Annotated in this window: 57 protein-coding genes and 6 tRNA genes (2 of these 63 running past the window's edge); 45 read left to right on the forward strand and 18 right to left on the reverse strand. The window is 54.1% G+C overall.

Annotated elements, in window-relative coordinates; genetic code table 11:
* From mutS to thrC, 24 genes are all read left to right on the forward strand, one after another.
* Positions 1-2581, forward strand: the 3' portion of a protein-coding gene (mutS, locus tag EDD77_RS05325) for a DNA mismatch repair protein MutS (protein ID WP_058962936.1). The gene continues 14 nt to the left of window position 1, outside the view; only the last 2581 of its 2595 coding nucleotides appear in the window; its start codon lies beyond the left edge, outside the window; its stop codon occupies positions 2579-2581.
* Positions 2582-2609: 28 nt separating this feature from the next.
* Entirely contained in the window at positions 2610-4673 is a 2064-nt protein-coding gene (gene mutL / locus EDD77_RS05330) for a DNA mismatch repair endonuclease MutL (RefSeq protein WP_058962937.1), read from the forward strand.
* Complete coding sequence (miaA, locus tag EDD77_RS05335) at positions 4657-5613, forward strand: tRNA (adenosine(37)-N6)-dimethylallyltransferase MiaA (protein ID WP_058962938.1); 957 nt, start codon at positions 4657-4659, stop codon at positions 5611-5613. The genes mutL and miaA overlap by 17 nt, the downstream gene beginning before the upstream one ends.
* Before the next feature lie 75 nt (positions 5614-5688).
* Positions 5689-6906, forward strand: a complete 1218-nt coding sequence (locus tag EDD77_RS05340; protein WP_058962939.1) for an HlyD family efflux transporter periplasmic adaptor subunit — start codon at positions 5689-5691, stop codon at positions 6904-6906.
* A 165-nt stretch (positions 6907-7071) separates the two neighbouring features.
* The gene (locus EDD77_RS05345) at positions 7072-7518 is read left to right on the forward strand and encodes a cell division protein SepF (RefSeq protein WP_058962940.1); all 447 of its coding nucleotides are present in this window, start codon (positions 7072-7074) and stop codon (positions 7516-7518) included.
* Positions 7502-8299 carry a YlmH family RNA-binding protein gene (locus EDD77_RS05350; RefSeq protein ID WP_058962941.1) on the forward strand — a complete coding sequence of 266 codons (798 nt, stop codon included), beginning with the start codon at positions 7502-7504 and terminating at the stop codon, positions 8297-8299. Before EDD77_RS05345 ends, EDD77_RS05350 begins: the two co-directional genes overlap by 17 nt.
* Positions 8300-8326: 27 nt before the next feature.
* On the forward strand, positions 8327-9106 hold the full coding sequence (locus tag EDD77_RS05355) for a DivIVA domain-containing protein (RefSeq protein ID WP_058962942.1): 780 nt from the start codon (positions 8327-8329) through the stop codon (positions 9104-9106).
* An 85-nt stretch (positions 9107-9191) separates the two neighbouring features.
* Positions 9192-9689: a signal peptidase II gene (gene lspA / locus EDD77_RS05360; RefSeq protein WP_058962943.1), complete on the forward strand. Its 498-nt coding sequence runs from the start codon at positions 9192-9194 to the stop codon at positions 9687-9689.
* Complete coding sequence (locus tag EDD77_RS05365) at positions 9676-10608, forward strand: RluA family pseudouridine synthase (protein WP_058962944.1); 933 nt, start codon at positions 9676-9678, stop codon at positions 10606-10608. Before lspA ends, EDD77_RS05365 begins: the two co-directional genes overlap by 14 nt.
* Complete coding sequence (locus tag EDD77_RS05370; RefSeq protein WP_058962945.1) at positions 10596-11438, forward strand: HAD family hydrolase; 843 nt, start codon at positions 10596-10598, stop codon at positions 11436-11438. Before EDD77_RS05365 ends, EDD77_RS05370 begins: the two co-directional genes overlap by 13 nt.
* On the forward strand, positions 11431-12273 hold the full coding sequence (locus tag EDD77_RS05375) for a transketolase (protein ID WP_058962946.1): 843 nt from the start codon (positions 11431-11433) through the stop codon (positions 12271-12273). Before EDD77_RS05370 ends, EDD77_RS05375 begins: the two co-directional genes overlap by 8 nt.
* 5 nt (positions 12274-12278) lie before the next feature.
* Positions 12279-13226: a transketolase family protein gene (locus EDD77_RS05380; RefSeq protein WP_058962947.1), complete on the forward strand. Its 948-nt coding sequence runs from the start codon at positions 12279-12281 to the stop codon at positions 13224-13226.
* A gap of 164 nt (positions 13227-13390) precedes the next feature.
* Entirely contained in the window at positions 13391-13762 is a 372-nt protein-coding gene (locus EDD77_RS05385) for a ComEA family DNA-binding protein (protein WP_058962948.1), read from the forward strand.
* Between the two features lie 6 nt (positions 13763-13768).
* Positions 13769-15904, forward strand: coding sequence for a polyphosphate kinase 1 (ppk1, locus tag EDD77_RS05390; RefSeq protein ID WP_058962949.1), 2136 nt, complete (start codon positions 13769-13771; stop codon positions 15902-15904).
* Between the two features lie 136 nt (positions 15905-16040).
* The gene (locus EDD77_RS05395) at positions 16041-16862 is read left to right on the forward strand and encodes a M23 family metallopeptidase (RefSeq protein WP_058962950.1); all 822 of its coding nucleotides are present in this window, start codon (positions 16041-16043) and stop codon (positions 16860-16862) included.
* The gene (locus EDD77_RS05400; protein ID WP_058962951.1) at positions 16859-17275 is read left to right on the forward strand and encodes a zinc metalloprotease; all 417 of its coding nucleotides are present in this window, start codon (positions 16859-16861) and stop codon (positions 17273-17275) included. Before EDD77_RS05395 ends, EDD77_RS05400 begins: the two co-directional genes overlap by 4 nt.
* A 57-nt stretch (positions 17276-17332) precedes the next feature.
* Positions 17333-19204 (forward strand): TIGR03960 family B12-binding radical SAM protein, encoded by a 1872-nt coding sequence (locus tag EDD77_RS05405; protein WP_058962952.1) that lies wholly within the window; start codon positions 17333-17335, stop codon positions 19202-19204.
* Positions 19176-19820, forward strand: coding sequence for a TIGR03936 family radical SAM-associated protein (locus EDD77_RS05410; protein ID WP_058962953.1), 645 nt, complete (start codon positions 19176-19178; stop codon positions 19818-19820). The genes EDD77_RS05405 and EDD77_RS05410 overlap by 29 nt, the downstream gene beginning before the upstream one ends.
* 160 nt (positions 19821-19980) lie before the next feature.
* Positions 19981-20322, forward strand: coding sequence for a 50S ribosomal protein L19 (rplS, locus tag EDD77_RS05415; RefSeq protein ID WP_058962954.1), 342 nt, complete (start codon positions 19981-19983; stop codon positions 20320-20322).
* Positions 20323-20420: 98 nt separating this feature from the next.
* Entirely contained in the window at positions 20421-20960 is a 540-nt protein-coding gene (gene lepB, locus EDD77_RS05420; protein ID WP_058962955.1) for a signal peptidase I, read from the forward strand.
* Positions 20957-21865, forward strand: a complete 909-nt coding sequence (gene ylqF / locus EDD77_RS05425; protein ID WP_058962956.1) for a ribosome biogenesis GTPase YlqF — start codon at positions 20957-20959, stop codon at positions 21863-21865. Before lepB ends, ylqF begins: the two co-directional genes overlap by 4 nt.
* On the forward strand, positions 21862-22464 hold the full coding sequence (gene rnhB / locus EDD77_RS05430) for a ribonuclease HII (protein WP_058962957.1): 603 nt from the start codon (positions 21862-21864) through the stop codon (positions 22462-22464). The genes ylqF and rnhB overlap by 4 nt, the downstream gene beginning before the upstream one ends.
* 2 nt (positions 22465-22466) lie before the next feature.
* Positions 22467-22826 carry a YraN family protein gene (locus EDD77_RS05435; RefSeq protein ID WP_058962958.1) on the forward strand — a complete coding sequence of 120 codons (360 nt, stop codon included), beginning with the start codon at positions 22467-22469 and terminating at the stop codon, positions 22824-22826.
* A 37-nt stretch (positions 22827-22863) separates the two neighbouring features.
* The gene (gene thrC / locus EDD77_RS05440) at positions 22864-24330 is read left to right on the forward strand and encodes a threonine synthase (protein ID WP_058962959.1); all 1467 of its coding nucleotides are present in this window, start codon (positions 22864-22866) and stop codon (positions 24328-24330) included.
* A 73-nt stretch (positions 24331-24403) separates the two neighbouring features.
* Here thrC and EDD77_RS05445 read toward each other — a convergent pair whose 3' ends face one another.
* Positions 24404-24562, reverse strand: coding sequence for a DUF1540 domain-containing protein (locus tag EDD77_RS05445; protein ID WP_087181463.1), 159 nt, complete (start codon positions 24560-24562; stop codon positions 24404-24406).
* 62 nt (positions 24563-24624) lie between these two features.
* On the opposite strand from EDD77_RS05445, the gene EDD77_RS05450 reads away from it, so the two are divergent.
* The 17 genes from EDD77_RS05450 (at position 24625) to EDD77_RS05530 (ending at position 37733) form a co-directional block, all read left to right on the forward strand.
* Positions 24625-25305, forward strand: coding sequence for a metallophosphoesterase (locus EDD77_RS05450; RefSeq protein WP_058962960.1), 681 nt, complete (start codon positions 24625-24627; stop codon positions 25303-25305).
* A gap of 68 nt (positions 25306-25373) precedes the next feature.
* Positions 25374-26672: a trigger factor gene (tig, locus tag EDD77_RS05455; RefSeq protein WP_058962961.1), complete on the forward strand. Its 1299-nt coding sequence runs from the start codon at positions 25374-25376 to the stop codon at positions 26670-26672.
* 118 nt (positions 26673-26790) lie between these two features.
* Positions 26791-27375: an ATP-dependent Clp protease proteolytic subunit gene (locus tag EDD77_RS05460; RefSeq protein WP_058962962.1), complete on the forward strand. Its 585-nt coding sequence runs from the start codon at positions 26791-26793 to the stop codon at positions 27373-27375.
* Positions 27376-27390: 15 nt separating this feature from the next.
* Positions 27391-28716 carry an ATP-dependent Clp protease ATP-binding subunit ClpX gene (gene clpX / locus EDD77_RS05465; protein ID WP_058962963.1) on the forward strand — a complete coding sequence of 442 codons (1326 nt, stop codon included), beginning with the start codon at positions 27391-27393 and terminating at the stop codon, positions 28714-28716.
* Positions 28717-28893: 177 nt separating this feature from the next.
* Complete coding sequence (gene lon / locus EDD77_RS05470; RefSeq protein ID WP_058962964.1) at positions 28894-31335, forward strand: endopeptidase La; 2442 nt, start codon at positions 28894-28896, stop codon at positions 31333-31335.
* Between the two features lie 18 nt (positions 31336-31353).
* Positions 31354-31959 carry a ribosome biogenesis GTP-binding protein YihA/YsxC gene (gene yihA / locus EDD77_RS05475; protein WP_058963083.1) on the forward strand — a complete coding sequence of 202 codons (606 nt, stop codon included), beginning with the start codon at positions 31354-31356 and terminating at the stop codon, positions 31957-31959.
* Positions 31949-32707, forward strand: coding sequence for a class I SAM-dependent DNA methyltransferase (locus EDD77_RS05480; protein ID WP_058962965.1), 759 nt, complete (start codon positions 31949-31951; stop codon positions 32705-32707). The genes yihA and EDD77_RS05480 overlap by 11 nt, the downstream gene beginning before the upstream one ends.
* 5 nt (positions 32708-32712) lie before the next feature.
* Positions 32713-33582 (forward strand): Hsp33 family molecular chaperone HslO, encoded by an 870-nt coding sequence (gene hslO / locus EDD77_RS05485; RefSeq protein WP_058962966.1) that lies wholly within the window; start codon positions 32713-32715, stop codon positions 33580-33582.
* 161 nt (positions 33583-33743) lie between these two features.
* Positions 33744-33819: transfer RNA gene (locus EDD77_RS05490), tRNA-Gly, on the forward strand.
* Positions 33820-33823: 4 nt separating this feature from the next.
* A tRNA-Val gene (locus EDD77_RS05495) sits at positions 33824-33899 on the forward strand.
* A 3-nt stretch (positions 33900-33902) separates the two neighbouring features.
* Positions 33903-33979 (forward strand) — tRNA-Asp (locus EDD77_RS05500).
* Between the two features lie 6 nt (positions 33980-33985).
* Positions 33986-34061, forward strand: a tRNA-Phe gene (locus EDD77_RS05505).
* Positions 34062-34068: 7 nt separating this feature from the next.
* A tRNA-Gly gene (locus tag EDD77_RS05510) sits at positions 34069-34144 on the forward strand.
* 8 nt (positions 34145-34152) lie between these two features.
* Positions 34153-34227, forward strand: a tRNA-Cys gene (locus EDD77_RS05515).
* Positions 34228-34338: 111 nt separating this feature from the next.
* Positions 34339-34827, forward strand: coding sequence for a deoxycytidylate deaminase (locus tag EDD77_RS05520; protein WP_058962967.1), 489 nt, complete (start codon positions 34339-34341; stop codon positions 34825-34827).
* A gap of 21 nt (positions 34828-34848) precedes the next feature.
* Complete coding sequence (gene radA / locus EDD77_RS05525; protein WP_077138465.1) at positions 34849-36252, forward strand: DNA repair protein RadA; 1404 nt, start codon at positions 34849-34851, stop codon at positions 36250-36252.
* A 368-nt stretch (positions 36253-36620) separates the two neighbouring features.
* A complete protein-coding gene (locus EDD77_RS05530) occupies positions 36621-37733 on the forward strand; it encodes a tyrosine recombinase XerC (RefSeq protein ID WP_077138466.1) in 1113 nt (370 codons plus the stop codon).
* On the opposite strand, the gene EDD77_RS05535 is transcribed toward EDD77_RS05530, so the two are convergent.
* The 5 genes from EDD77_RS05535 to queA all read right to left on the reverse strand — a co-directional run bounded on the left by EDD77_RS05535 (position 37719) and on the right by queA (position 41671).
* Positions 37719-38489, reverse strand: coding sequence for a hypothetical protein (locus tag EDD77_RS05535; RefSeq protein ID WP_132587335.1), 771 nt, complete (start codon positions 38487-38489; stop codon positions 37719-37721). The genes EDD77_RS05530 and EDD77_RS05535 overlap by 15 nt on opposite strands.
* An 89-nt stretch (positions 38490-38578) precedes the next feature.
* A complete protein-coding gene (locus tag EDD77_RS05540) occupies positions 38579-39004 on the reverse strand; it encodes a TIGR04086 family membrane protein (protein ID WP_077138467.1) in 426 nt (141 codons plus the stop codon).
* Positions 39005-39057: 53 nt separating this feature from the next.
* Entirely contained in the window at positions 39058-39387 is a 330-nt protein-coding gene (gene yajC, locus EDD77_RS05545) for a preprotein translocase subunit YajC (RefSeq protein ID WP_058962970.1), read from the reverse strand.
* 89 nt (positions 39388-39476) lie between these two features.
* Complete coding sequence (gene tgt, locus EDD77_RS05550) at positions 39477-40610, reverse strand: tRNA guanosine(34) transglycosylase Tgt (protein ID WP_058962971.1); 1134 nt, start codon at positions 40608-40610, stop codon at positions 39477-39479.
* Positions 40611-40642: 32 nt separating this feature from the next.
* Positions 40643-41671 (reverse strand): tRNA preQ1(34) S-adenosylmethionine ribosyltransferase-isomerase QueA, encoded by a 1029-nt coding sequence (gene queA, locus EDD77_RS05555; protein ID WP_058962972.1) that lies wholly within the window; start codon positions 41669-41671, stop codon positions 40643-40645.
* 232 nt (positions 41672-41903) lie between these two features.
* On the opposite strand from queA, the gene asd reads away from it, so the two are divergent.
* The 4 genes from asd to EDD77_RS05575 all read left to right on the forward strand — a co-directional run bounded on the left by asd (position 41904) and on the right by EDD77_RS05575 (position 46047).
* Positions 41904-42983 carry an aspartate-semialdehyde dehydrogenase gene (gene asd / locus EDD77_RS05560; RefSeq protein WP_058962973.1) on the forward strand — a complete coding sequence of 360 codons (1080 nt, stop codon included), beginning with the start codon at positions 41904-41906 and terminating at the stop codon, positions 42981-42983.
* Between the two features lie 42 nt (positions 42984-43025).
* A complete protein-coding gene (gene dapA / locus EDD77_RS05565) occupies positions 43026-43913 on the forward strand; it encodes a 4-hydroxy-tetrahydrodipicolinate synthase (RefSeq protein ID WP_058962974.1) in 888 nt (295 codons plus the stop codon).
* Between the two features lie 126 nt (positions 43914-44039).
* Complete coding sequence (dapB, locus tag EDD77_RS05570) at positions 44040-44798, forward strand: 4-hydroxy-tetrahydrodipicolinate reductase (protein ID WP_058962975.1); 759 nt, start codon at positions 44040-44042, stop codon at positions 44796-44798.
* 7 nt (positions 44799-44805) lie between these two features.
* Positions 44806-46047 (forward strand): CapA family protein, encoded by a 1242-nt coding sequence (locus EDD77_RS05575; protein ID WP_058962976.1) that lies wholly within the window; start codon positions 44806-44808, stop codon positions 46045-46047.
* A 68-nt stretch (positions 46048-46115) separates the two neighbouring features.
* Here the strand turns inward: EDD77_RS05575 and tyrS are convergent, their stop codons facing one another.
* The 12 genes from tyrS to nusB form a co-directional block, all read right to left on the reverse strand.
* Entirely contained in the window at positions 46116-47336 is a 1221-nt protein-coding gene (gene tyrS, locus EDD77_RS05580) for a tyrosine--tRNA ligase (RefSeq protein ID WP_058962977.1), read from the reverse strand.
* A gap of 353 nt (positions 47337-47689) precedes the next feature.
* Complete coding sequence (gene recN / locus EDD77_RS05585) at positions 47690-49348, reverse strand: DNA repair protein RecN (RefSeq protein WP_058962978.1); 1659 nt, start codon at positions 49346-49348, stop codon at positions 47690-47692.
* Positions 49349-49384: 36 nt separating this feature from the next.
* Complete coding sequence (locus tag EDD77_RS05590; protein WP_077138468.1) at positions 49385-49852, reverse strand: arginine repressor; 468 nt, start codon at positions 49850-49852, stop codon at positions 49385-49387.
* Positions 49853-49857: 5 nt separating this feature from the next.
* Positions 49858-50703, reverse strand: a complete 846-nt coding sequence (locus tag EDD77_RS05595; protein ID WP_058962980.1) for an NAD(+)/NADH kinase — start codon at positions 50701-50703, stop codon at positions 49858-49860.
* A gap of 34 nt (positions 50704-50737) precedes the next feature.
* Entirely contained in the window at positions 50738-51544 is an 807-nt protein-coding gene (locus EDD77_RS05600) for a TlyA family RNA methyltransferase (RefSeq protein WP_058962981.1), read from the reverse strand.
* Between the two features lie 3 nt (positions 51545-51547).
* On the reverse strand, positions 51548-53407 hold the full coding sequence (gene dxs / locus EDD77_RS05605) for a 1-deoxy-D-xylulose-5-phosphate synthase (protein WP_058962982.1): 1860 nt from the start codon (positions 53405-53407) through the stop codon (positions 51548-51550).
* A gap of 33 nt (positions 53408-53440) precedes the next feature.
* Entirely contained in the window at positions 53441-53908 is a 468-nt protein-coding gene (locus EDD77_RS05610; RefSeq protein WP_058962983.1) for a divergent PAP2 family protein, read from the reverse strand.
* 19 nt (positions 53909-53927) lie between these two features.
* A complete protein-coding gene (locus EDD77_RS05615; RefSeq protein WP_058962984.1) occupies positions 53928-54812 on the reverse strand; it encodes a polyprenyl synthetase family protein in 885 nt (294 codons plus the stop codon).
* The gene (gene xseB / locus EDD77_RS05620; RefSeq protein ID WP_058962985.1) at positions 54809-55048 is read right to left on the reverse strand and encodes an exodeoxyribonuclease VII small subunit; all 240 of its coding nucleotides are present in this window, start codon (positions 55046-55048) and stop codon (positions 54809-54811) included. Before xseB ends, EDD77_RS05615 begins: the two co-directional genes overlap by 4 nt.
* The gene (gene xseA / locus EDD77_RS05625; protein ID WP_058962986.1) at positions 55026-56261 is read right to left on the reverse strand and encodes an exodeoxyribonuclease VII large subunit; all 1236 of its coding nucleotides are present in this window, start codon (positions 56259-56261) and stop codon (positions 55026-55028) included. Before xseA ends, xseB begins: the two co-directional genes overlap by 23 nt.
* Entirely contained in the window at positions 56254-57186 is a 933-nt protein-coding gene (locus tag EDD77_RS05630; RefSeq protein WP_058962987.1) for a tRNA (adenosine(37)-N6)-threonylcarbamoyltransferase complex transferase subunit TsaD, read from the reverse strand. The genes xseA and EDD77_RS05630 overlap by 8 nt, the downstream gene beginning before the upstream one ends.
* Positions 57186-57238, reverse strand: the 3' end of a protein-coding gene (nusB, locus tag EDD77_RS05635; RefSeq protein WP_058962988.1) for a transcription antitermination factor NusB. Its footprint extends 379 nt past the window's final position; only the last 53 of its 432 coding nucleotides appear in the window; the start codon falls outside the window, past its right edge — the gene reads right to left on this strand; the stop codon is at positions 57186-57188. The genes EDD77_RS05630 and nusB overlap by 1 nt, the downstream gene beginning before the upstream one ends.

Consider the following 57238-nt stretch of genomic DNA (forward strand, 5'->3'; position numbering starts at 1 on the left):
GCCCATGATGGCGCAATACTTTGAAATCAAAAAGAAGCATAAGGACGAGATCGTCTTTTTCCGGCTGGGCGATTTTTACGAGATGTTCTATGACGATGCGATTCTTGCGTCCAAGGAACTGGAGCTTACCCTCACCGGCCGGGACTGCGGGCAGGAGGAGCGCGCCCCCATGTGCGGTGTGCCCTTCCACAGCTACGAAAACTATGTGGCGAAGCTGATTGCAAAGGGGTACAAGGTTGCCATCTGTGAGCAGATGGAGGATCCCGCCACCGCCAAGGGTCTGGTCAAGCGGGATATTATCCGGGTGATCACGCCGGGTACCGTAATCGAAAGCAGCATGCTGCAGGACGACAAAAACAACTACATCGGCAGTGTATACTTAAAGAATGGGTGCATCGGCGTCTGCTTTGCGGACGTTTCCACCGGCAGCGCCCACACCACCGAGCTGGCGGGGGAAAAACTCTCCACCCAGCTGATTGCAGAGCTGTGCCGCTACAATCCCAGCGAGCTGCTGTTCAACACGGCGCTTCTGGATTTTAAGGACGTGACCGCCTACATCAAGCAGCACATGACCTGCTCGGTGGAGCTGATGGAGGATGAGTGCTACGCCCCGGATGAGGTGGAGCGTCTGCTGACCGAGCAGTTTGGCGCGGACTGGCCCAAGGCCACCGGCCTTGGCAGGGAGGGCAATGCCCACGCGGCGCTGAGCGCGCTGCTGGGTTACCTGCACCGCACCCAGAAAAAGGGTGTGGAGCGGCTGAAGCTGGTGCACAGCTACGCCGAAGCCCAGTACATGCAGCTTTCCCCGGTTACCCGTGCCAATCTGGAGCTGACCGAGACCATGCGCGGCCGCGAGAAACGGGGCACTCTGCTCTGGGTGCTGGACAAGACCCAGACTGCCATGGGCAAGCGCCTTCTGCGCAGCTGGCTGGAGCAGCCGCTGGTGAGCTCGGCGGCCATCAATCGCCGGCTCAACTGTGTGCAGGCCCTTTACAGCGAAAACATCCAGCGGGCCGAGCTGAGCGAGGCATTGTCCCATGTGTTCGATATGGAGCGTCTGATGACCCGCACGGTGTATGGCTCCGCCACCCCCAAGGAAATTTACGCGCTGGCCAGCACCTGCACCCAGCTGCCCCTGATCCGGGAACTGGCTTCCGGCTGCAACTGTCCGGAGCTGGATGCGCTTGCGCAGCAGATCGATCCGCTGGAGGATATCCGGGACCGGATTTTTGCAGCGCTGGAAGAGGAAACGCCTGCCACATTGAAGGACGGCGGCGTGATCAAGCAGGGTTACAGTGCAGAGGTGGATGAGCTGCGCGACATTGTGCATGGCGGCAAGGGCTATCTTTCCCAGCTGGAAGCCCGCATGAAAGAGGAGACCGGCATCCGCACCCTGAAGGTGGGCTACAACCGGGTGTTCGGCTATTATCTGGAAGTCAGCAAATCCTTCACCGACCAGGTGCCGGAGAACTTTATCCGCAAGCAGACTCTGGCCAACGCGGAACGCTACATCACCGAGGAATTAAAACAGCTGGAAAGCAAGATCCTTGGTGCCAGCGAGCGCCTTCTGGCCTTGGAGCGCCAGCTGTTTGAGGATCTGTTGAAGGACCTTTCCGCTCGGATTCTTCGGGTGCAGAACACCGCCTCCGCCCTTGCCCAGCTGGATGTGCTTGCTGCACTGGCGCAGGTGGCAGTGAATAACAACTATGTGCGTCCGGTTGTGGATGACGGCGACGAGCTGGTCATCACCGAAGGCCGGCATCCGGTTATTGAGCAGATGCTCAAGGGCAGCCTGTTCGTGCCCAATAACACTCTGCTGGACTGCGGCGAAAACAGTATGCTCATCATCACCGGCCCCAACATGGCCGGTAAATCCACCTATATGCGCCAGAATGCGCTGATCACCCTGATGGCCCAGATTGGCAGCTTTGTCCCGGCACAGGAGTGTCGGGTGGGTGTGGTGGATGCCATCTTCACCCGCGTGGGTGCGTCGGACGATCTGGCGGCCGGGCAGTCCACCTTCATGGTGGAGATGACCGAGGTGGCTGAGATTCTGCAATATGCCACCAAACGCAGTCTGGTGATTCTGGACGAAATCGGCCGCGGCACCTCCACCTTCGACGGCATGAGCATTGCCCGGGCAGTGGTGGAGCATATTGCCGGCCAGATTGGCTGCAAGACCCTGTTTGCTACCCACTATCATGAATTGACTGAGCTGGAAAATACCCTGGACTGCGTGAAAAACTATAACATTGCAGTGAAAAAGCGGGGCGACGACATCACCTTCCTGCGGCGCATTGTGCGCGGCCCGGCCGATGACAGCTACGGCATTCAGGTGGCAAAGCTCGCCGGTCTGCCGGACAGTGTGACCAAGCGGGCCAAGGAGGTACTGCGCGCGCTGGAAGCGGCAGCACCCAAAAAGCAACAGGTGGAGCAGCTGGACTTCGGCGTTGTGGAAGAGATGAGCAGCCCGGCCCTGCCCAGCGAAATTCTGGACAAGCTGCGGGATACCGATCTGAATACCCTGACCGGTATTGAGGGACTGCAATTCCTGTGTGAAATCAAAAACGCGCTGCAATAAGGCGGCGCTTTCAGGGAGGTGACCGGATTTGGCGGTCATACATATTCTGGACAAGCATACCGCGGAGCTGATCGCCGCCGGTGAGGTGGTGGAACGGCCTGCTTCTGTAGTGAAGGAACTGCTGGAAAATTCCATCGATGCCGGCGCCACAAAGGTGGCGGTCACCATTGAACGGGGCGGTGTTTCGCTGATTCAGGTGGCAGACAATGGCAGCGGCATTGAGGCGGAGTATATCTCCACCGCATTTATCCGCCATGCCACCAGCAAGATCCAGACCCAGGAGGATCTGGAAAGCATCCACACCCTGGGCTTCCGCGGCGAGGCGCTGGCGTCCATTGCCAGTGTGGCCCGGGTGGAGGTGCTCACCCGCACCGAGCCGGATGAGTTTGCCTGCTGCTACCGCATTGAGGGCGGGGAAGAGCTGGGTATGGAACCTGGGGCGCGCCCCATCGGAACCACCATTTCGGTACGGGATCTTTTTTACAATACACCCGCCCGGATGAAATTTTTGAAGAAGGATTCCAGTGAGGGCACCTTTGTGGGCGAGACGGTCAGCCGGATTGCCCTTTCTCACCCTGAGGTGAGCGTGTCTTTTATCCGTGAAGGGAAACTGCTTTACAAGACTCCCGGCGATGGAGACCTGCGCAGCGCGGTCTATGCGGTGCTGGGCAAGGAATTCGCCCGAGATCTTCTGCCGGTCAAAACCAGCATGGGCAACTATTCCGTGTCCGGTCTGATTACCCCGCCGCGGGCCTGCCGGGCAAGCCGGGGCATGCAGTTCTTTTTCATCAACGGGCGATTTGTAAAGAACCGTACCATGATGGCCGCCATGGAGAACGCCTACCGGGGAACCCTGATGCAGGGCAAGTTTCCGGGCTGTGTGCTGATGCTGAATATGCCGGCACAGCTGGTGGATGTGAACGTTCATCCCGCCAAAACCGAGGTGCGCTTCGCCCGGGAAAACGATGTGTTCGACGCGGTTTACGGTGCAGTGAAAAATGCGCTGGGCCAGCCCGGCAGCGGGGAGCAGCAGTTTCAGTTTGCTGCGGGCAAAACACCTGAGCAGGAACCGGTTAAGCAGCCTGCGGCACAGCCAGAACCGACGAAAAAAACGTTCAACTTCGCTGTGAAACAAGATGACTTTACGGCGGAAACGGAGCCCCGAAAGGCTGAAATCAGTGAAATCTGGCGGGTTTCTCCCAAAAAAGAGGAGCCGCTGGAGCCCATTGTTACGGTTCCGGACGAAGAGGATGTTCCACGCATTTCCCGCAACTGGCAAAATGGGCAAAATTCCTTTGCCACCCCGGTGGGAGAGGGCCTTCGCTCAGAACCGGTTCCACTGGCAAAGTATTCCGAACCGGAGAAGAAGTTTGCCGGGCAGTGGGCGATGCCTGCGGTGCAGCCCGCGCCGCAGCCGGAACCCGTGGTAATCGAAGAGCAGCCCGCCGAACAGACGAAGCTGACGGAATCAACGCCACAACCAGAACCTTTGCAGCAGACAATGGAGCCGGAGCAAACCAGCCAGCCGCTGCAGTATGTGGGCGAGGTGTTCAAAACCTACATCATCACCCAGCGTGGACAGGAGATGTGTCTGATTGACAAGCACGCGGCCCACGAGCGCATCCTCTATGAGCGGTTAGCTGCGGATTACGGAAAGGTGAGCAGTCAGATGCTGCTGGCCCCGGTTACGGTGAACCTTTCCGCCGAAGAGAAGAACGCCATTCTGGAACATGAATCGCTTTTGCGGGATGCAGGTGTGGAGACCGAGGACTTCGGCGGCAGCACGGTGCTGGTTCGTTCGGTTCCGGCCGATGTGGAGACCCCGGACGTGGAGGGTCTGATCTGCGAGCTGGCTGCAAAGCTGGCCCGGGGCAGCCGGGATGCACTGAGCGAAAAGACCGAGTGGGTGCTGCATTCCATTGCCTGCCGGGCCGCCATCAAGGCAGGCGACCGCACCGCCAGTGCCGAACTGATGCATCTGGCGCAGGATATTCTGGATGGCAAGGTGCCGCCCTTCTGCCCCCACGGCAGACCGGTGGTGCTGAAATTGACAAAGAAGGAGCTGGAAAAACAGTTTGGGCGGATCGGATAAACCAAAAGTTCTGGCCATCGGCGGGCCCACAGCTTCCGGCAAGACTTCTTTGTCAGTGGCGCTGGCCAAACGGCTGAACGGTGAGGTGGTCTGTGTGGACTCCATGCAGATCTACCGCGGGCTGGATGTGGGTACCGCAAAGGTGACCGAAGAAGAAATGCAGGGAGTGCCCCATCATCTGGTGGGGTTCCTCGCGCCGGAAGAGACGTTCAGCGTGGCGGATTTTGTGGCCCTTGCAGATCGCTGCATTCGTGACATCAGCGCCCGGGGGAAATTGCCGGTGCTGGTGGGCGGAACGGGGCTTTATATGGAAAGCCTGTTGAGCGGAGTTCGTTTTGCTGAACAGAAAACCGACCCGGCCGTGCGCAGGCAGCTGGAGGAGCAGGCGGCCCAGCTGGGGGCCGATGCCATGCACGTAAAGCTGGCGCAGATCGACCCGGAGTACGCGGCCACGGTTCACCCCAACAATGTGGGGCGGGTGCTGCGGGCGCTGGAGCTGTTCCAGATCACCGGCGTTACCATGACCCGGCAGCGGGCAGAATCAAAACCGAGCGAGCCACCCTACGACAGTCTGTTGTTTTGCATCGGCTTTGAGGACCGAAGCGTTTTGTATCAGCGGATTGACCGCCGGGTGGATCTGATGCTGGAGCAGGGAATTCTGAAGGAGGCCCGGCTGGTCTATGATCATCGGGATACCTACCATACAGCTGCTCAGGCCATCGGCTATAAGGAATTCTTTCCGTATTTCTGCGGAGAAAACCCGCTGGAGCCCTGTGTGGACAAGCTCAAACAGGCTTCCCGAAATTATGCAAAGCGGCAGCTCACCTGGTTTCGCCGTATGCCCCAGACCCTTTGGCTGGATGGAATTCAGGGCAATCTGGAGGCGCAGGCACTTGCCCATATTCACGCGCACTGGCCGCAAGTGGAGCCTGGTGTGTGAACCACTGAATCCATAAAACAGGGGCAGCCATCAGGCGGCTCTGACCCAAATCTATTGCAACAGGAGGAGCGAAGCATGCGAAGCTCCAAGCAAAAAATCATCACGGCAATCGTTCTGGCGATTCTCGTAGTGCCGGCGGTCTATCTGGGGGTTCAATTGTTTGCCATTCTGAACCGGCCCTACCGCACCGAAACAGCGGTGGAATATGTCATGTCCGACAGCGTCTTTGCAGACGGTTATGTGGTGTTCGATCAGACTCCCGTGGAAGGCAGCGGGGATCTGGGTTATCTGGTGGAAAACGGCGAACGGGTTGCCTCCGGAACTGCAGTAGCGGAAGTTTACACCAGCACGGAACAGGCCCAGAGCCGCCAGCAGCTGGAGGAGATCGAGACCCAGCTCAGCCTGCTGGAAAAGTCTGAAAACACCAGTGGTACCGATGTGGACATGCTCTATAAGCAGCAGCAGAACGCTCTGTATGACCTGCTGGACTGTATCGACATGCAGGCTTACGATCAGGTCGGGGAGGCCGGTAACCAGTATTTGCTGGCAGCCAACAAGATTCAGATCATGACTGGCGCCGTAAGCAATTTTGCACAGGCCAAGCAGGAGCTGCAAACTCTGAAGGATCAGGTGCAGGCCCAGCTGGGGCAGCCTGCAACCATCTCGGCCCCGGTGGGCGGCTATTTTGTGGCGGCCGATTCGGCAGATATACTTTCGCTGACCCGGGAAGATCTGGATGCAATGGACGCGACTACTCTGGCGCAGTCGATTCAGAATGGTGACGGGGTTCAGCCGCTGGAAGGCGCAGGCAAGATCGTGACCAGCTATACCTGGTATTTCTATGGAACCTGCAGCCTGGAAGAGGGCAAGAAGTTCCAGAATGCTTCCAGTGTGGAAATCAGCTTTCCCGGTGTGGCGGAAAAAACTCTGCCGGCAACAGTGGAATCCATTGAGCTGGACGAGGAACAGGGGCTTGCCAAATTTGTGCTGCACTGCGAATACATCGGCGCGGATGTGCTGGGGCTCTCGCTGGAAGAAGCCAAAATCGATTTTGAATCCTATGAGGGGCTCCGGGTGGACGCGGATGCACTTCACATTGTGGACGGCGAAAAGGGCGTTTATGTGAAGTACGGAAATCTGGCCCGCTGGCGAAAAATTCAGATCGTTTATCAGAATGAGGAATATCTGCTGGTGGCGGAGGACGGAAAGGTTGGTACCGACAATGAGCTGCGTATGTTTGACGAAGTGATTGTGGAAGGCACCGATCTGAAGGATGGAAAAATCCTGAGCTGATTCCGAGGAAAATTTATGGCGGCAGGCAAAAAAATGATTTTTGTTTGTTGACAGGCTGTTGACAGGCTACTGAAAAACAGCGATAATATATACTAACTGATTCTATATTTTTCTTGCATGAAAAAGGGCAATCTTATCAATGCACATTGGAAGGAGCAATGAAAGATGTTTGATAAAGTGAAGAGCATGCTGGGCGTGGGCGATGACGCCGACGACGATTACTACGATACCGATGATATGTTTATTAACCCCTCCCGCGGCGGCGCCGCTCCGGAGGAGGATTATCCGCCGGAGAATACCGGTAAGCGGAATAAAGTGGTGAACATCAACGCCACCACGCAGCTGCAGGTGGTTCTGGTCAAGCCCGAGCGGTTTGACGATGCCAGCACCGTGGCAGATCATCTGAACGCAAAGCGTACCGTTGTATTGAATCTGGAATCCACCAACAAAGAGGTTTCCCGCCGTCTGGTGGACTTCCTGTCCGGTGTTGCCTATGCGAACAATGGTCAGATGAAGCGTGTTGCCAACAGCACCTTCATCATCACTCCCTATAACGTGGATATCATGGGCGATCTGCTGGACGAGCTGGAGAGCAATGGCGTATTCTTCTGATCCGGCTGCCCAGAGGGGCTTTGTTCCGCCTCAGAATGATCAGGAGCGGCTGCTGATGCGGCGGGTCCTGGATCTGTGTGCCATCGCCATGAACCGGGGAATTGCGCGCTACAGCTCTTTTTTGAGTGATCGCGAGCAGACGCTGGCACTGGCAGCCCTGAACAGGGAAGGCTGTGAGGAATATTCCTTTGATGGAGGCTATCCGTTTGCAGAACGCAGAGTACTGTGTATCGAGCCTGCGGGGGCCTGCGGCTTTTCGCCCATTGCCTGTGTTCGAATGGAATGCCTTCATGTACAGGACATACCTGGGCATAAGGACTATCTGGGGGCGGTTCTGGGCCTTGGTCTGGACCGTTCCAGCATTGGTGATATCGTGTTGGATCCCAATGCTCCGGGCACGGCCTATGTGTTTGCGCTGGAGCCGGCGGCAGAGCTGATTTGCAGTGAGCTGACCGGTGTAGGGCGCTGCTCTGTTCACACCGAGCGGTTTTATGACCAGATCCCGGTGCAGGAGCCGGAGCGGGTCCGGCAGAGCGCCACGGTTTCCTCCCTTCGGGCGGATGCCGTTCTGGCAGCGATGCTGCGGTGCAGCCGCGGTCAGGCGTCAGACCTTGTGCGCGGCGGCCGACTGAAGATCAACCATGTGGCCGTGAGCAATCCGCATGCGCCGGTGTATCAGGGAGATCTGTTCACCGTGCGGGGCAGCGGACGCTTTCGTCTGGAGGAAATTGGCGGAAAAAGCAAAAAGGATCGCCAGTTTATTACATTTTTTCAATATTGATACCAGAAGCACTGGAGGAATTAAATTATGATCTCACCGCAGGAAATCCGCAGCGTCACATTCGACAAGGTTATGCGTGGATATCGGCCGGAGGATGTGGACGCATTTTTGCAGCAGGTAGCTCAGGATATGGAGCAGCTGGCCGCGGACAACGCCGACAAGGAAAAGAAACTGTATATCCTTGCGGAGAAGATCGAAGAGTATCGCCGCGATGAAGATAACTTGAAGACGGCTCTTCTGAATGCGCAGCGTATGGGCGAAAGCGTGATTCGGGAAGCAAAGCAGAAGGCGGAATCTCTGCTGCGCGAAGCCGGTATTCGTGCCGACACCCTGACCCGGGTGGCGCAGGAGCAGAGCGAAGAACAGCAGCAGGAGCTGGAGCGGGTCAAGGCGGAAGTGGCCCACTTCAAGAATACTCTTCTGGCGATGTACAAGCAGCACATTGAACTGATCAGCGGGCTGCCTGGCGATGAAGAGGTTGAAGAGCCTGCTCCTGTGGAAGAGCCTGTTGTGGAACCGGTTCAGGAGGCAGAACAGCCTCAGGTTGAGGAACAGTCTGCTCCGGAAACTCCCGCTATGGAGGAGCCGAAGGAGGAGACCATGCAGTTCCCGGATCTGTCTGAACTGTATGGGGAGCAGAATTCCGAGCAGTCCGGCAATATGCTGGACACGGTGGAGGAATTCTTTGAGGAGGATTTCTCCGCACAGACCTTCAGCCCGGAACATGCCGAGGAGCCCAAACAGGCGGAGCAGCTGGAGCAGACTCCGGCCTTCCAGGGCTTCAAGGGAATCCAGTTTACCGATTGATTGGAATAAAAAGCTTGAAAAGGCGGCGTTTTGAAAAAGGCGCCGCCTTTGCTGCGAATCGGAAGATTAAAGGAGAACATTGGTTTTGACAACTGTATTGATTACTGCCGTTGTGGTGGCTCTGCTTGTGATTCTGGATCAGGCTGTAAAGCTTTGGGCAACGGCTGTGCTCGCACCGGTGGGGGCGATGCCGCTCATTCCCGGGGTGGTGGAGCTGCGTTATTATCTGAATGACGGCGCAGCCTTCAGCAGCTTCAGTGGCCAGCAGATTTTTCTGATTGCATTCACAAGTGTGGCGATGTTGGCCATTGCGGCCTATCTGCTGATCAAACGCCCGGCACGGAAACTGGAGTACTGGGCCTGGGTGCTGGTTCTGGCAGGTGGAATCGGCAACTGGATCGACCGGGTGTTCAATCACCAGGTAGTGGACTACATCAATTTTCTGTTTATCCGCTTTGCGATCTTTAACCTGGCAGACGTATTGGTCTGCACGGGAATCGGCCTGCTTGTCCTGAACCTGATTCTGGAAGAGCTGGCTGCCAAAAAGAAGGCTTCTGGAGAAAAAACGGATGGAACGATTTGAATTTGTGGTGCAGCCTGAGCAGGCGGGTGAACGGCTTGACCGGTTCCTGGCTGCCCAAACCGGGCTTTCCCGCAGCGCCCTGCAGCAGCTGATGGAGCAGGGCGGAGTGCTTTACGCTGGCAAGTCTGCCGCGAAAAATCAGAAAATCCAGCCCGGGATCACCATCTGTGTGGAGGTTCCCGACGCCCAGCCGCTGGATGCAGTTCCTCAAAACATCCCGGTGGATATTGTTTATGAGGATGAACATCTTCTGGTGGTGAACAAGCCCAAGGGGATGGTGGTGCATCCTGCGCCGGGCAACCCGGATGGAACGCTGGTCAATGCGTTGCTATACCATTGTGCGGGGCGGCTGTCCAGCATTGGGGGCGTGGTTCGCCCCGGTATTGTTCACCGCATCGATAAGGACACCAGTGGCCTTCTGGTGGTGGCGAAGGACGATGTGACCCATACCGGTCTGTCTGAGCAGATGGCGGTGCACAGCATTAACCGGGTTTATCAGACGGTGGTATATGGCGGGTTTGCGCAGGATGAAGGCTTTGTGGAAGCGCCCATTGGCCGCCACAAAACAGACCGGAAGAAGATGGCGGTCACCGAGCAGAATTCCAAGTATGCCTACACTGCCTACCATGTGCTGGGGCGTTATCAGGGGTTCAGCCATCTGGAATGCCGCCTGAAAACCGGGCGTACCCATCAGATCCGGGTACACATGGCAAGCATTGGGCATCCGGTGGCGGGTGACCCGGTTTACGGGCCCAAAAATGTGATCAAGAGCCTGCAGGGGCAGTGCCTGCATGCAAAAACGCTTGGCTTTGTGCATCCGATTACCGGGCAATATCTGGAATTCGACAGTGAGCTGCCGGAGTATTTCACCCGGTTCCTGCGCTCGCTGGGAAAGGAGCAGGAAGAATGGAATCGCTGAAAAAGTACCTTGTAGTATGCGATATGGATAACACCCTGCTCACGGCCAGAGAAGGTATTCCGGCCTGCAATCTGGCGGCGATCCGGTTGTTTATGGCCATGGGTGGCCGCTTTACGGTGGCTACCGGCCGGCCGCCGGAATCGATCCGTGCAGCGCTTCAGGGGCTGGAACTTTCCTGCCCGGCTATTGCATGTGGCGGTTCTGTGTTGTATGATATTCACGCGGACGAAGCGGTGGATCTGCATTTTCTGAATGAGGAGTCTGCCCGGCAGGCCATTGAAGAAGCAATGGCAGCCTTCCCGGATCTGGGTGTGGAAATTATGGTGGAGGAAGGCCGCCCCTATGTGGTGCGGGCCAACCAGTATACCACCGCTCACATGAAGGATGAGAAGATGGGGTGTGTACTCTGTCCGCTGGAGCAGGTGCCGCCCAATTGGGCCAAGGTTGTTTTTGCGGCACATCCTGCCGCGTTGTTCAAGGTACAGCAGTATTTTGCAGACAAGACCTACCCCGGGCTGCAGTTTGTGCCTACGAATTTTATCTATTTCGAAATCATGCCGGAGCATGTTTCGAAAGCGTCCGCACTGAAAGAGCTTTGCCGCAGGGAACTCATCCCTATGGAATATACCGTCGTGATCGGGGATTATTTCAACGATCTGGAGCTGATGGCTGCCGCCGGATATGCGGTGGCCGTGGGCAATGCACCGCCGGAGGTGCAGAATGCAGCCGATGAGGTGGTCGCACGCTGCACAGATGGCGGTGTGGGAGAGTACCTGTATGCATTGGTGAAAAAACATGAGGGAAAACAACGGGAGGAACAGCATGGATAAACAGACGATGAACCACCTGAAGCGAATGGCGAATCAGGTCCGGCAGGACGTTCTGAATGAGGTATACGAGGCCGCTTCCGGCCATCCGGGTGGCTCACTCTCAGTGGCCGATACCCTGACCTATCTCTATGAGGTACAGATGCGGGTGGATCCCAAGAACCCTTCCTGGGAGCAGCGGGATCGGCTGGTGCTTTCCAAGGGACACACCTGCCCGGCACTTTATTCTGTGCTGGCTCAGAAGGGCTTCTTTGACCGGGAAGAGCTGAAGAAGTTCCGTCATCTGGGCGCAATGCTTCAGGGTCATCCGGATATGAAGGGAACTCCCGGTGTGGATATGAGCACCGGCAGCCTGGGGCAGGGCATCTCTGCTGCTGTGGGTATGGCGCTTGCAGCAAAGACCCAGGGCGCTGACTGGCGCGTGTTCACTGTGCTGGGCGACGGCGAGCTGCAGGAAGGCCAGGTATGGGAGGCTGCCATGTTTGCGGCTCATCACAAGCTGGACAACCTGATTGCTGTGGTGGACAACAACAACCTGCAGATCGACGGTAACGTGAGCGATGTTTGCTCGGTTTATCCCATCGATGAGAAATTCCGTGCCTTTGGCTGGGAAGTGTTTGCCGCAGATGCCCATGACTTCGAGAGCCTGGATGCTGCCTTCACTGCAGCACGTCAGGTAAAGGGCAAGCCCAGTGTGATTGTACAGAAGTCGGTAAAGGGCAAGGGCGTATCCTTTATGGAGAATCAGGCCGGCTGGCATGGCAAGGCCCCCAATCAGCAGCAGTATGAACAGGCCATGGAAGAGCTCCGCGCTGCGGCGGCCGAACTGGAGGTATAAAAACGATGATGCAGACTAAACCGATCGCTACCCGTGAGAGCTATGGCCGTACTCTGGCGCAGCTGGGCGCGGAGAATGACAAGATTGTAGTTCTGGACGCCGATCTGGCGGAATCCACCAAGACCTGTATGTTCCAGGAGAAATTCCCCGAACGCCATTTCGACTGCGGCATCGCAGAGGCCAACATGGTTTCCATTGCGGCCGGCATGGCTGCTGCGGGAATGATCCCCTTTGTTTCCAGTTTTGCTATGTTTGCCACCGGACGTGCCTATGAGCAGATCCGCAACTCGGTAGGCTACCCCCATCTGAACGTGAAGATCTGTGCCAGCCACGCGGGCATTTCCGTGGGTGAGGATGGCGCGACCCATCAGTGCGTGGAGGATATTGCCCTGATGCGCGGTATTCCCGGCATGGTTGTGGTAAATCCTGCTGACGATACCGAAGCCTGCCAGGCCGTGCGTGCACTGGCAGAGTATTATGGCCCTGCTTATCTGCGCCTGGGCCGTCTGGCAGTTCCTGTGGTCAATGACCCGGAAAGCTATCACTTCGAGCTGGGTCGTGCAGTTACCCTGCGCGAGGGCAAGGATGCAACTGTTATTGCCACCGGCCTGATGGTTGCCCGTGCGCTGGAGGCGGCAGAACAGCTGGCCCAGGAAGGCGTGCAGGTTCGCGTGGTGAACATGCACACCATCAAGCCTCTGGATGTGCAGGCTGTGGTGAATGCTGCCAACGAGACCGGCTGCATCGTAACCGCTGAAGAGCACAGTGTGATCGGCGGTCTTTACAGCGCAGTCTGCGAGGCAATGGTTGGGGAAGGTGTTTCCTGCCCGGTTGCTCCTGTGGCAATTATGGATGCGTTTGGCCAGTCCGGCCCCGCAAACGCTCTGCTGGAGTATTATGGTCTTACTGCTTCCGCAATCGCGCAGAAGGTGCGCGACTGCCTGGCACGCTGATCAGATTGATTGAATGAAAATCTCCCGTTTCGCATTTTGTCGAATCGGGAGATTTTTGTATATCTTTACAAACAATGGCAGGGTTTTGTGCTATAATAGAAAAAAGACCGTGTTCGGACAAAAGGGGTCGGAATACGGCCGAACAGGGAAGGATGCAGCACGGGATGACAAAGGAGCGAAATACCAGGAAGGTATTGCTGTGCTGTGCGGCAGCACTGCTGTTATTGCTGACGGGGGCGCTCTGGTTCAGCGTACCGTTCTGGCAGCCGGGGTATCGAACCGTTGCATCCGAGCCCTTTGATGCACATCAGATGGAGATGGTCGAATTGAACTCGGCCGGGATCGACGCTCTGTGTTCGCTTCCCGGTGTGGGGGAGAAAAAGGCCCGGGCGATTCTGGAATATCGGGAAGTTCATGGGCCGTTTTCCAGTTTGGATGAACTGGAGCAGGTCGACGGAATATCCACAAAAAGCATCGAGGAATGGCGTTCCAGGCTTTACATCGAAGCAGATGAGATGCAAAAAGAGGAGAGATAGATCGTGATGACACAAAACAACATCTACATCAACCGCGAGCTCAGCTGGCTTGATTTCAATAAGCGTGTGCTGGCGTTGAGCAAGGACAAGACGGTTCCTCTTGCGGAACAGATGAAGTTTGCGGCAATTTACGGCAGCAATCTGGATGAGTTTTTTATGGTTCGTGTGGGTTCGCTGTATGACCGCACGCTGCTGAAAAATGAGATTACCGAAAACAAGACCAACATGACGGCAGCTCAGCAACTGGCAGCGATTATGCCTAAAACAGCCCTGCTGCAGGATCAGTGCGACAAATACGTGGCAAAGCTGCGGGATAATCTGGCTCAGATCGGTTATCGGAAGATTGATTTTGAGAAGCTGGACAAAGAGGACGAAAAATTCTGGAAAAAGTATTTCCAGAGCGAGCTGTTTCCTGTGCTGTCTCCGCAGATTATCGATCATCGGCACCCGTTCCCGTTCCTGCGCAATCAGGAAATTTACTTATGTGCCACACTGAAGGCGAAAGGCGATGCGAGTCTGTCCTTTGGCCTGATTCCCATTGGCAGCCAGTTTGAGCGTGTGCTGTACCTGAAGAAGGATGATGCGCTGTATTACGGCCTGGTGGAAGAGCTGATCTACCACTATGCGGAGCTGGTTTTCCCGATCCTTCAGAAAAAGTGCCTGTTCCGGGTAACCCGAAACGCAGATATCGATGTGAAGGAGGGCATGTTCGATCAGGACATTGACTACCGGCAGGTTATGAGCGAGCTGCTGAAGAAGCGCCGTAAGCTGGCTGCAGTTCGCATCCAGTTCTGGAACCAGCCCCCGCAGGAAGTGAAAAACTATCTGTGCGAAAAACTGGTTCTGCCTGCGCAGCAGTGCTTCAACCAGAGCAGCCCTCTGGATCTTTCCTACTGCTTTAAGCTCACAGCCCGGCTGCAGAATGAAGGCCACAGCGAGCTGTTCTATGCTCCGGCAAAGCCGATGCAGGCACCTCATGGCTATAAGCTGAGCGAGGCAGTGCAGAAAAATGATGTGTTGATTGCCTACCCCTATCAGAGCATGCGCCCCTTCATCAAGATGCTGATGGCGGCGGCCTTTGATCCGGAGGTTATCTCCATCAAGATGACTCTGTATCGTATGGCGCGGGATTCCCAGATTGTGCAGGCCCTGATTGCCGCGGCGGAAAATGGCAAAGAGGTCGTAGCGGTGGTGGAGCTGCGTGCCCGTTTTGATGAGCAGAACAACATTGACTGGTCCAAACAGCTGGAAGAGGCTGGCTGTACGGTGCTGTACGGTCTGGATGACTACAAGGTTCATTCCAAGCTGACCCTGATTACCCGCCGCACCAAGGACGGTTATCGTTACACCACCCAGATCGGTACCGGCAACTACAACGAAAAGACCAGTGAGCAGTATACCGATCTTTCCTACGTGACCACCCGCACGGAAATTGGTGAAGAAGCATCGGCTGTGTTCAACAACCTGGCGGTAGAACGGCTCACAAACAATACCAAATATCTGCTGGTGGCTCCGCTGTGCTTTAAGAGCGTTCTGCTGGAGGAGATGGATCGGGAGATTCAGAAGGCCAAGGAGGGTAAGCCTGCCCGCATTATCCTGAAGAATAACTCGGTCAGCGATAAAAACGTGATCGAAAAGCTGTCCGAGGCGTCCTGTGCAGGCGTTTCGGTAGATATGATCGTGCGTGGCATCTGCTGCGTGACCGCAGGGGTACCCGGCAGCACAGACAATCTGCGAATCCGGAGCATTGTGGGGCGGTATCTGGAACACTCCCGTATCTACTGCTTTGGCGACGGTGACGACATGCGTGTCTATATTGCTTCCGGCGATTTCCTCACCCGCAATACCGAACGCCGGGTAGAGGTTGGCTTGAAGGTGCCGGATCGGGCACTGGCCAACAAGCTGCGCCAAATTCTGGAGCTTCAGTTGAGCGACAATGTAAATGCCCGGGAGATGAAGCCGGATGGAAGCTATTCCAAGGTAAAGGCAGAGCCGGGTGCACCTCGCGTGGACAGCCAGATGGCCCTGTATGATCTGTTCCGGGATAGCTTTGTACTGCCGGTAGCGCAGACAGTGCAGGCACCTGCGCCGAAAACTGGTCTGCTGCAAAAGATCGCCAACCTTCTGCATGGCAAGAAGTAAAATTACATTTCATTCCCCCGTCGGGATGCGCTTGCATCCGGGCGGGGGATTTTTTTGCAGAGAAGAGGGCTATCCCGGCGGGAAATGGAATAGAAATGCAATAGTGTTCTTGCCGCAGAAAAAAGGAGGATCGCCCATGTGGAATGTGGAAACAAACGAGACAATGCCCCCGGTGCTTGCCAGCCGACAGGAAGTAGAGCAGCTGCTGCGCCCGCCGACTCAGAGGCAGAACCCGGAACGGAAGAATCCGGTTCTTACGTTACAGATTTTGATCTGTGGTCTGATTTTGCTTTGTGTTGTTGCCGTCCGCACGATTTCGCCACCCCTCTATGAGACGTTTCAGGCCGGTTACCGGCAGCTGCGCTATCAGGGAATTGCTCTGTCCGGAGAGGAGGAGCTGGTGAAATTTGCAAGTGCAGCAGTTCGGGATTTGAGTGTACAGGCCATGGAGACAATGCAACGACTTTCCGGGGAAAATACACTGACTTTAGGGTATGGCGCTGGGGGATGGAGCCGCCGGGCAGCGCCGGAAGGGAACTCTCTGGAAACGTTGGTGCCAGGAAATACGCTTTCTCTGCCCGTTCGCGGGTATACCGTCACATCCGATTATGGCTGGCGCAGTGACCCTTTTACCGGAAAGGCAGATTTTCACACCGGAATTGATCTGGCGGTGGCAGAGGGAACCGGCATTCACCCGGCATGGAGTGGTATTGTACAGAAGAGCGCATGGAATGCCTCTTATGGGAATTATGTACAGGTTCTTCACGAAAATGGTCTGGTAACCCGCTATTGCCACATGCAGTATATTTTTGTGCGGCAGGGGCAGCGGGTAACTCTGGATGATGTGTTGGGTACCGTGGGGCAGACCGGGGCGGCCACCGGCCCGCATCTGCATTTTGAATTGTTCTGCAATGATGTGCGCTACGATCCCGCAAAAGCACTGGAGGCAGGCGTTTGATCCGGCTGCGACAGCCGGAATTGATGCTGCTGGGCCTGTGGTTTGGACTGACGCACGATCATCTGGGAATTCTGCGAATCAGCCTCCTGTGTTCACTGCTTCACGAGAGCGGGCATATTGCGGCGTGGATCCTTTTCACCGGGACGCTTCCGGTGCTGGAGCTTTCGCCCGGTGGAATCGGACTGTGTCTGGGTACTGTGCAGCTTTCGCCCCGGAGAGAAGGAATCCTTGCCGCAGCAGGCCCGGCGGTCAACCTGATGGCAGCAGGGGCAGCATACCTGTGGATGCAGCAAAGTGCCAGTTACTGGGGGTGGTTCTTTTTGGGAACCAACCTTCTGGTGGGCGGATTTAACCTGCTTCCGGTGGGGCCACTGGACGGCAAACGGATCTGGAACAATTTCTTCGGCGGATAAATTGCATTTCCCGCGCAAATCGGTTACAATGAACTGTAACATTCAAATTGCAAAGGAATGAAGCAAGTGTTTGATCCGAAATTAAAGGAGGCCCTGGCCCGGGTGCAGAAGCCCGGCCGCTATACCGGCGGTGAGCCCGGGTGCATCATAAAAAACAAGGAAGACGTGGATCTCCGGTTTGCGTTCTGCTTTCCGGATACCTATGAGGTGGGCATGTCCTTTCTGGGCATGAAGATCCTGTATGAGCTGCTGAACGAGCGCCCCAACTGGTGGTGTGAGCGTGCCTTCATGCCCTGGCTGGATATGAAGCAGGAGATGGAACGCCTGCACATCCCCACTTATGCGCTGGAAAGCAAGGATCCGTTGACGGCATTCGATATTGTGGGCTTTACCCTGCAATACGAGCTGTCCTACACCAACATTCTGGCCATGCTGGATCTGGCGGGAATTCCGCTGTACAGCAAGGACCGGGACGAAAGCTGGCCTTTGGTGGTAGCCGGCGGCCCCTGCGTGTGCAACGCCGAGCCCATTGCCGACTTCATTGACATGATGATGCTGGGCGAGGGTGAGCTGCAGCTGCCCGAGGTGTGTGCCACTGTGGAGCAGGCCAAGAAGGAAGGCATCAGCAAGAAGGAACTGCTGCGTCGTCTGGCTAAGATCGAAGGCTGCTATGTGCCGTCCTTCTACGATGTGAGCTACAAAGAGGATGGCCGCATTCAGGCCATCACCCCCAATGAGGACTGCGCCCCGGCGGTGATTCACAAGGCAATCATCAAGGATATGAATACCCAGAAGCTGCCCACCAATTTCGTGGTGCCCATGGTGGGTGCGGTGCACGACCGCGCCCAGATCGAGGTGCTGCGCGGCTGTGTGCGCGGCTGCCGCTTCTGCCAGGCGGGCTTCATCTACCGGCCCATGCGTCAGCGTGATGCCCAGCTGCTGAACCGCGCCGCACAGGATCTGTGCGCCAATACCGGCTATGAGGAGATCAGCCTGACCAGTCTGTCCACTTCGGACCACAGCCAGCTGGAGACCCTGCTGGACGATATGGCCCCCTGGACGGAAAAGGAACATGTGAGCATTTCGCTGCCCTCGCTGCGCATTGACAACTTCACCGAAAGCCTGATTGAAAAGACCACCAAGGTACGCAAGAGCGGTCTGACCTTCGCTCCGGAGGCGGGTACACAGCGCCTGCGGGATGTAATCAATAAAAACATCACCTGGGACGAGATCGAAAAAACCTGCACGCTGGCCTTTAACGCAGGCTACACTTCAGTAAAGCTGTACTTTATGATGGGCCTGCCCACCGAGACGCTGGAGGACATTGAGGGTATCGCCAAAACCGCTCAGCAGATCGTGGAGCTGTATTACGCCAACCCCAACAAGCCCAAGGGCCGCGGGGTGCAGGTGACCATCAGCTGCGCCTGTTTCGTGCCCAAGCCTCACACTCCCTTCCAGTTTGTTCCTCAGGACACTGAACAGATGCTGCGGGAAAAGCAGCAGCATCTGCTGCACAGCGTTCACAGCAAGAAGATTCATGTGAACTATCACGACAGCAAGACCAGTTTCCTGGAGGCTGTGTTCGCCAAGGGCGACCGGCGGCTGGCTCCTGTGATCGAGGCTGCTTATCGCAAGGGCTGCTTCTTCGACGGCTGGGACGAGTGCTTCCAGTACGATACCTGGCTGGAGACCTTCCGGGAATTCAATATGGACACCGCTTTTTATGCCAACCGGTTCATTGAACTGGACGAGCTCACTCCCTGGAGTCATCTGGACTACGGTGTGAGCCATGAGTTCCTGGTGCGGGAATACAAAAAAGCCACCATGGCGCAGACCACGCAGCCCTGCAACCGGGTATGCAGCGCCTGTGGTGCAAATAAACTGTTGGGAGGTGCCTGCTTTGACTACAGTAAGGATCTGGTTCACTAAGACAGGGGAGGCATCCTACATTTCTCTGCTGGATCTGCAGCGTGTCATGCAGAGATCCATCAAGCGCAGCGGAATTCCGGTGTGGTACACCATGGGCTTCAACCCCCATATCTATATGACCTTTGCCAATCCTTTGCCTCTGGGACAGGAGAGTCTGGTGGAGAGCGTGGATGTGAAAACCGAGCTGGAGCAGGTACCGCTGGAGGACTGGCGGCAGGCTCTGGACCGGGTAATGCCTCTGGGCATCAAGGTGACCCGCGTCACGCTGCCCCAGTACAAGGCGGAAAAGATCAGCTTTGCGCGTTATCAGCTGCGCATGCCGCTGAGCGCACAGGCCAGTGTGGATGCATACAATCAGTTGGAAACCGCCGTGATTCAGAAAAAGACCAAGCGCGGCCACAAGGAGATTGACCTGAAGCAGGCACTACCCCGCATTGAGACCGAACAGAAGGAGAATGAACTGCAGGCAGAGCTGCTGCTGACTGCGGGTGAGGGAAACAATCTGAATCCTTCGCTCTGGCTGAATTTCATGCAGGAGCACTGCGGGCTCAATCCCACCGACGTTTCGGTGCTGCGCACCGCACTTTTACTGGAAGATCAGACGGATTTTCGGTAAAAAAGCCTTGCAAAAGCAAACAGGCTATGATACAATATTCAGGCGTTAGTGTTCGCTGGCTCCAACCAGCGGGGTTAATGTATATCATTAAAACAGGCGGTCCTCTGCTGTGCGGCCATTTGCACGGGTACGAACGTCGATAAAAATGGAGGATTTTACAATGGACGCAATGAAGATTATCACCGAGGGCATGATTAAAGAGAACCAGCCCAAGTTCGAAGTCGGCGACACCGTTCGCGTGTCCGTTCGCATCAAGGAAGGCGAGCGTGAGCGTATCCAGGCCTTCGAGGGCACTGTGATCGCCAAGAAGCATGGCGGCGTGGCTGAGACCTTTACCGTTCGCCGTTCTTCCTACGGCGTTGGCGTGGAGCGCGTGTTCCCCGTGAACTCCCCCTTCGTTGAGAAGGTTGAGGTTGTTCGCTGCGGTAAGGTTCGCCGTGCGAAGCTGTTCTACCTGCGTAGCCGCACCGGTAAGGCTGCCAAGGTTAAGGAGCAGATCTGATAATCGACAAAAAAGGGGCAATTTATATTGCCCCTTTTTTCGTTATATGATAAAATGTGAAATACGTTCTGTAAATCCCTGGAAAGAGGGTGTATCCAATGGAAGAAAAACGTTTTCGCAAAAATGTGGATCTGCTGGACTGGTACGATGCTCTTGTGTTTGCGTTGGCGGCTCTGGTTCTGATTTTTGCGTTTTGTGTTCGTGTGGTGGTGGTGGATGGTCATTCTATGGAGCCCACGCTCCATGAACAGGATCGTCTGCTGGTGCAGAGCACCTTTTACAAGCCCCAGCGCGGAGATGTGGTTGTGGTAGATGGCTACATTAATTACGGAAAACCGCTGGTCAAACGTGTGATTGCCGTAGGTGGTGATACGGTGGATATTGATGAGGAACAGGGAATCGTTTATGTGAATGGCGAAGCTCTGGACGAGCCCTATACCGCCGAACCTACCTATACCGAAGGCAATATCGGATTTCCTCTGACTGTGCCGGAAGGCCAGCTGTTTCTGATGGGCGATAACCGTCAGCATTCCACCGACAGCCGCTTTGTAAGCGTTGGCCTGATCGATGAACGGGATATCCTGGGTAAGGTGCTGTGGCGCATCTTCCCCCTGAACGCATTTGGGAGGATCAAATGAGTAACGATATGATCAACCGCCGCAACATCCAGTGGTTCCCCGGTCACATGATGAAGACCCTGCGGCTGATGGAAGCGAATATTAAGAATGTGGATGCGGTTCTACAGCTGCTGGATGCCCGCATTCCCATGAGCAGCCTGAACCCGGAGATTCAGCGGATCACCGAGCAGAAACCCCGTCTGTATGTGATGAACAAGGCGGATCTGGCGGACCCGGCGCTGACAGCTGCTTGGGTGAAATATTTCCGGGATTCCGGCGCCGGATGTGTCGCCATCAGCGCCAAGCAGAAGGGCAGTGCCGCGCAGGTGCGCACGGCCATCGAAAAGGAGCTGGAAGATCTGATTGCCCGCCGGGCTATCAAGGGTATGGGCGGCGCCCGCATCCGGGTCATGGTAGTGGGCATCCCCAATGTGGGCAAGTCCACCTTTATCAATAACTTTGCAGGGCAGGTGCGCGCCAAGGCGGCGGACCGTCCGGGCGTGACCCGCGGCAAGCAGTGGGTTACCGTGGGCAATTACGACCTGTTGGACATGCCCGGTGTGCTGTGGAAAAAGTTCGACAGTCTGGAAACCGCCACCAATCTGGCGTTTATCGGTTCCATCAAGGATGATATTCTGGACATTGAAGAACTGGCCATGGGTCTGCTCAGTCAGATGCAGAAAATCTATCCGGAAAAGCTGGCAGAGCGTTACAAGCTCAGCGAAGAGCAGTTGCAGCTGGGCCCCTGGGAGCTGCTGGAGGCCATCGGCCGCAAGCGCGGTATGCTGATCAGCGGCGGCGAAGTGAACACCGAGCGTGCGGCGATTATGCTGGTGGATGAGTTTCGCGCCAGCAAGTGGGGCCGTATTACGCTGGAAAAGCCCTATCAGATGGAGCAGGCTCAGGAGCAAGAGGTGCAGGAATGAACGCATTGTATGAGTTTGACGAGCAGCTCCGCCGGGAAAAAGGTGTTTTCTGCGGTGTGGACGAGGCAGGTCGCGGCCCACTGTGTGGCCCGGTCTGCTGTGCGGCTGTCATTCTGGATCCGGAAAATCCCATTGAGGGAATTAACGATTCCAAAAAGCTCAGTGAGAAAAAACGGGAACAGCTGTTTGATGTGATTCGGGAAAAAGCTCTGGCATACAGCATTGTGATGGTGGAGCCTGCCGTGATCGACGAAAAAAACATTTTGTGGGCTACCATGGGTGGAATGCGCCAGGCGGTGGAAGAGCTTTCCATCCGGCCGGAGTATGTTCTGGTGGATGGCAACCGCGTTCCGCCGGAGCTTTCCATTCCGGCGGGCGCTCAGGTGAAAGGAGATGCCACCAGCGCAAGCATCGGTGCGGCATCCATTCTGGCCAAGGTCAGCCGGGATCGGTTCATGCTGGAGCTGGATCGGCAGTATCCTCAGTATCAGCTGGCAAAACACAAAGGATACCCCACAAAGCTGCATTATGAACTGATTCAGCAATACGGCATCCAGCCCTTTTATCGCCGGTCTTTTTTGAAAAAACTGGGGTATTGAGGATGAATACCCAGGATACGGGCCGTCGCGGCGAAGCTGCTGCCGCCCGTTATTACATGAACCGCGGCTACAAACTGCTGGATCACAACTATAAAACCCGTCAGGGTGAACTGGATCTGGTTCTGCAAAAGGGTGAGCTGGTGGTCATTGCGGAAGTGAAAACCCGTGCGGAAAATGCCTGGTACCGGCCGCAGGAGGCAGTAACCCGGGCAAAGCAGCGGCGAATTTTGCTGGCTGCACAATCTTATCTGCAAACCAACGGATTGCTGGAAAAAATGATCCGATTTGACGTGGTGGAGGCACTGACTCTGCCCCAGGGTGGTTTTGCAATACACTGCATTCGAGATGCCTTTCAGGCGTGAGACTGCAGATCCACAGAAAAGAAAGGGGACAACTACCATGCAATTTTTCAGTACGCGGAACGCGGGCAGCCGGGTATCGGCGGCTCAGGCCATCGTTCAGGGCCTTTCTTCCGAGGGCGGTCTTTTTGTGCCGGAATCCTTCCCTCAGGCGGATCTGAAAACTGCCTGTGAGAAGAGCAGCTATGCGGAGCTGGCTGCCTATGTACTTGGTCTTGTCCTTCCCGGTTACCCGCAGGAGTTTGTGTCTGAGGCTACGGAAAAGACCTATGGTACGGCGTTTCAGGGCAAAGCGGGATATCTGCATGCGGTGAATAAGGATCTGTACTCGCTGGAGCTCTGGCATGGCCCCACCTGTGCCTTCAAGGATTATGCACTCCAGATCATGCCGAAACTTCTGGTCAAGGGTAAGGAGCTGCTGGGACGCAGTGAGCTGACCTATATTCTGGTGGCGACCTCCGGCGATACCGGCAAGGCAGCTCTGGCCGGTTATCAGGATGTTCCCGGTGTGAAAATTGCGGTGTTTTATCCCTCTCACGGCACCAGTCAGGTGCAGCGCCTGCAGATGACCACCCAGCAGGGCGATAATGTGGCGGTGTATGCGGTGAACGGCAACTTCGACGATGCGCAGACCGGTGTGAAAAAGGTCTTTGCGGATCAGGAGCTGGGCCGACAGCTGGCCGGGCAGAATGTGTGTCTGTCCAGTGCGAATTCCATCAACTGGGGACGTCTGGCTCCTCAGATTGTGTACTACTTTGCTGCTTACCGGCAGCTTCTGGAGCAGGGACGCATTCAGATGGGTGAAGCGGTAGATTTCTGCGTGCCCACCGGTAACTTCGGTGATATTCTGGCCGGTTATTACGCCAAACGGATGGGGCTGCCCGTAGGTCGGCTGGTTTGCGCATCCAACCGAAACAATGTGCTTACTGAGTTTTTGAAAACCGGTCATTACGATGCCCGCCGCACCTTCTACCGTACCACCTCGCCCTCCATGGATATTCTGGTTTCCTCCAATCTGGAGCGTCTGCTGTACCATGTGTGCGAGGACACCGAAAAGGTAAGCGGATGGATGGAGCAGCTGCGTACCCAGGGCCACTATCAGGTGGATGAGCAGTGCCTGAAGAAGATTCAGGAGATCTTCTCCGCAGGCTGCACAGATGACGAGCAGGCTGCTGAGGAGATCAGCGCCATGTTCCACGGTAATCAGTATCTGTGTGATCCCCACACAGCGGTGGCTTTCCGTGTAGCGCAGGAATACAAGAATGAAATCTCTTCCGGTGCACCCATGGTGGTATTGTCCACCGCCAGCCCCTTCAAGTTCCCCGGCGATGTGCTGGAGGCTTTGGGCCAGCCGGTGCCGGAGGATGAGTTTGAGGCGATGCGGCAGCTTGCTGCACACACCAACGCCCCTGTACCGCAGGCGCTTGCATCTCTGCAGGGGCAGAAGGAACGCTTTGACCGGGTGATCGAACCGGAACAGATCCGCGAGATTGCCCAAAGCCTGTAAAAAAGCAGCAGTGCCGCTTCGCATATTTGCCGAAGCAGCACTGCTGTTTCCCGGAGCGGAAAATTCTGATCTGTCAGATTTCCGCAAAGGTATCACATTTGGTTTTGCCCGGGTCGTCGGAGCAACGGTTCACATGGATGGAATCGGCGGTGCAGCAGCACGAGCCGTCATTGTGAACACAGTTGCGTACATCACAGCAGACTCCCCGAATGACAGGTTCTTTGTGTTCCATTTTCAAAACCTCCTTTGTGAGGTTATTGTTTGCCGGATCGACAGGAATATGAGGAGAAATATATGGCAATTTACACGATTGGGGATCTGCACCTGTCGCTGGGATGCGAAAAGCCCATGGATATTTTTCCGGGCTGGCAGGGCTACATGGAAAAGCTGGAGCGGCACTGGAATACTTTGGTGCGCCCGGAGGATACGGTTGTGCTGGCGGGTGATACCAGTTGGGCCATGAAGCTGGAGGATGCCGTTGCGGACTTTTCCTTTTTGCAGCGTCTGCCCGGCCAGAAGCTTCTTTTGAAGGGTAACCATGATTACTGGTGGACGACGGTGAAAAAGATGGAACGCTTTTTGCAGGAAAACGGATTCGACAGTCTGCACATTCTGCATAACAACTCCATTCTGGTCGAGGGGTTGGCCGTTTGTGGTACTCGCAGCTGGATGTTTGATGTGGGGGAAGCCCACGACGAGAAGGTGATGAACCGGGAACTGGGCCGACTGCGCGCCAGTCTGGATGCAGCGCAGGAAGGAGCCGAACGGGTAGCATTTCTGCATTATCCGCCGGTATACCCAAATGCCAACGCCCAGCAGGTAATCGATCTGCTGAAGGAATACAATGTAAAACGCTGCTTTTATGGACATTTGCATGGCAATGCGATCCGATTTGCAGTGCAGGGAATGGTGGATGGCATCGAATATTGCCTGATTTCAGCAGATGCACTGGCATTTTGCCCATATAAAATTTAACGAAAGTATGGAAATTCCATGCACAGCATGGTATAATAAATTGAATTTCTTTGTATGGAGGAAATAAAATGAATCTCGTAAAAAGTGAAAAGCTCGAAAAGAGCATGCATGAGTTACAGTTTTCGGTGGATGCCGAGGCTTTTAAGGCTGCCATTGACAAGGCGTTCAAGCGCGAAGGCAAGAAGTACAACGTGCCCGGCTTCCGCAAGGGCCACGCTCCCCGCGCTGTGATCGAAAAGATGTATGGCGCTGATATCTTCCACTACGATGCCATCAATGATCTGTTCCCCGAGGCTTTTGAGGCTGCGGTGAAGGAAGCCGGCATCGAGCCCGTGGGCCGCCCCGAGGCCGACGTTGTTTCCCAGAGCCTGGAGGACGGCGTAGTGCTGAAGGTGGTTGTGGCTGTGAAGCCCGAGATCAAGCTGGGCCAGTACACCGGTTTAAAGGCCACCAAGAAGGTCAATACTGTTGAGGACGCTGATGTGGATGCCGAGCTGGCCCGCATGCAGGACCGCAACGGCCGCATCGTTACCCGCGATGGCAAGGCTGAGAATGGCGATACCGCTGATATCGACTTCGAGGGCTTTGTGGATGGCGTCGCCTTTGAGGGCGGCAAGGCCGAGCATTACAGCCTGGTTCTGGGTTCCGGCAGCTTTATCCCCGGTTTCGAGGAGCAGGTTGTTGGCCACGCTGCCGGCGAGGAGTTCGACGTGAACGTGACCTTCCCCGAGGAGTACCAGGCCAAGGAGCTGGCTGGCAAGGCTGCTGTGTTCAAGATCAAGCTGCACGAGGTAAAGACCAAGGAGCTGCCTCTGCTGGATGACGAGTTCGCCAAGGACGTGAGCGAGTTCGATACTCTGGATGAGCTGAAGGCCAACATCCGCAAGGGTATGGAGGAGCAGAACGAGAAGCAGGCTGCTCTGGCTGTGGAGAACGATCTGGTTGACCAGGTAATCGGTACCATCGAGGGCGATATCCCCGAGGTAATGTACGAGAACCGTATGGACGAGATGGTTCGTGACTTCGAGTACCGTCTGGCTCAGCAGGGCCTGAAGCTGGATATGTACCTGCAGTACATGGGTCAGACCATGGACAGCTTCCGTGCTTCCTTCAAGGAGCAGGCTGAGAAGCAGGTTAAGATCCGTCTGGCTCTGGAGGCTGTTGCTGCCGCTGAGAACATCACTGCCAGCGACGAGGAGTACGAGAACGAGATGCAGCGCATTGCCGATCAGTACAAGATGGAGATCGACAAGGTGAAGTCTCTGGTCAATGCCGACGAGGTGAAGAAGGATCTGGCTGTGAACAAGGCCATCGACTTCATCAAGGAGAAGGCTGAGATCACCGAGGAGAAGGTTAGCAAGGAGTAATTCCTGCAGAATCTTTCCCCTTACATAAGCGGAATCAATCTGACCGATACGCGCAATGTGACTGCTCGTATCGGTCATTTTGCAGGCGCTTGATTTTATCAACAGGAGGCGACGAATCATGAGTTTGGTTCCTTACGTCATTGAACAAACCGCTCGAGGTGAGCGTTCTTACGACATTTTTTCCCGTTTGCTGAACGACCGCATCATTATGCTGTGCGATGAGGTAAACGACACCACCGCCAGTCTGGTTGTGGCTCAGCTGCTGTATCTGGAAGGCCAGGATCCGGACAAAGATATCAGCCTGTACATCAACAGCCCCGGTGGCTCCATCAGTGCAGGTATGGCCATCCATGATACGATGAAATACATCAAGTGTGATGTTTCCACCATCTGCATGGGTATGGCTGCCTCCATGGGCGCGTTTTTGCTGGCCAGTGGCACCAAGGGCAAGCGCCTGGCTCTGCCCAATGCCGAGATCATGATCCATCAGCCGCTGATGAGCGGTCTGCAGGGTCAGACTACTGACATTAAGATCCACGCGGATCATCTGGTGCGCACTCGTGAGCGTATGAACCGTATGCTTAGCGAATACACCGGCCAGCCTTATGAGACCATTGTGGCGGATACCGAACGCGACAACTTCCTGTCTGCGCAGCAGGCTGCAGATTATGGCCTGATCGACGCAGTGATCACTCATCGATAAAGGAAAGCTGATTGTATGGCAAATATCAACTCCGGAAAAGATAAGGAAAAAACACTCCATTGCAGTTTCTGCGGCAAAAGCCAGGACGAAGTGGAGCGCATGATCATTGGCCCGGGCGTAAACATCTGTAATGAGTGCATCACCCTGTGCCACTCGCTGCTGGATGAAGAAGGCGTGCCGGAGCCGCCGCGTCAGCAGCAGCCGACTGCCAAGCCCCGGGGCGGTGCAAGCCGCCCGGCTGCCACGGAATCCATCAATATTCTGACTCCTGCCGAAATCAAGGCAGGCCTGGATCAGTATGTGATTGGTCAGGATGATGCAAAGCGCGTGTTGGCGGTTTCGGTTTACAACCACTACAAGCGCATTCTCAGTGGCGACGATAAGGACGTGGAGCTGCAGAAGAGCAATGTTCTGCTGCTTGGTCCTTCCGGCGTGGGTAAAACTCTGCTGGCGCAAACCCTGGCCAAGATGCTGGGCGTTCCCTTTGCAATTGCGGATGCTACCACTTTGACTGAGGCTGGCTATGTGGGTGAGGATGTGGAGAACATCCTTCTGAAGCTGATTCAGGCTGCGGATTTCGATATCCAGAAGGCGGAGATCGGCATCATTTACATCGACGAGATCGATAAGATCACCCGCAAGAGCGAAAACCCCTCTATTACCCGCGATGTGGGTGGCGAGGGCGTACAGCAGGCCCTGCTGAAAATTCTGGAAGGTACTGTGAGTAACGTTCCTCCTCAGGGTGGCCGTAAGCATCCTCAGCAGGAGTTCATTCAGATCAATACCAAGAACATTCTGTTCATCTGCGGCGGTGCCTTCGATGGCCTGGAGAAATATATCCAGCGCCGTACCGAGACTTCGGTTCTGGGCTTCGGCGGTCAGCTGAAGAGCAGTGAGGAGAAGGAGCGGGAGGCCCTGCTGCGCAAGGTAGAACCTCATGACCTGGTTAAGTTCGGCCTGATTCCCGAGCTGATTGGTCGTATTCCCGTGATTACCGTTCTGGAAGCACTGGATGAGGAAGCTCTGGTACGGGTTCTGAAAGAGCCCAAGAACAGCATCGTGAAGCAGTATCAGGCACTGTTCAAGATGGACAATGTGGATCTGGACTTTACCGATGACGCTCTGCGTATGGTGGCCCGCAAGACCATTGAGCGTAAGAGCGGTGCACGCGGTCTGCGCAGCGTGATGGAAAACATGCTGATTCCCATCATGTACGAGATTCCCAGCGATCCCACCATTATCCGGGTGACGATTACCGAGGATACGGTGAACGGCGGCAAGCCGGAGCTGGAATACGGTGCGGTGCGTAAACGTTACAAAAATAATATGCCGATCCTGTGATCGACTGAAATGCCAAAAGGGGTTCTCTGTTTTCAAGAGGGCCCCTTTGGTGCATTCATCCCCCGGATGTTCACAGGGGATTACTTGAATTAACTCTACTTTTTGTGTATAATATAAAGTCAAATACACTATATTGATCCGTCTCTTTTTTAAAGAGACAACAGGAGGTTCCTGGATATGTCTGAGCGTGTGAAGATAAAAGTGGAGCATAATGTGGAGCGCCTGCCCGCCATTGCGCTGCGCGGATTGGTGCTGTTTCCTAATAATGTTGTACATTTTGAAGTAGGCCGTGCAAAAAGCATTGCAGCCATTGAGTGGGCTATGGCCAACAGCAGCCCGATTTTTCTGATTGCCCAACGGGATATGGAAACGGAAGATCCCACTACGGATGACCTGTACAAACATGGTGTGGTAGCGGAAATCAAGCAGATTCTGCGAGTATCCGACGAGCTGGTCAAGGTGTTGGTGGAAGGCAAGAGCCGGGCACGCCTGCTTGCAGTGGAAAGCAACGAGCAGATGATGGTAGCTTCCATCAAGCCGGCGCCCGTACGAGGCGTAAAGGCGGAGAAAAGTGTGGAGGCTGAAGCGCTGGTTCGCAGTCTGAAGGGTCTGTTTGAGGAGTACCTCACCCTGAACAGCCGCTTGTCCAAGGATGTGGTCTATAATATTGTAACCAACAACGATCCGGTATTTTTAAGCGAATATATTCCGGCCAATCTGCTGTTCAAATACCAGGATAAGCAGGCGATTCTGGACGAAGGCACCCTGATGGGGCGTTTGCAGAAGCTGGTAGATCTGCTTAAGCGGGAGAATCAGGTTCTGGCCATTGAGCAGGACATCCACGAGCGTGTGAATGACCAGATGGACAAAAACCAGCGGGATTACTATCTGCGTGAGCAGATGCGAGTGATTGCGCAGGAGCTGGATGAAGAGGAGGATACCCGCTTTGAGGCGGATCGCTATCGCCAGCAGATGGAAGCGCTGAACCTGCCTCAGGAAGCAGTGGAGAAGCTGGACAAGGAGATTGACCGGCTGAGCCGTATGCCCGGTAACAGCCAGGAAGCGGCGGTAATTCGCACCTATCTGGATACCTGCCTGGGTCTGCCCTGGGGCCAGTACACAGTGGACGATCTGGATATCCGCCGGGCTGAGAATATTCTCAATAAGGAGCATTATGGTCTGAAGAAGGTCAAGGACCGCATTCTGGAGATTCTGGCAGTGCGTAAGCTCAATCCGGAACTGAAGGGGCAGATCATCTGTCTGGTAGGCCCTCCGGGTGTGGGTAAGACCTCCATCGCCCGTTCCATTGCCACCTGCATCGGGCGCAAATACGCCCGGATGAGCCTGGGCGGCGTACGGGACGAAGCGGAGATTCGTGGCCACAGAAGAACCTACATTGGGGCAATGCCCGGCAAGATCATCAGCGCCATCAATACAGCCAAAAGCATGAATCCGCTGCTGCTGCTGGACGAGATCGACAAGCTGGCCAGTGATTTCCGGGGCGATCCCGCAGCGGCATTGCTGGAGGCCCTGGATCCGGAACAGAACAAGACCTTCCGCGATCATTATCTGGATATTCCCTTTGATCTGAGTCAGGTTCTGTTCATCACCACTGCGAACAATCTGGATACCATTCCGGCCCCTCTTCTGGACCGTATGGATGTGATTGAGCTGCCCAGCTATACCCGCGTGGAAAAGTTCAACATCGCCAAGCGGCATCTGCTGCCCAAACAGCTGAAGAGCAATGGGATGGAGGGAATGGTCACCATCACCAACAGCGGCCTGTATGGTCTGATTGATGGTTATACCCGCGAGGCAGGTGTGCGGCGTCTGGAGCGCCGGATCGCAGAGGTATTGCGTAAGTGTGCCCGTCAGATTGCCAGCGGTGAAGCGGAAAAGATTTCGATTGGCGCCGCAGATCTGGAAGGTCTGCTCGGACCCCGCCGGGTAAAACCGGATTTCTATAACCGAACTAACGCGGTGGGCATTGCCAACGGTTTGGCCTGGACCAGTGTGGGCGGTGAGATTCTGCCCATTGAGGTACTGGTTATTCCGGATGGAACCGGGAAAATTGAATTGACCGGTTCTCTGGGCGATGTAATGAAGGAAAGCGCCAAGCTGGCGGTAAGCTATGTACGGGTGCACGGTGCCGAGTATCACATTGACCCGGCGGTTCTCAAAAAAGCGGATATTCACATCCATGCGCCGGAGGGAGCAGTTCCCAAGGACGGACCTTCCGCTGGTGTTACGCTCACCACTGCGCTGGTTTCCTGTCTGTCCGGTATGGCAGTGCGGGCTGATGTGGCAATGACCGGAGAGATTACTCTCCATGGCAATGTGCTGCCCATTGGAGGGCTGAAGGAAAAGAGCATGGCTGCTTATCGGGAAGGAATCAAGACGGTTCTGATTCCCAAGGATAATGTGAGCGATCTGTTTGAAGTGGATGATGAAGTGAAGAAAGCGGTTGAGTTCCTGCCCATGAGCAATCTGGAGCAGGTGCTGAAAGCTGCTTTGGTGTGGCCGAAGGCTTCGGAAAAAAAGAGCCGTTCGAAAAAAGCGGCGGCACCCATTGCAGGCGGGGATCGAAAGGATCCGCTGGAAAATGTGGTGCAGCAGTAAGGAGAGAATGTGCAAATGCTGAATTACAACAAGGCGGATTTTCAGGCGTCCTATGGTTTATCCAGCCAGCTGCCAGACAGTGATCGGCCGGAGTTTGTGTTTTCCGGCCGATCCAATGTGGGAAAATCCAGCCTGATCAATAAGCTGTGCAACCGGAAGAATCTGGCGCGGGTGAGTGCTACCCCGGGCAAAACCGCCACCATCAATTTCTACACGGTGGATAATGCCTATTTTGTGGATTTGCCGGGGTATGGATATGCCAAGGTATCCAATGCCGATCGCCGTCGTTGGGATGAACTGATTAACAGCTACTTTGATGCAGAGCGTAACCGCATGCTGCTTGTACAGCTGCTGGACAGCCGCCATATGCCTTCCGCAGATGATATGCAGATGCTGGAGTACCTGCAATATCGCCAGATTCCCTTTGTGGTGGCTCTCACCAAGGCGGATAAGCTGAAGAAAAGTGAGATCGAGCCCACAAAGCAGCGGTTTGCGGAGCTTTGTGAAGGATATGGATGCAGTGCTGTTATCCTGACCAGCAGTGAGAAGGGAACCGGCATTCCGGAGTTGCAGGCTCTGTTTGAGCAATGCCTTCAGCAGGGGGAAACAGCGGATGGCGTATAATGAGTTTGCCTACTTCTATGATGAGCTGAATGGCGCGGCGGACTACGATGCGCTTTATCTGTATGTGAAAAGCCAGTTGGAGCAGAACGGCATTCATGATGGCATCGTAGTGGATTTGGGATGCGGTACCGGCGAATTGACGCTGATGCTTACCCAGGCAGGCTACGATATGATTGGTGTGGACCAGTCGGAAGAGATGTTAGCCGTTTTGCGGGAAAAAGCTGACGAGCTGGAGATTTCGGAACGGCTGCTTCTGTTGCGGCAGGATATTCTGCATCTGGATTTGTATGGCACCATTCGTGCAGCGATCTCCACCTTTGATACCTATAATCACATTGGCCCTCGGGAGAATTTTGAGAAGGCCATCGAAAAAGCAGCTTTTTTCATGGAAAAGGACGGCGTGTTCCTGTTTGATTTGAATACGCCCTACAAGCACCGGGAGATTCTTGCCGACAATGTGTTCGATCTGGAAGGGCCTGATGCCACCTGTTGCTGGACCAATCATTACGATGAGCAGGAGCAGGCGGTGAGCATCCGGATTAGAATTCATTATCTGGATACCGATGAACGCTTTGAAGAGAATTTTAAGGAATATACCTATCCGTTGGATTATGTGGAAGAGGTACTTCAGCGTTACGGCTTCCGCGTGGAAAAGGTATGTGATGGAGAAACGTTTGGCCCGCTTACAGAGGAGAGCCAGAGGTATATTATCACGGCAATCAAACAATATACACAAATGGAGAAATGATAGTTATGGGAAATATGATTCGCGGCATTTCGGAGAATGGCGGCGTGATCTTCTGCGGAGTTGATTCCACCAATCTGGTACGCACCATGGAGCAGATCCACAAAACCAGCGCAGTGACCAGCGCAGCATTGGGCCGTTTGCTGACAGCAGCATCCATCATGGGGATTATGCTGAAGAACAGTAAGGATTCCATCACTCTGCGAGTAAATGGCGGAGGCCCGGCGGGCACCGTTCTGGCAGTGGCAGACGGCATGGGCTGTGTAAAAGGTTATGTGGAACATCCTGTGGTGGAGATCCCTCTGCGCCCGGATGGAAAGCTGAATGTGGGCGGCGCAGTGGGCCGGGATGGTACTCTGAGCATTGTGCGTGATCTGGGCCTGAAAGAGCCTTATGTGGGGCAGATTCCACTGGTTTCCGGCGAGATTGCAGAGGATATTACCAGCTATTATGCAACCAGTGAGCAGATTCCTACGGTATGCGCACTGGGTGTTCTGGTGGATCCTGACCTGACTATTTCCTGCGCCGGTGGTTATCTGCTTCAGCTGCTGCCCGGTGCCACTGAGGAAGAAATCACCATGCTGGAAAAGAACATTGCAAATGTTCCCAGTGTGACCACTTTGCTGCAACAGGACAAAACCATGAAGGATATTATGGAAATGGTTATGCAGGGATTTGATCCACAGGTTCTGGACGAGTATGATGTGGAATACCGTTGCGATTGCACTGAGCAGCGTGTGGAACGCGCACTGATCAGCATGGGGCGCGCCGAACTGGAAAAGCTGGCTGCAGAGGAACCGGTAGTAGAGGTAAACTGTCAGTTCTGCGATAAGAAGTATCACGTGGATGTGAATAAGCTCCTGAAGAGTCTGGACTGATTCTCGGGTATTTGAAGGCCCCGCCGGGGACATAAACGCGGCCCGGCGGGGTAAAATAAAAATGTGAAAATATTTTTCAAAAACCTGTTGACAAAACAAGGAATCTGCGGTAAAATAAACAACGTCGCTGAGAGACAGCGACACAAAAACCACATCGTTAAGCGGCTTTAGCTCATCTGGTAGAGCGCCACCTTGCCAAGGTGGAGGTAGCGAGTTCGAGCCTCGTAAGCCGCTCCAACGTGGAAGTTTAGCTCAGCTGGGAGAGCATCTGCCTTACAAGCAGAGGGTCACAGGTTCGAGCCCTGTAACTTCCACCATGTGGCCCGGTAGTTCAGTTGGTTAGAACGCTAGCCTGTCACGCTAGAGGTCGTGGGTTCGAGCCCCATCCGGGTCGCCAATTTTTGCCTCTGTAGCTCAGTTGGTAGAGCAGGGGACTGAAAATCCCCGTGTCATTGGTTCGATTCCGATCGGAGGCACCATTTATAAGCGGCTTTAGCTCATCTGGTAGAGCGCCACCTTGCCAAGGTGGAGGTAGCGAGTTCGAGCCTCGTAAGCCGCTCCATTTTTTTTGGTGCTGTGGCCAAGTGGTAAGGCAAAGGTCTGCAAAACCTTCATTCACCAGTTCAAATCTGGTCAGCACCTCCAGGAGATCCCGGTTGCAGTTTGCAGCCGGGATTTTTTGTTAGTACATCTGTGCTTTTAACAAATAGCTATGCTATAATACCACTAGAAAAAGATCAGGGAGGGGTTGCCAATATGGAGCGCCGCGATAAAATTAACTACTATCTGGATCTTGCAGAGATCGTTCTGCAGCGGGGAACCTGCCTGCGTCGAAATTACGGCGCGGTAATCGTGAAAAACGATGAGGTAATCTCTACGGGCTATGTGGGAGCACCACGAGGAAGAAAAAACTGTACGGACTTGAATGTGTGTATTCGCCAGAAGCTGCAGATTCCCCGCGGCGAACGATACGAGATTTGTCGCAGTGTTCATGCGGAAGCCAATGCAATCATCAGCGCACCCCGCGATAAGATGCTGGGCAGTCAACTGTATCTGGTGGGCATTGATATGGCCACCAAAGACTATGTACAGAATGCCAACAGCTGCTCCATGTGTAAACGAATGATCATTAATGCAGGCATTGAGCGGGTATATATCCGGGACAGCAAGGATGAGTATCGCGCGATCGAGGTGCAGGAGTGGATCGATCAGGATGAATCCCTGGAAGGCGTATTCGGATATTAAGCAGAGAGGGAATACCGGCGAATGAAGGATGGAAAACTGAAATCCATTTATGTGTGCTCCAATTGTGGGGAAACCAGTCCCCGCTGGATGGGCCGCTGCCCCTCCTGCGGAGAATGGAATACCATGACCGAGGATGTGGTTATGGTAGAAAGCAAATCTACAGCAGCAAAACGAAGCGCCAGCACGGGAACCGGCCGTGTGCAGGGGCAAACTTCCCTTAAGGCGGATCGACTGGCGGATATCAGCACTGATGAGGAAAAAAGCCGTATTGTAACCGGTATCCATGAGCTGGATCGGGTTTTGGGCGGCGGTATCGTGCTGGGCAGTGTTGTACTGTTGGGCGGTGAACCCGGCGCGGGTAAATCCACACTGCTTTTGCAGTTGTGTGGCGCAATTTCCGGCAGCCACCATGTTTTGTATGTGACCGGTGAGGAATCCACCCGTCAGATCAAGCTGCGTGCAAACCGGCTTCGGGTAGCCCAGGAAAACATCAGTCTGGTGGCAGAAACTGAGATCGACGAGATTTGCGGTTTGATCGAACAGATGCGACCGGATCTGGTTGTGATCGACTCTATCCAGACGATGCACTGCTCGGACGTTTCTTCGTCGGCAGGCAGTGTATCCCAGGTGAAGGAATGTTCTGCCAGATTGCTGGCCGTAGCCAAAAGCTGCGAGATCCCCACATTCATTGTGGGGCATGTAAACAAGGATGGCGCAATTGCCGGCCCCAAAGTAATGGAACACATTGTGGACACTGTACTGTATTTTGAAGGGGATAAGACCCTTCCGTATCGAATCCTGCGTGGTGTAAAAAACCGCTATGGCTCTACCAATGAGATTGGCATGTTCGATATGACAGGAACCGGCCTGACGGAGATCGAGAACCCCTCTCAGCTGCTTCTGGATGGCCGTCCACTTGGAATCAGCGGAAACTGTGTTGCCTGTACCATGGAAGGCACCAGACCCATTCTGAGTGAGGTACAGGCCCTTGTGACGAAGAGCGGCTTTGGTACGCCGCGTCGTGCTGCCAGCGGGTTTGACTTCAATCGGACCAATCTGTTGCTTGCGGTGCTGGAAAAGCGGGCAGGCTACTTCTTTGCAAATCTGGACGTCTACATCAATATTGTGGGCGGATTGGATTTGAATGAAACGGCCTGTGATCTGGCGGTCTGCCTGGCGATGGCTTCAGCGCTGATGGATAAACCCATTGGAGACAAGACCATTGCCATTGGAGAAGTGGGTCTGGCTGGCGAAATCCGTAATGTGACGTTCTTGGAAAACCGGCTGCGGGAAGCGCAGCGAATCGGCTTCACGAAAGCCATTGTGCCGAAGCATAGCTTGAAGCAGCTGGAACTCAGCGAATTTTCGGATATGGAGCTGATCGGTGTTTCGTATATTCGAGATGCCATTCAGGCCATTAAGTAATAACAAAAAAGCTCAGCGGCGCTGGAATGCAGAAGTTGTGGTACCAGCGCCGCTGCATTAAAAAATCAGATGAGAAATTTGAAAAGGCAAAACCTCGGTATGAAATGAGGAATAGGAAGAAGGTATGGGGCAGGGGCCCTTCTATTTTGTTCCATATAGTATTTCGCTAAATGCAAATTTAGCGAAATAGAGGGGAGCGAAAAACAGAGGTTTCTTCTGATATGGCCTTTCTGAGCTGTCGGTATTCAAGTTGGTTCGTACAGCTCATCAGACTGATTGAGTACAAAAATCATTGATTTTATAAAAAACAAATTCAAATGTTTCTGTTATAATAATATAGTCAGTTTACTTTGGGATGTGATTATCTTATGAGCACTTACATCAATCCACTTCATCCGAATCGTCATGCACCGTATGATGATATTCCGCGGGATGTTCGGGATTTTTTGAATTATCTGGGCGCAATTCTGAACCGCTCGCCACGCACAGTTAACGGTTACTATATTGACCTGCGTACGTTCTTTCGCTTTATGGTTCAATATCGTGGATTGGCCCCAGATACCGCTTTTGACGAGATCAATACTTCCGGGCTGGATCTGGAATTTATTGGTTCGATTACTACGAGTGATATTTATGAATATCTGTATTTTCTGAAAAATGAACGGCTTAACGAGCCTGCAGCCCGTGCGCGTAAGCTCAGTGCCGTAAAAAGCCTGTACCGGTTCCTTACGGTTAAAGCAAACCGGTTGAGCAATGATCCGGCGAAGGATGTATCTGTTCCTACGACCAAACGGGCTTTACCCAAGTATTTGTCGCTGGAAGAAAGTATGGAATTGTTAAAAAATATACAAAGTGACTTTTATGAACGGGATTACTGTATCATCACACTTTTTCTGAATTGCGGGATGCGTCTGGTTGAGCTTGTAGGCATCAATATGACGGACTTCAAGGAAGATACGATCCGAATTGTCGGCAAAGGCAATAAAGAGCGGCTGGTATACCTGAATCAGGCCTGTATCCATGCACTGGAGCGGTATTGTGAAGCCCGGGCAAAATTAATGAATTTGCAGGATAAGGATGCACTTTTTGTATCTCGCAGAACTGGAAAACGCATCGGTGCACGGCGTGTGGAACAGATTGTAGAGCGTTGCCTGAAGCTGGCGGGCCTTTCCGGGAAAGGGTATTCTCCCCATAAGCTGCGTCATACCGCTGCCACATTGATGTACCGTCACGGTAATGTGGATATGCTGGAGCTGAAGGAGATTCTGGGCCACGAGCATGTTTCCACCACCGAGATCTACACACACATCAACACGGAAAAGCTGCGCACAGCGGCCAGTTCGACTCCCCTGTCCCGTGTGGAATTTACCCAGAAAAGGGATGTGCCCATGCCGCAGGAAGATTTTGAGATGGAGGCGGAAGCGCCGGAAGTGCCGGAGCTGTTCGAAGATTTGGAGGATGAACTGTCAAGCCGGAAATAATCCTGCAAAAAGGACGGAGCATATACAGGAAAGAATACAGGGCAGCAAAGCAGCGCAACAGCAAAGCAGTAGTCTGCTTAAAACGCGTTTGCTTTCTATCAAGGGTCGTGTGCCTCGATTGTGGATACATACGGCCAAAAGCTCACGAGAAAGGCGCCACGCGGCAACGCTTTGACTGAGCATTAGAAACAGTCCCAGAAGTTGTGGAAAAAAGAAAAGCAGCAGTGCCATGCCGGCCCCCCTTGCAAGCCCATATTCCAGATACAGACAGGCGGTAAAAAATCCGACGCCAATTCCCTTCAACAGAATGAGTGCGGGCAGCAGTGCAATACCAAAAACGCAGAAGCCAGCCAGAGCGGTCAGTATCAGCTGTGTAAGCAATGCCAGGAATTGCGCGCAAAAGATCTGAGAAAGCTGGTGCTCCAGGTGTCGTGTGATTTGCAGATTTACATAATACTGAGCATATTCCCACAGCCAGCCCTTTATGGCAGGTCGCCAGACAGCCCCTAAAAGTATGCCGGTCAGATAAAGCGATGCCCCAAGTACAAAGGTCCCAAACTGTTTTTTGGGACGAATCGTACGTTGAGAAGGTGAAGCTTTTCCTACTGCTGTTACCGGACTGTGGAAGCTGGGCGGAAAAGCGTTTTCTGAAGGCGATGATTTTGAAGATGGGTGTGCAGATGGATTGGTGCTGAAGGTAAAGTGCGGGTTCTGATCCATGGATTTGGATGCCGATTCATTTCGATACGTCCACATAAACTTGTCCCTCTTTGTTGTTTCTTTTGTTTTATTCTATTCAGATAATCCAATAAAAAGAACCAGAGCTTTTGCCCTGGCTCTTTTTATCAGCGTGAAACACGCATATTTCGTTTTGCCCGCTCGCTGGAAAGCAGGCCGATATACCCGCCCAATGCGCCGGCCAACCCGTAACATACGCATTTGATAGCAGCAAACGCAGTATACTCATAGCTTCCGCTCAGCATTGCAGCAAGAAGAAAAATCAAAAAGAAAAACAGTCCGCAGCACAGCCCACAAAACAGGCCGTTCTGCCCGATCCGCCGGGCTAAGATATAGCCGCTGACAAGGCACCCTGCCATGACAGCACCGGCAGACATGGGAATTGCCCACCAGGCGGATGGATGTGCAGAAACAATCAATTTGGCGAGCATACACAGCATAGCTGTACAGATGATTCCCCCGGCTCCTGCAGCAAAAAGAATGGAGAATAATAATTGCTTCCCGGAATGCTCCGATGACGTTCGTTTTTGCATACAAAAACACCCCCTGCATCATATCTATGCAGAGGGTGTTTTGATATGCTTACTTATTTGGAAGAGGTCTGAGCGCCTTCCATGTTCAGCTTCTCGATGGACTGGATTGCCGCACGTCGGAAACGGATCTTGGTGCGGTCGCTGCCGGTCTCCAGAACGAAGGTGTCCTCTTTGATGGCCACTACGCGACCAACGATACCGCCAATGGTGGTTACTTCGTCGCCAATTTCCAGCGAGTTGCGCATCTCGGTTTCCTTCTGCTGCTGCTTCTTCTGGGGCCGGTAAATGAACAGCCACATGAACAGCACCATGACCAGGATCATGATAAAGGGGCTATAAAAAGAAAGTGCGTCGGTGGAAGTGCTCAAAAGATTCAGTGCCATGTGTTGTAAACTCCTCTCGAATTCGATCGAATAAATTTATTATAGCGGATTGTTGCCGGATATGCAAGAGCGCACATCTGAAGTTTTGATCAAATACGGGTATCCAGCAGCGTTACATAACGGTCGTGGAATTCCTGGAAGTTGCCCTCGTCCAAAGCCTGCCGAATGCGTTCCATCAGGCGGTTGTAGAAGTACAGATTGTGCATTACGCCGAGACGCATGCCCAGCATCTCATCCGCCTTAAAGAGATGGCGCAGATATGCACGGCTGAAATTGCGGCACACAGGGCAATCGCATTCCGGATCGATAGGGCCTTCGTCCTTCTGGTATTTCAGGTTCTTGATATTGATGATACCGCTCCAGGTATTCAGATGGCCGTGGCGGGCGTTGCGGCTGGGCATGACGCAGTCAAACAGATCAACACCACGGGAAACGGCTTCGATAATGTTGCCGGGAGTGCCAACACCCATCAGGTAACGAATCTTGTCCTTGGGCATATGGGGCTCTACTGCAGAGATGATCCGATACATATCCTCTGCCGGCTCGCCCACTGCAAGGCCACCAATGGCATAGCCATCCAGATCCAGTTCTGCAATCTGTTTCATGTGCTCCACACGCAGATCCTCATAGGTGCAGCCCTGGTTGATACCGAACAGCATCTGATCAGGATTAACGGCAAGGCCTTCCCGCTTCAGGCGTTCCATTTCCGCCTTGCAGCGCTTGAGCCAGCGCACGGTTCGGTCGCAACTGGCCTTGGAGTATTTGTACTCCGCCGGGTTTTCCACGCATTCGTCAAAGGCCATTGCGATGGTGGAACCAAGATTGGCCTGGATCTGCATGCTTTCTTCCGGTCCCATGAAGATCTTATGACCATCCAGATGAGAGTTGAAGGTAACGCCTTCCTCAGTGATTTTGCGCAGCTTGGAGAGGCTGAACACCTGGAATCCGCCACTGTCGGTGAGAATCGGGCCTTCCCAGCGGGTAAACTTGTGCAGACCGCCCATTTCAGCTACCAGCTTGTCACCGGGACGCAGGTGCAGATGGTAGGTATTGCACAGCATAACCTGGCAATGAATGTCTTTCAAATCGAACGCGCTCAGACCACCTTTGATGGCGGCCGCTGTGGCCACATTCATGAACGCAGGGGTCTGAACGGTGCCGTGAACGGTTTCAAATTCGCCCCGCCGGGCGTTGTGTTCGGTTTTCAGCAAGCGATAGGGCATAAACCGAGCTCCTTTCTGAGTATACTATACAATCAAAGAATCAGCATGGCATCGCCAAAGCTGAAAAAGCGGTAACGCTGTTCCACGGCGGTTTTGTAAGCTGCCATGGTTTTTTCGTACCCGTAGAAGGCGCTGACCAGCATGATCAGGGTGCTTTCCGGCAGATGGAAATTGGTGATCAGGCCATCCAGACACAGGAATTTGCAGCCGGGATACAAAAAGATGCTGGTATCGCCGCTGCAGGCCTGGATTTTACCGTATTTGGCAGCCACCGATTCCAGTGTACGGCAGCTGGTGGTACCAACGGCAATAACCCGATGACCTGCTTCCTTGGTCTCGTTGATCAGCCGGGCGGTTTCCTCGCTTACGCTGTACCATTCCGAGTGCATCAGATGATCTTCGATTTCATCTTCCTTCACCGGGCGGAAGGTGCCAAGACCGACATGCAGGGTAACCTCAGTGATTTTGATGCCCTTGTCCTGCAGGCGCTGCATCAGTTCCGGAGTAAAGTGCAGGCCGGCAGTGGGAGCAGCTGCACTGCCCAACTCCTTAGCGTACACGGTCTGATACTGACTCTGATCCTCCAGCTGTTTGGTGATATAGGGAGGAAGCGGCATCTTGCCGAACTCGTCCAGCTTTTCATAAAGGGTCTGGGTGTTGTACTCGAAGGACACCAGCTTGTTGCCGTCCTCTTTGGTTTCCTGAATGGTCGCAATCAGTGAACCATCGCCAAACAGAATGCGCATACCGGGCTTCAACCGTTTGCCGGGGCGTGCCAGGCACTCCCAAACGTCATTGCTTTCCTGATGCAGTAAAAGCAATTCACACACAGCACCGGTATGTTCCTTCTGTCCGATCAGTCGGGCGGGCAGAACCTTGGAATTGTTCACTACCAGCAGGTCGCCGGGCTCAAGCAGATCCACCAGATCCCGGAAAACACGGTGCTGGATCTGATCGTTGGAACGATCGAGGCACATCAGCCGTGCGGCATCGCGGGGGCTGCAGGGTTCCTGCGCAATCAGTTCCTGCGGCAGGTCGAACCAGAAATCTTTTTTCAGCATAGAAATAATGCATCTCCTTACATTGACATTACCTGCCGGCAATGCTATATTTAAAACAAAGCACAGAACCGCTGTGCATGTGTTATGCAATCTAATTTATTATATTGCATACGTTGCCGGTTTTCAAGCCGGTTTTTTTTTATATCTGGCGATATTGCCCGGATATATCCCCACAGGGGGCCGGCATAAACATGAAAATGCCGGGAGGGAAACGGAAAGGATGATGTAAGCAATGAAAAAGTATCAAGTTGGTGTAGTAGGCGCTACCGGAATGGTCGGCCAGCGATTTGTTTCCTTATTGGAAAATCATCCTTGGTTTGAGCTGGTGGTTGTGGCTGCTTCTCCCCGCTCTGCGGGAAAAACCTATGCGGAAGCGGTTGGAGCCCGGTGGGCGATGCCCACGCCCATGCCGCAGGATGCTGCAAAGCTGATTGTGATGGATGCTTCCCATGTGGAAGAAGTTGCCCAAAAGGTAGATTTCGTATTCTGCGCAGTGGACATGAAAAAGGATGAGATCAAGGCTCTGGAAGAGGCTTACGCCAAGGCGGAGTGTCCGGTGATCTCCAACAACAGTGCCAACCGCTTTACCGATGATGTTCCCATGATCGTGCCGGAAATCAATGCGGATCATGCGCAGATCATTGAAGCGCAGCGCCGCCGTTTGGGAACTACCCGCGGATTCATTGCCGTGAAATCCAACTGCTCTCTGCAGAGCTATGTTCCTGCACTCCATCCCCTGCGTGAGGAGTTTGGGCTCAAGAACGTGCTGGTTTGCACCTATCAGGCGATTTCCGGTGCGGGCAAGACCTTTGAAACCTGGCCGGAAATGGTGGATAACTGTATCCCCTACATCGGCGGTGAGGAGGAAAAGAGCGAGCAGGAGCCGCTGAAGCTGTGGGGCCATATCGAGGGCGATCACATCGTAAAAGCTGCCTCCCCTGCCATTACCGCGCAATGCCTGCGCATTCCTGTGTCTGACGGACACATGGCTGCAGTATTCATGAGTTTTGAGAAGAAACCCACCAAGGAGCAGATTCTGGAACGGTGGGCTGCATTCCAGGGCGAAGCTCAGCGTCTGCAGCTCCCCAGCGCACCCAAGCAGTTCCTGCACTATTTCGAAGAAAATGACCGTCCGCAGACCAAGCTGGATCGTAATCTGGAGAACGGCATGGCGGTATCCATCGGTCGTCTGCGTGAAGACACCCAATACGATTACAAGTTTGTCTGCCTTTCCCACAACACCCTGCGTGGCGCTGCCGGTGGCGGCGTACTGCTGGCAGAGCTGCTGGCAGCGAAGGGCTACCTGGACTGATTTGAACCACCGGATTGATTTGAACCAAAGGAGATGACAGCAATGAAAGAGCTTATTTTCACCGGAAGTGCAGTTGCCATGATCACCCCTATGTGCGATGATGGCTCTGTAAATTTTGCGGAATTGAAGAAGATGGCGGAATTTCAGGTGGAAAGCGGCACGGACGCGCTGGTCGTGTGTGGAACCACAGGTGAATCTGCAACGCTGGAGGATGATGAGCATCTGGAGTGTATCCGTTGTGTTGTGGAAGCGGTACAGGGACGTGTACCGGTAATCGCCGGAACCGGATCCAACAACACTGCCCATGCGGTGATGATGTCCAAGGAAGCTGCTGCCCTGGGTGCGGATGCACTGTTGCTGGTCACCCCCTATTACAACAAAACCAGTCAGGCCGGACTCGTAAAGAGCTTTTTCACCATTGCGGATTCCACAAATCTGCCGGCTATCATCTACAATGTGCCTTCCCGCACCGGAGTAAATATTCAGCCGGAGACGGCGCTGGAGCTTTCCCGCCATCCCATGATCCGAGGGCTCAAAGAGGCCAGCGGAAACATCTCTCAGGTGGTTCGAATTGCTGCCCTGTGCGGGGATGAGCTGCCGCTTTATTCCGGCAACGACGATCAGGTGGTTCCCCTGCTTTCGGTTGGCGGCAAAGGTGTGATTTCGGTGGTGGGCAATGTGGCCCCCGCGCAGATGCACCAGATGTGTCAGCTGTGGTTCGATGGTAAAACCAAAGAAAGTGCAGCAATGCAGCTGGAGCTCAGTGAGCTGTGTGGTGCAATGTTCTGTGATGTGAATCCGGTTCCTGTAAAGGCTGCAATGAATATGCTGGGTTGGGACGCCGGCGAGTGCAGATTGCCGCTGGTTGAGCCCAGTGAAGCAAATCAGGCACGGATTGAAACAGCGCTGCGAAATGCAGGTCTGCTCTGATCTTGCTGGAATAAAAAACGACGGATAAAATTTCTGCCCGGCGGCTGGCCGCAGAAGCAACGGCGTGAGCTGTTTGCCGCACCTGCGCGTCAGCGTCGGGCTTTTTTACAAAGGGGAGTACGAAAAATGACGGATATTATCATTCAGGGCATCAATGGACGGATGGGAAAGGTGCTGTGTGAGCTGATTGCACAGCGGGAGGATTGCCGCATTGTGGGTGGTGTGGATGTGTCTGCGCAGAGCGGGCCGATTCCTGTGGCGGCCAGTCTGGAAGAGCTGAATGCAAAAGCGGATGTGATCATCGACTTCTCTACCACTGAGGCTACGAAATCTATGCTGCGCTATTGCCAGAGCACTGGTACTGCCTGCGTGGTATGCACGACCGGGTTGGACGAAGAATGTGAACAACTGATTCACCAGACGGCGGAAAAGGCTCCGGTTTTCAAGAGTGCCAATATGTCTATGGGAATCAACCTGCTGGCAGAGCTGGCGCAGAAGGCAGCGCAGGTTCTGGGAATGGACTACGACATTGAAATCATTGAAAAGCATCATCACAATAAGGTGGATGCACCCAGCGGGACTGCCCTGCTTCTGGCCGATGAGATCAATGAGGCCACGGGAAACCGGTATCATTATGTTTATGATCGTCATTCTGTACGGCAGAAGCGGGACCCTCATGAGTTGGGGCTGCATGCAATTCGCGGTGGCAGCATTGTGGGCGATCATGATGTTCTGTTCTGCGGTCCGGACGAAGTGATTACCCTTTCTCACAGTGCGGGATCCCGTGCGGTATTCGCCAACGGCGCAATTAATGCAGCCATCTTCCTGACAGGGTATGAAAAAGGTCTCTACAACATGAAGGATCTGATGCGGTCTCTGCTGTGAGGTTATTATGAAACGAACGATTGCTGCTGCCCTGATGGCATTTTCTGTATGCTGCCTGATCGTTTGTGCGGTTTGTTTCTTTCGGGACAGCACAGAAACGAGCCCTGTTTTTGCACAGTCCACATCGGAGCAGAAGGCGGAACCGGAAGAGGAAACCCTTCCCTCCCCCACTACGGGACCGCAGATTACGACACTTCGATTTTCTGCCACAGGAGATAATCTGATTCATAACGGAATCTATGAACAGGCAAAACGGCGGGCAGAGCAAAATGGGACTGGCGGGTACGATTTTTCCTACTGTTATGACCAGGTGCGGCAGTTTTATAGTGATTTCGACATCAACTGGATTAATCAGGAAACGCTTGTAAGTGATACGCTGGAGCCCAGTACCTATCCGTGCTTTTCCACGCCCGGCGATATGGGGCGTCAGTTGTATAAGCTGGGCTTCCGTGCGTTCAATCTTTCCAATAACCACACCTACGATAAAGGAACACAGGGGTTACAGGCTACCATGGATTTCTGGTCCTCTATGCCGGAGGATGTGATTACTGCCGGTCTGTATACAGAAGATTCCACTTCTCCTGTGATTCAGACAGTGAACGGAGTGCGAATCGCTTATCTGGGGTTTACCGAGCACACCAATGGAATCAAAACACCTTCTGATGCACCGTCGCATGTGATCTATACCAGTGAACTGGATGTGATGCAGCAGATGTTGGAGCAGGCGCGCAGCGATGCAGATCTGGTGGTGGTAAGTGTGCACTGGGGTGTGGAAGGAAGCCATTCCGTGACACAGGCACAGCGCAATCTGGCCCAGAAAATGGCTGACTGGGGTGCAGATGTAATCATCGGTACGCACCCTCATGTGGTACAGACCGCCCAGTGGCTTACAGCAGCAGACGGACGACAGGCGTTCGTTGCCTATTCCCTGGGGAATTTTTTGAATGCACAGTCTACAGCGGATACAATGATCGGAATGATCCTTACTTTTACCATCGAAAAAACAACTCAGCCGGATGGCACCAGCAGCACTGTAATTCGTGATCCCCTGTTCTACCCAACGGTCAATCACTACGATGCGAATTATGCCAACATCCGCATATATCTTCTGAAAGATTACTCCGATGAGTTGGCTGCCGCCCACGGAGTACGCGGTAATTTTCCGGGATTTAGCCTGAGCTACATCACATCGATGCTTCAGGAAAATGTGGATCCGGAATTTCTGGCTTTGCCGAAAGAAACTGTATAATCAAATACCCCCGCCGAAACGATGAGTCGTTTTGGCGGGGGTATTATTTTATAAAAGTGGCGTCAGGCTCACAGCTGAACCTTATGGTAGGTCTTTTTGCCTTTCTTGATCACAACGCCGTTTGCGAGCTGCTCGGCGGTGATGGGCATGGTGGGATCGGTGACCTTTTCGCCGTCCAGCAGAATACCGCCCTGCTGGATCAGCTGACGGGCTTCGCGCTTGCTGGGAACCAGCTTGGCAGTCATCATCAGATCCAGAATGCCAATGCGGCCGTCCTGCAGCTGGTCAGCGGTCAGAGTGGTGCTGGGCATGTTGGCCATGTCAGCAGCGCCGCTGAACAGACCGCGGGCGGTCTCCTGTGCCTTGCCAGCTTCTTCCTCGCTGTGAACCAGCTTGGTCAGCTCAAAGGCAAGCAGCTCCTTCGCCTTGTTCAGCTGGCTGCCTTCCCAATCAGACATGGCGTCGATCTCTTCCAGAGGCACGTCGGTCAGCATACGCAGGCACTTGAGGACATCGGCGTCATCCACATTGCGCCAGTACTGGTAGAACTCGTAGGGGCTGGTCTTTTCGGGGTCCAGCCACACAGCGCCCTTCTGGGTTTTGCCCATCTTCTTACCCTCAGAGGTGAGCAGCAGGGTGATGGTCATGGCATAGGCATCCTTGCCCAGCTTACGGCGGATCAGCTCGGTGCCGCCCAGCATGTTGGACCACTGGTCATCGCCGCCGCACTGCAGATTACAGCCCAGTTCCTGGAACATGTGGTAGAAGTCGTAGGACTGCATGATCATGTAGTTGAATTCCAGGAAGGACAGACCCTTTTCCATGCGCTGCTTGTAGCATTCTGCACGCAGCATGTTGTTGACGGAGAAGCAGGGGCCCACTTCGCGCAGCAGCTCAATGTAGTTCAGCTTCATCAGCCAGTCAGCGTTGTTCAGCATCAGAGCCTTGCCGTCCGAGAAGTCGATGAACTTGCTCATCTGCTTTTTGAAGCACTCACAGTTATGCTGAATGGTTTCGGTGGTCATCATGCTGCGCATGTCGGTGCGGCCGGAAGGGTCGCCAACCATGGCAGTGCCACCGCCGATCAGAGCAATGGGGCGGTTGCCGGCGCGCTGCATCCGGCGCATCAGATTCAGGGCCATGAAGTGACCAACATGCAGAGAATCGGCGGTGGGGTCAAAGCCGATGTAAAAAGTGGCCTTGCCATTGTTGATCAGATCCTTGATCTCTTCCTCGTCGGTTACCTGGGCAACCAGGCCACGGGCAACCAGTTCATCGTACAAAGTCATTGCGTGTTCTCCTCCTGTGTTTTGCGGCAAAAGGCATAGAAAAAGCCCTCTGCCAAACTTGAATTTGGCAGAGGGCGAAAATTCGCGGTACCACCTCTGTTCGCCCGCTTCTCGCGAGAACGGGCCTTGCGGAGTGCTGAAATCTACACTCCTGCGCGGTAACGGGCGCACACGGCACAGCCTAATTGCCTTAGGGCGTTCAGCCTGCTGCTCAGGGAGGTATTCGTCAATCCACTGCGTTACCCTTTTCACCAAACCAGGGCTTCTCTGCGCCGCACATGAACCGATTACTTGTTCCCGTCGTTGCATTTGATATTAAGCAGTATAGCGCAAACCATTTGCGTTGTCAAGGGTTACAGCGACAGCATCTCACGGGCATTTGCCAGACTCAGATCGGTGATATGGTCGCCGGAAATAATGCGTGCCAGTTCCTGCACACGGCCGGCCTGATCCAGCGGATGAATCTGGGTAAAGGTGCGCTGCCCCTCCACATTTTTCTGAATGAGCAGATGGCTGGTTGCCAGAGCTGCAATTTGTGCAGTATGGGTAATGCAGAGCACCTGACGCCCCTTGGAAGTCTGACGAAGTTTTTCGCCAATTCGCCCGGCGGCAAGGCCGGAAACACCGGTGTCGATTTCGTCGTAAATAACGGTGGGGATGGCGTCCTTTTCCGCCAGTGCACTCTTCAGCGCCAGCATGATGCGGGAAAGCTCACCGCCGGATGCGATTTTTGCCAAAGGCTTCGGCGCTTCGCCCAGGTTGGTGGAAATATAAAATTCCACGGTATCCTGGCCGGAACCAGCAAGCGGTCCACGACTGTGTTGAAGTACAAAACGGGTGCCCGGCATGTTCAGGAAGGTGCATGCTTCCACCAGCTGCTGCTCCATTCGCTCAAAAGCAGTCAACCGGGTCTGGGTAAGCTTTTCGGCCAGAATTTTGGCTTCTTTATAAAGAGCCTGCTTCTGCTTATTCAGCTGTTCCAGGGTTTCGTCTGCCCTCTCAATATGCTCCAGCTCTTCCCGAGATTTCTCTGCCATCTTGAGCAGTTCTTCCACCGAATCTGCGCCGTACTTGTTTTTCAGCCGGTAGATGATGTCCAACCGTTGTTCCAGCTGGTCCAGTTCGGCGGGATCAAAACCATAATCGTCCAGCCGGGAGGCCAGATCTACAGCCAGCTCCCGGGCGTTGTAATAAAGATCAGCCAGCCGTTCCTGCAAGGGTTGGAGGGATTCATCCAGTACGGCAGCCTGTTCCAATGCGCCGTTTGCACCGCCCAGAAGATCTGCAGCACCAGAGAATTCATCACCGCCAGAAAGGGCCCCGTGAGCCGATGCAATCTGTTCCAGAATTGTCTGAGCATGGGAAATAATCTGCCGGCGGGCAACCAGCCGTTCTTCCTCACCGATCTGAAGAGAGGCGTCCTCGATTTCATTCAATTGAAACCGAAGAAGCTCCATCTTCCGTTGCTTTTCAGCCTCGTCCAGCTGGAGGGCATCGGCCTGTCGCTTCACCGCGATGAGCTCCTTGTACACCTTCCGATAGGCGTTGAACTCGTTTTGGTTCTGCGCAAAGGCATCCAGAATTCCCAGATGCTTTGCAGGGTCGGTCAGACCCTGACTGTCGTGCTGGCCATGAATGTTGATCAATCCGGCGGTGATATCCCGCAGGACGGATACAGTGGCAGGCATTCCGTTGATACGGCAATGACTTTTGCCCTCGGCGGTGATTTCACGGTAAATCAAAAGCTCTTCGCCAGCGTCGTAACCGGCCTGTTCCAGCTGCATTTTTACCTGTTTGGGCAATTGGTCGAAGGTTGCCCAGATACAGGCTTTCGGTGCACCGGTACGCACCAGGTCACGGCTGATCCGGTTGCCCAGAATAGCACTGATGGAGTCGATCAGAATCGACTTACCCGCGCCGGTCTCACCGGTCAGAACGTTCAGACCGGCAGTAAACTGTACCTGTACCTTTTCGATCACGGCCACATTTTCAATTCGTAATGAGGTTAACATGGAACCCGATCAATCCTTCCTGTGATGGTGCCCGGCTCAGCGCTTGGCCACATACTGGCTCAGGGTCTGACACAAATGCTGCGCATCCGCTTCAGTGCGCATCAGAATCAGGAAAGTGTCGTCACCGGAAAGAGTGCCGACGACCTCTTCCTCCCATTTCATGGAGTCGAACAGTTCGCAAGCGGCATTGGCCATGCCGGAGAAGCATTTGACCAGAACCGTGTGGCCGGCATAATCGATTTTTAACACCGATTCCCGGAAGATCATTTCGAACCGGCCAGGCGAATGCAGCTGTTGGCTGCTGGCTGCGGCTGCAGACACATAACGATACTGGCCGCCGCCAGCAGCGACCTTAACCAGGTGAAGCTCCCGGATATCCCGGGATACAGTGGCCTGCGTAACCTGGAATCCGGCCTCCTTCAGATAGCGCAGAAGATCCTCCTGCCGGTCGATTGCGTGCTGTTGGATCAATTCAAGAATTTTGTTATGGCGTTCACCTTTCACCGGCGTTACCTCCCTCGTAATTTTCTGTCGATGGCGTCAAACTGATCAGCCAGGCTAAAGGTAACCAGGCGGATACTTTGATGGGAGAGCTCTACTTCCACATGCCCTCCGTCCCGCAGAGAGCGTTCTTCTTCTCCGTCGGTACTGATAAAAATCTCGTTTCTTCCCTTTGCATTCACTTCGATACGGATGCATCGGTCGGCTGCGAATACCATGGATGGCTGATGCAGGCTGTGGGCACAGATCATGCTGACCACAATCCCCTCAATGTGCGCATCTAAAATCGGTCCCCCGGCAGAAAGCGAATATGCCGTTGAGCCGGTGGGAGTGGAAATGATTACGCCGTCTCCGGAGCAGTGATTAACCAGAATGGCGTCGCAGTAAATATTAAAATCAATGGTTTGAAGCCGGTGACCTTTATAGATCACCACATCGTTCAATGCGGTTTGTGCATTCGAAACATCATCGTCCACAATTGCGTTCAGGAGCATCCGTTTGTCACACTGAAACTGCCCCTTGGCAAGACGGGTGAGTTTTGCCTGCATTTCATTGACTTCACAGGTAGCAAGGAATCCCATCCGACCCAGATTGATTCCCAGAATCGGTTTGTCGTATTCCAGGCAATCCTTTGCCGTGTGCAGAATGGTTCCGTCGCCGCCGATGGTGATTACAACATCACAGTCTGTGAAAGCCTGATCTTTGGGCAGATAACGCACGCCGGGAAGAGTTTCCACATCGGAACCAATTGCCAGAATTACGTTGGCACCGGCGCTTCGCAGAATCCGCACCGCTTGTGCAGTTACCGTTCGAGCACGGGGTTTTGTGGTATTGGGAATAATAAAAACAGTCATGCGGATCGTTCCTTTCGCAGACTTTATGGGGAAATTACAAATCCAGCGCTCCGTGTGCGGCGCTTACCACCTGATCGGCCAGTTCCTCCTGCAACAATACAGGCTCATCCTTTGCTTTTTCCACAAACAGCAGGAACTCAATGTTCCCTTCCGGCCCTTTAATTGGGGAATAATCCAGCCCCAGCACGGAAAAGCCGTTGGATGCTGCATAGCCTGCAGCCTGCAGGATTACTTCCTTATGGGTTTCAGGCTCACGAACAACGCCTTTTTTGCCAACCTTTTCTCTGCCTGCCTCGAACTGAGGCTTAACCAGGCAGACACCGGTAGCCTGATCGGCGGTAACCGCCTGAGCCACGGGGAAAATATGCTTCAAGGAAATAAACGATACATCCACGCTGAAAAATTCAACCGGCTCTTCAAGCATATCCAGAGTAACATTCCGGATGTTTGTGCGTTCCATGTTGACGACCCGTTCATCCGTGCGCAGTTTCCATGCCAGCTGACCGTAACCCACGTCCACCGCATACACCTTCCGGGCGCCGTTTTGCAGCATGCAATCGGTGAATCCTCCCGTAGATGCACCAATATCCATGCAAACCTTCCCGTTGGGAGTAAGCGGAAAAGCGCGCATGGCTTTTTCCAGCTTCAGCCCACCACGGCTCACATAACCGATATCATGACCGCGAACCTCCACTTTTGCGTCCGGAGAAATCATTTCACCGGCCTTGTCGGCTTTCTGTTCGTTTACAAATACGATGCCGGACATGATTAAAGCCTTGGCACGCTCCCGGCTTTGTACCAGACCATTCTGGCACAGGTATTGATCCAATCGAATTTTCAAAGCTCAGTCCCTTTCTATTGCGTTTGCAAGGCTGACAGCATCCAGCCCAAGAACTTCCCGAAGCTCCGCTACGGAAGCGTGCGGAATGGCACGGCCGCTGCGCACGCCGCGCAGAGTCAGATGACCCGGCCAACGATACTCCGACAAAGCTGCACCAAGTGAGCCGCCGATACCGCCATTTTCAATGCATTCCTCCGCAAAGAGAATATGGTCGTAGCGGGTCAGTTCCTCGCACAGGCCATCCGGCAGAGGATTAATCTGAACGAGTTTATAAACATCCACAGAAACACCCTGCTGCCGGAGCAGCTCCGCGGCTTTCAGAACCTCGGCAGTCAGTGTTCCATAGGTAACAATGGCGGTCTTTGCCGGGCTTTCCGAAGCATATACATCATAGGGCTGTTTGCTGCACCCCAGCGCAGAAAGCAACTCCGGTTCACCACCTCGTGCGTATCGAATGGCACGGGGTCCATGTCCCTGATCCAGAAGCTGTTCCAGCCAGTAAGTCAGCTCTGCATAGTTGCAGGGAGAGTAGACCGGGATTCCGATCTGACGGAAAAAGGCAGGATCATAAATGCCCTGATGAGTTTCGCCATCACCGGGGACAAGGCCGGCACGATCCACAGCAAACACCACATCCAGATCCATCAGACATACGTCATGAATCATCTGGTCATAAGCCCGCTGCAGGAAGGTGGAATAGATGGCCACAACAGGGAGCATTCCCTGGCTGGCCAATCCGGCAGCAAAGGTCACCGCGTGCTGCTCTGCCATGCCCACATCAAAGAAACGCTCCGGGAAATGGCGGTAGAAATATTGCAACCCGGTACCATATTTCATGGCGGCAGTAATGGCACAGACGTTGGTACGGCTTTCCGACAGAGTTTCCAGGTGCTGCCCGAAACAGGTGGAGAAAGAGGCGGCGGGGGCCACATCCGGATCCAGTGCATGGGAAGGATCAAAGGAGGAAACACCGTGGAATTCGCCGGGATTCTCCTCAGCGGGCTTAAAGCCTTTTCCCTTTACAGTGACTGCATGGACAAAAACCGGTGCGGTTTGATGGTGCAGGTTCCGGAACAGCTCAGTCAGTTTGATTACATCGTGACCGTCCACCGGGCCAAGGTACTGGAACCCCATCTCTTCAAACATGGTGGAGTGATACAGGCCGCGGCGCAGCAGCGCCTTGCCGCCCTGTAATGCCCGTACCAGCGGTGCACCCACCAGAGGAATGGCAGACAGAATACTTTCGGTATTGGCTTTTGCACGGTTATATTCCGGATTCGTACGCAGTACGGTCAGGTAACGGGACAGAGAGCCGACATTTTTGGAGATCGACATTTTATTGTCGTTCAGAACAACAATCAGGTTGTTCAGGGTATCAATGTTGTTCACGCCCTCATAGACCATGCCGCCGGTAAACGCACCGTCGCCAACCAGAGCAATGACCTTGCCGGGTTCATTTTTCAGTTTTTTGGCGCGGGCCATGCCAATGGCCACTGAAATGGCAGTATTGCCATGGCCTGCGATAAAGGCATCGTGCTCGCTTTCCCGGGGACTGGGAAAACCGGAAAGCCCGTTCAGCTTACGCAGTACATCAAACTGCTGTCGGCGACCGGTCAGCAGTTTATGCGTATAGCACTGATGCCCCACATCAAATACGATTTTATCGCTGGGGGTGGTGAATGCCCGATGCATTGCCACCGTAAGTTCGATGGTGCCCAGATTGGAGGAAAGATGTCCTCCGGTTTTGGAAACACTTTCGATCAGAAACGCCCGGATTTCTTCACACAGGGGCGCCAGCTGCCCGGCAGGAAGCTGCTTCAGATCCTGCGGGCTGTTGATTCGTTCCAACAGTGAATATGCCATGATACAATCCTTCTAAAAAAGATAGTGGTTCAATCACATCATTGGGATCAGCAAACCGGTGGCAACGCCCACGGCAGCGCCGCCAAAAACTTCAAAGGGAGTGTGGCCAACCATTTCCTTCAGCTTTTTGTCGCCAAGGATAGGAGTACGTTTGGCCTCCTCATCCAGCCAGTCAGACAGCAGCTGATTCAAAATCTTGGCCTGTTCGCCAGTCTCCCGGCGCACGCCCATGGCGTCGTACATTACGATTACTGCCATGACTGCCGCAAGAGCAAAAACTTCGGAATGCGTTCCCTGGGAGCGCCCGGCAGCAATCACCAGCGCACATACTGTGGCAGAGTGTGCGCTGGGCATTCCTCCGGAGCCCCACATGCGCTCAACCCGGAATTTTCCCATTAAGATGAAATTGATGATCGTTTTCAATACCTGAGCAATCAGCCAGGCCGTAAGCGAGACCGAAAGCAGATAATTCCAACAATATATTTCCTTGAGCCAGTCCATTGCATCCTCTCCTGTATGATTATTTGCGCCGTGTGACGAGCTGCCCGGCAAGGTGGATCAAAAAGTCCGCACGATCACCATACACTTTTTTTAAGGCTTCACAGCTTTCGTCATTGATTTTTTGCGCAAGTTCCAGCGCACCCTGCGGACCATAGAGGGTTGCAAAGGTCACTTTACCGTTCTCCTGATCGCTGCCGATGGGTTTGCCCAGTTCCTCCGGTGTGGAGATTACATCCAGCACATCGTCCACAATCTGAAAAACAAGGCCAAGATCAAACGCATATCGCTCCAGATACGATGCATCCTCCCGGGTTCCGCCGGCAGCGCAGACACCCATCTGAACCGAGGCATTGATCAGTGCGCCAGTCTTATTCTTATGAATGGTGCGAAGCAACGCTTCATCCAGGGGTTTCCCTTCATAGGTTACATCCAGCTCCTGCCCCCAGATCATGCCTCTGCTTCCGCCACCCACAGCAAGCAAACGGGCCGCTTCAATACGGGCGTGTTCAGAAAGAGGGGCATTTGCGATGACCTCAAAGGCTTCGGTAAGGAGGACGTCTCCTGCAAGAAGCGCGGTTGCTTCGTCAAACGCCTTGTGGCAGGAGGGCTTGCCCCGGCGAAAATCATCGTTATCCATACAGGGCAAATCGTCGTGGATCAGAGAGAAACAATGAAGCATCTCCACTGCAGCGGCAAAATGAGCCGCCGCCCGCCAGTCGCCGCCCAGCATGTCACAGCAGGCAAGCGTCAGAACGGCCCGGATACGCTTGCCGCCCCCCATCAGGCTGTATCGTGCTGCCTGACATACCCGGGAATCTTCCGGCAGATATGTGTCGCAGGCATTTTCGAGCGCTGCCTGAATTTCCTTCAAATAAACATCATACTGTTGTTCATAGGCTGTCATGCAAGGATGTCCTCCTCTCCTGCTTCCGCCACGCTGGAACGTTGCGAAAGCGTCAGGTCAATTCGCTCCATTTCCAACCTGGCCTGCTCCAGAGTTTCACTGCAATAGGCAATCAAGCTGGCTGCGTCACTGTAAAGCTTAATTGCTTTATCCAGTGGAGTGGCCGGATCAGCAAGCTGATCCAGCACCTGCTGCAGAGCAGCGCTGCCCTCTTCAAAACTTTTGGGTTTTCTCATTCTGTTCTCCCTCGATTTCGTGCACATGTTCCACAAGGCAGCCAACGGAGACCTTGTCACCGGTCAGCAAAATCCGATCTCCGGGGGTAACCTGATTCAATGTAATGGCGTTTCCCTTTACAGATCTTGGGATGGCATATCCCCGCGCTAAAACAGTGTAGGGGCTCAGAGAATGGGCAAGCTGTATGGCATGCTGCATGGAAAGCATACGATCCTGATAGATCTGTTCCATTTTGCCATGCAAAAACTGCTCCTGTTCATTCAGGCGTGCTGCCCGTGCGGAACACAGTGAGCCAGGAGTCAGGGATTCCCATCGTTCTGCCAGTGGATCAAATCTATTATAGCACATTTCGAGCTTTGTCTGCATATTTTTATGAATATTATCCGAAATATTCATAAGCTTGGCCATCATTTCCCGGCGATCCGGTGTTGCCAGTTCAGCAGCGGCCGAAGGAGTGGGAGCGCGAAGATCCGCAACAAAGTCAAGAATAGTAAAATCAATTTCATGACCAACTGCAGAAATCAGCGGAGTTTTGCAACCATAGGCAGCCCGGGCGATGCCCTCGTCATTAAATACCCACAGGTCTTCCCTGCTGCCTCCGCCCCGGGCCACAATGATCACATCGACCTTTCCAGAACGATCCAGGATCTGGATACCACGGGCAATTTGAGCCGCAGCCTGATCCCCCTGCACATTGACAGGCGCCAGCAACAGCCTGGTTAAGGGCCAGCGACGACTGAGCACGTTGCGAATATCCTGAAGAGCAGCACCGGTTTCGCTGGTCACAACACCGATGCAGCGAGGACAGGCGGGAATAGGCTGTTTTGCTTCCGGGCGAAATAGCCCCTCCTGCTCCAGCCGCGCCTTTAACTGTTCAAAGGCCATCTGCGCAGCACCAATGCCATCCGGAAACATATCCTGAACATAGATCTGAAACGCACCGGTGTTTTCGTACAGGCTGACCCGGCAGCGAACGATGACCCGCATTCCCTCCTGAGGGGTGAACGCCAGCCGCCGGGCGTCCTGCCGGAACATGACAGCTTTCACACTGGCGGAATCATCCCGCAGAGAGAAGTAAAAATGCCCACTTTTATAGTGGTGGACAAAGTTGGCGATTTCGCCCTTGATGGCAATGCCAGACAAAAAACGGTCGCTGTCCAGCAGCGACCGAACATAGCGGTTCAGTGCGGAAACGGTGATCATCTCAGCCATGGATTACCTCCCGTGCTGCGATACACGCCACGCCGATGGCGTTATCGCTGGAAAATTTTCCGGGAACAAAATGAGCACCGGGCAATCGCCAGGTCACATACTCCCGAATGATCTGGCTGCTCATTACGCCACCCGCAAAGACTACGGGCAGACCTGGATGTTCTTCCAGAGCCGCTTTTACCATGCGCAGCGCAGTTTCCGCCACACAGTTCAGGCAGTAACGGCAAACATATTCCGCGGATTTCCCCTGTTCAAGGAGCCGGTTACACTGGTTTTCCAGGCCGGACAGGCTGCAGCTGCTCCCCTTTACGCTGACTTTTGGGCGAACGGTTTCCGAACAGCGTGCAGCCAATTCACTGACCATGGCACCCGCCGGAAAGTCAAACCCCAGTTTTACCCCCACCCGATCCACTGCCTGACCTGCGTAGAGATCACTGCTGGTACCAATGCACCGGATTGAACCATAGCCTTCACACAAAAGCAGGTCAGTGGTTCCGCCGGATACATGAAATACCAGGCAGGAGCGCTCGAACAAATTCTCTTCGCCAGTGGCAAAAAGCGCCGCGGCAATGTGACCCTGTTGGTGAGTTGATTCTACCAGCGGAATGCCACGGGCAGCAGCAAATGCCACTGCTGCGCTGCGTCCGGCAAGAAAACAGGGCATGTAGGAGCCGTCCACCGGGCGCGGGCGGGTGGAAACACCCACCGCCTGAATCCGGCTAAGATCCACCTGCTGTGCAAGCTGGCTCAAAAGCTCCGGCAGAGCCGCTGTGTGGTGAAACAGCGCATCGCTCTGACGCAGCCCCAGTTGCCCCTGTTTGACGGGCAAAAACTGCTTTTTATCGCAAACAACCTCTTTGGCACAAGAGTCGTACACGGCCAAAGAGGTTGCATAGTTGCTGGTATCGATGCCCAGTGTGAGCATTATTCCGAAGCGGAGTCCTGATCCGCCAGACCCAGTTCGCGCACCACAGAGC

It is taken from the genome of Allofournierella massiliensis (assembly GCF_004345265.1).
GTDB classification, from domain to species: domain Bacteria; phylum Bacillota; class Clostridia; order Oscillospirales; family Ruminococcaceae; genus Allofournierella; species Allofournierella massiliensis.

Excerpts from the sequence above, each read along its gene's own strand:
- EDD77_RS05340 (WP_058962939.1), top strand. The coding sequence starts at position 5,689 with ATGCGAAGCTCCAAGCAAAAAATCATCACGGCAATCGTTCTGGCGATT.
- EDD77_RS05345 (WP_058962940.1), top strand. The coding sequence starts at position 7,072 with ATGTTTGATAAAGTGAAGAGCATGCTGGGCGTGGGCGATGACGCCGAC.
- EDD77_RS05350 (WP_058962941.1), top strand. The coding sequence starts at position 7,502 with ATGGCGTATTCTTCTGATCCGGCTGCCCAGAGGGGCTTTGTTCCGCCT.
- EDD77_RS05355 (WP_058962942.1), top strand. The coding sequence starts at position 8,327 with ATGATCTCACCGCAGGAAATCCGCAGCGTCACATTCGACAAGGTTATG.
- EDD77_RS05365 (WP_058962944.1), top strand. The coding sequence starts at position 9,676 with ATGGAACGATTTGAATTTGTGGTGCAGCCTGAGCAGGCGGGTGAACGG.
- EDD77_RS05370 (WP_058962945.1), top strand. The coding sequence starts at position 10,596 with ATGGAATCGCTGAAAAAGTACCTTGTAGTATGCGATATGGATAACACC.
- EDD77_RS05375 (WP_058962946.1), top strand. The coding sequence starts at position 11,431 with ATGGATAAACAGACGATGAACCACCTGAAGCGAATGGCGAATCAGGTC.
- EDD77_RS05380 (WP_058962947.1), top strand. The coding sequence starts at position 12,279 with ATGATGCAGACTAAACCGATCGCTACCCGTGAGAGCTATGGCCGTACT.
- EDD77_RS05385 (WP_058962948.1), top strand. The coding sequence starts at position 13,391 with ATGACAAAGGAGCGAAATACCAGGAAGGTATTGCTGTGCTGTGCGGCA.
- ppk1 (WP_058962949.1), top strand. The coding sequence starts at position 13,769 with ATGACACAAAACAACATCTACATCAACCGCGAGCTCAGCTGGCTTGAT.
- EDD77_RS05395 (WP_058962950.1), top strand. The coding sequence starts at position 16,041 with ATGTGGAATGTGGAAACAAACGAGACAATGCCCCCGGTGCTTGCCAGC.
- EDD77_RS05405 (WP_058962952.1), top strand. The coding sequence starts at position 17,333 with ATGAAGCAAGTGTTTGATCCGAAATTAAAGGAGGCCCTGGCCCGGGTG.
- rplS (WP_058962954.1), top strand. The coding sequence starts at position 19,981 with ATGGACGCAATGAAGATTATCACCGAGGGCATGATTAAAGAGAACCAG.
- lepB (WP_058962955.1), top strand. The coding sequence starts at position 20,421 with ATGGAAGAAAAACGTTTTCGCAAAAATGTGGATCTGCTGGACTGGTAC.
- ylqF (WP_058962956.1), top strand. The coding sequence starts at position 20,957 with ATGAGTAACGATATGATCAACCGCCGCAACATCCAGTGGTTCCCCGGT.
- rnhB (WP_058962957.1), top strand. The coding sequence starts at position 21,862 with ATGAACGCATTGTATGAGTTTGACGAGCAGCTCCGCCGGGAAAAAGGT.
- EDD77_RS05435 (WP_058962958.1), top strand. The coding sequence starts at position 22,467 with ATGAATACCCAGGATACGGGCCGTCGCGGCGAAGCTGCTGCCGCCCGT.
- thrC (WP_058962959.1), top strand. The coding sequence starts at position 22,864 with ATGCAATTTTTCAGTACGCGGAACGCGGGCAGCCGGGTATCGGCGGCT.
- EDD77_RS05445 (WP_087181463.1), bottom strand. The coding sequence starts at position 24,562 with ATGGAACACAAAGAACCTGTCATTCGGGGAGTCTGCTGTGATGTACGC.
- EDD77_RS05450 (WP_058962960.1), top strand. The coding sequence starts at position 24,625 with ATGGCAATTTACACGATTGGGGATCTGCACCTGTCGCTGGGATGCGAA.
- tig (WP_058962961.1), top strand. The coding sequence starts at position 25,374 with ATGAATCTCGTAAAAAGTGAAAAGCTCGAAAAGAGCATGCATGAGTTA.
- EDD77_RS05460 (WP_058962962.1), top strand. The coding sequence starts at position 26,791 with ATGAGTTTGGTTCCTTACGTCATTGAACAAACCGCTCGAGGTGAGCGT.
- clpX (WP_058962963.1), top strand. The coding sequence starts at position 27,391 with ATGGCAAATATCAACTCCGGAAAAGATAAGGAAAAAACACTCCATTGC.
- lon (WP_058962964.1), top strand. The coding sequence starts at position 28,894 with ATGTCTGAGCGTGTGAAGATAAAAGTGGAGCATAATGTGGAGCGCCTG.
- EDD77_RS05480 (WP_058962965.1), top strand. The coding sequence starts at position 31,949 with ATGGCGTATAATGAGTTTGCCTACTTCTATGATGAGCTGAATGGCGCG.
- hslO (WP_058962966.1), top strand. The coding sequence starts at position 32,713 with ATGGGAAATATGATTCGCGGCATTTCGGAGAATGGCGGCGTGATCTTC.
- EDD77_RS05520 (WP_058962967.1), top strand. The coding sequence starts at position 34,339 with ATGGAGCGCCGCGATAAAATTAACTACTATCTGGATCTTGCAGAGATC.
- radA (WP_077138465.1), top strand. The coding sequence starts at position 34,849 with ATGAAGGATGGAAAACTGAAATCCATTTATGTGTGCTCCAATTGTGGG.
- EDD77_RS05530 (WP_077138466.1), top strand. The coding sequence starts at position 36,621 with ATGAGCACTTACATCAATCCACTTCATCCGAATCGTCATGCACCGTAT.
- EDD77_RS05535 (WP_132587335.1), bottom strand. The coding sequence starts at position 38,489 with ATGTGGACGTATCGAAATGAATCGGCATCCAAATCCATGGATCAGAAC.
- EDD77_RS05540 (WP_077138467.1), bottom strand. The coding sequence starts at position 39,004 with ATGCAAAAACGAACGTCATCGGAGCATTCCGGGAAGCAATTATTATTC.
- yajC (WP_058962970.1), bottom strand. The coding sequence starts at position 39,387 with ATGGCACTGAATCTTTTGAGCACTTCCACCGACGCACTTTCTTTTTAT.
- tgt (WP_058962971.1), bottom strand. The coding sequence starts at position 40,610 with ATGCCCTATCGCTTGCTGAAAACCGAACACAACGCCCGGCGGGGCGAA.
- queA (WP_058962972.1), bottom strand. The coding sequence starts at position 41,671 with ATGCTGAAAAAAGATTTCTGGTTCGACCTGCCGCAGGAACTGATTGCG.
- asd (WP_058962973.1), top strand. The coding sequence starts at position 41,904 with ATGAAAAAGTATCAAGTTGGTGTAGTAGGCGCTACCGGAATGGTCGGC.
- dapA (WP_058962974.1), top strand. The coding sequence starts at position 43,026 with ATGAAAGAGCTTATTTTCACCGGAAGTGCAGTTGCCATGATCACCCCT.
- dapB (WP_058962975.1), top strand. The coding sequence starts at position 44,040 with ATGACGGATATTATCATTCAGGGCATCAATGGACGGATGGGAAAGGTG.
- EDD77_RS05575 (WP_058962976.1), top strand. The coding sequence starts at position 44,806 with ATGAAACGAACGATTGCTGCTGCCCTGATGGCATTTTCTGTATGCTGC.
- tyrS (WP_058962977.1), bottom strand. The coding sequence starts at position 47,336 with ATGACTTTGTACGATGAACTGGTTGCCCGTGGCCTGGTTGCCCAGGTA.
- recN (WP_058962978.1), bottom strand. The coding sequence starts at position 49,348 with ATGTTAACCTCATTACGAATTGAAAATGTGGCCGTGATCGAAAAGGTA.
- EDD77_RS05595 (WP_058962980.1), bottom strand. The coding sequence starts at position 50,703 with ATGACTGTTTTTATTATTCCCAATACCACAAAACCCCGTGCTCGAACG.
- dxs (WP_058962982.1), bottom strand. The coding sequence starts at position 53,407 with ATGGCATATTCACTGTTGGAACGAATCAACAGCCCGCAGGATCTGAAG.
- EDD77_RS05610 (WP_058962983.1), bottom strand. The coding sequence starts at position 53,908 with ATGGACTGGCTCAAGGAAATATATTGTTGGAATTATCTGCTTTCGGTC.
- EDD77_RS05615 (WP_058962984.1), bottom strand. The coding sequence starts at position 54,812 with ATGACAGCCTATGAACAACAGTATGATGTTTATTTGAAGGAAATTCAG.
- xseB (WP_058962985.1), bottom strand. The coding sequence starts at position 55,048 with ATGAGAAAACCCAAAAGTTTTGAAGAGGGCAGCGCTGCTCTGCAGCAG.
- xseA (WP_058962986.1), bottom strand. The coding sequence starts at position 56,261 with ATGGCTGAGATGATCACCGTTTCCGCACTGAACCGCTATGTTCGGTCG.
- EDD77_RS05630 (WP_058962987.1), bottom strand. The coding sequence starts at position 57,186 with ATGCTCACACTGGGCATCGATACCAGCAACTATGCAACCTCTTTGGCC.